A 56952-nucleotide genomic window follows, 5' to 3' on the forward strand; every position below is an offset into this window, starting at 1 on the left:
CACCGCGTCCTCCTGGACGAGCTCGGCTCGCGGGGCCAGCTGGACTGGTCCCGCTGCGCGGTCGACTCAGTGAACATGAGGGCCCTGAAAAGGGGAAACTGACAGGTCCGAATCCTGTCGATCGGGGCAAGTACGGGTCGAAGATCCACCTGCTCACCGAACGTACCGGTTTACCCCTCTCGCTCGCGGTCTCTGGGGCCAACCTGCACGACAGCCAGGCCCTGATACCTCTTGTGGATGCCATCCCGCCGATCCGCTCACGGCGCGGACCGCGGCGCCGCCGTCCCGGCAAACTGCACGGCGACAAGGCCTACGACCACCGATTCATCCGTTCCTACCTGCGACGACGGCAGATCCCAGCCCGCATCGCCCGCCGGGGCGTCGAGTCCTCTCAGCGCCTCGGCCGCCACCGTTGGGTGATCGAGCGCACCGTCGCCTGGCTCGGCGGCTTCCGCCGACTCCACCGCCGCTACGAACGCAAGGCCGACCACTTCGCCGCCTTCGCCAGCATCGCCGCAGCCCTCATCTGCACCCGACGGCTCTCCAAATGAGATGCCTTCCTAGGCCTGCCGGCCGCCCAGCTCCAGCGCGCGGCGGACCACGGCGCGCGCGGTCTCCCGGTCCCGCGGCGGCCCCCAGACCCCCGGCCCGGCGAGCTGCATCGCCCCGTACCCCGTCCGGCGGATCGTCAGGTCCCCGCCGAGAACGAACTCACCGGCGGCACCTGCGTGCACACCGGCCCCAACGCCGACGGTGGAAGCCATCCCGCTCTCCTCGCGCTCTGGCGGCCCGACGGGCCACGTAGGCCCGATTGAAGGGCTTGCGCGATCGGGGGGGGCCAAGCAGGCGGGCTGATTCCGTCACCTGCTCGTCGGTCCGCGGTCAGGCCGCGCTCAAGCCCGCCCCCACAAGGGAGTTGAGCCCCGCCGACCCCCGACGGGACACCCCCGGACAACGACGAAGCCCCGGGTCGCTGACCCGGGGCTTCGGAAGTGGAGCGGACGACGAGAATCGAACTCGCGCTAGAAGCTTGGGAAGCTCCTGTTCTACCATTAAACTACGTCCGCACTGACGGTCCGTCAGGGACGGGCCGGTCGATCAACACTCTACCCCATCTGCGGAGTTGTCCGCGCCCCGCTCGGACGGGGCGGCGCGTTGCCGTGTGGAATGTCCGGTAGATCCCCTAATGTGACGCAGGTTCGGAGTGGGCCTGGGAAGGGGATCGCGATGGAGCAGCGTACCGTCGTCCGGTGTGCCGAGGGGCACCTGTTCAGCACGGCGGGTTTTCCGATGCGGACGCTCGGGGCGGGGCGGCTGGGCAACAGCAGGCTGATCCGCTGCCCGCAGTGCGGGCGGCTGCGCAGCTCGGTGCTGGCGGACCTGAGCGAGCTGACCGGGGCGCAGGTGGAGCGGGCGCTGCGCCGGGAGGCGGTGGAGTTCCTCGCCTGAGCCTTCGGGGCGTCCTTCCGCTCCGTGGGCTCGATGCGGCCCGCGGGGCGGATTCACGTAGTCTCGTGTCGTGCTTCTCTCCGACTCTGACATCCGCGCCGAGATCGACAAGGGCCGGGTCTCCATCGACCCGTTCGACCCCTCGATGATCCAGCCCTCCAGCATCGACGTCCGGCTGGACCGGTTCTTCCGGGTGTTCGAGAACCACCGGTACCCGCACATCGACCCGGCGGAGGAGCAGCCCGACCTGACCCGGCTGGTGGAGCCGGAGGGCGACGAGGCCTTCATCCTGCACCCCGGCGAGTTCGTGCTGGCCTCCACGTACGAGGTCATCACCCTGCCGGACGACGTGGCCTCCCGGCTGGAGGGCAAGTCCAGCCTCGGCCGCCTCGGGCTGCTGACGCACTCCACGGCCGGCTTCATCGACCCGGGCTTCAGCGGTCACGTGACCCTGGAGCTGTCGAACGTGGCCACCCTGCCGATCAAGCTCTACCCCGGGATGAAGATCGGTCAGCTCTGCCTGTTCCGGCTCTCCTCCCCCGCCGAGCACCCGTACGGCTCCGAGCGCTACGGCTCGCGCTACCTGGGGCAGCGCGGCCCGACGGCCTCGCGCTCCTACCTGAACTTCCACCGCACCAAGGTCTGACGACAACGCCGAAGGGGCGGCCACCCACCAGGGTGGCCGCCCCTTCGACGTTGGGTCAGGCCCGCTTCGGGCGGGTGACGGCGACCAGCTCGCTGCCGTCCTCCGACAGGGTCAACTCGGTGCGCAGTTCGGCCAGTTCACCCAGGTGGTGGAGGTGGGTGCCGCCGCAGGCGATGGTGGCCGCGCCCTCGGGGAGCTCGGCGTGCCACTGGCGGCGGGCGGTCAGCTCGGGGCCGGGGACGTCGATCCGGACGGCGGCGTCGGCGGCCACCCAGGAGGCCAGCCGGGCGTTGACCGCCTCGGTGATCGCGGGCAGCGCCTCGGCCAGCGCGGGCAGCTCCTCGGCCGCCTCGGTGGTGAAGCCCTTCTTGCGCAGGGACTTGCCGAGCCGGTAGGTGTCGGTGGAGGCCTCGGTGTCCATCACCGAGGAGGCCATCGCCAGGCTGTCGAAGTCCGGGTGGCCGAGGGCGTCGGAGCGGCCCGGGTCCTTGCGCCAGCGCGGGGCGAGCGCCTCGTTCAGGGCCAGCGCCAGCAGGTGGCAGCCGCTGTGCGCGGAGGAGAGCAGGGCCCGCCGCTGCGGGTCCACGGCCAGCTCGACCGGGCGGCCGGTGACCGCTCCCGGGTCGCCGTCCAGCACGTGCAGCACCAGCCAGGACCAGGCCTCGTCCCCGCGCCGCACCGGGATCTCGGCACCGACCAGGAACTCGCCCTCGGGCCCGTACCCGCCGGTCAGGCAGTCCACCACCGGGTGGACCGCGCCGTCCACGGTCAGGGTGCCGAGGTCGGCGGGCTGGTCGGGCCAGGTGTGGTCCAGCGGGTGGAACGGGCTCTCCTCGGTGACCACCGCGTACCGGCCGTCGGCCAGCGGGTGGACGGCCAGCACGGTGGAGGAGCCGTTCACCTCCCCGGCCGGGAAGCTGACGCGGGTGGTGGGGAGGGTGGTCATGCGGTGGCTCCGTACGTCGCGGTGCAGGTCGTGCACAGAAGAGGGAGGGAGGGTCAGCCCAGCGTGGGGAGCTTGATGAGCACCAGCAGGGCGAGCAGTTGGATGGCGGCGGCGCCGGCGGCCTTGCCCCAGGGCAGGTCGTGCACCCGGCGGACCATGGTGGTGAGCAGCCCGGCGCAGAGCAGCCAGGTGGCCCAGCCGACCACCTGGACCACCGCGTTGTCGGCGGGCAGGAAGAGGGCCAGCAGCAGCCGGGGCACGTCGCTGGTCCAGGCGATCAGCACCGCCAGGCCGATGGTGGACGGCCACGGGCCGTCGCCGCCGAGCTGGCGGGCCAGCCCGTAGGTGACCGCGCCGAGCATCGCCCCCGCCAGGGTGAAGGCGACCGCCGAGCCGGCGATGGCCGACAGCGCCACCGAGAAGGTGGAGCCGAAGACGTCGTCCCTGGTCGACCCCAGGCCGAGCACGGCGAGCGCGCCGTACAGCGCCGAGACGGTCAGCGCGGGCAGCCAGACCTGGTGGTCGCGGACCCGGTCGAAGGTGGCCACCGGGGCCCGGTAGAGGCCGGTCAGCAGCTCCTTCCAGGCCGGGCGCGGACCGCCCGCCCGCGGGGTGGACTGGCCGCCGGCCCGGTAGGTGGCGACGTTGTCGCCCTGCGGGGCGGAGGCGTAGTGCTGCTCCTCGTCGACCGAGAAGACCCGGGTGTGCCCGGGCAGGTCCGTCCCGTAGCCGCCCTCCGGGTACCCGGGCGGCGGGTATTCCGTTTGTGGGTAGTCCGACTGCGGGTACTCGGGCTGCGGGTAGTCCGGGTAGGCCTGCGGAGGACCCTGCTGCGGGTAGCCCTGCTGCGGGTACGCCGGATGCGGAGCCGTGAAGAACTCGGGCTCCCCCGTCGGCGCGTGCCCCTGCGGTCCCGGCGCTCCCTGAGCACCCTGCCCGCCGGGCGCCGCCCCCCAGCCCTGCCGGGGGTCGACGGCGCCCTCACCGTTGTCGTATGCGTTGCCAGCCACGGCACGAAGGTACCCGCTGGAGCTGACCACACGTCGGTTGATCATGGCTTCGGCGCGGGATTGCAGCAGTGCTGTGACCCCGCGCCGGACCGACGGACCGTCAGCGACGGGTCAGCGCGCCGCGGCCTTGTGGCCGTGCACCACGGCGGCCGGGGTCTCACCGGCCGGGCAGCCGCCCGGGCCGGCGGTGGTGCGCACGGCACCGACCGGCAGGAGGGTGCCGCAGGCGATCCGGATGCCGTTCGGCAGCTCGTTGTCGGCCTCGACGGTGGCGCCGTCGCCGATCACCGCGCCGTCCAGCGAGCAGCGCTCCCCGACGCTCGCGTACGCGCCGACGATGGAGTCCTTGACGTGGGCGTCGGCGGCGATCACCGCACCGGGCAGGACCACGCTGCCCTCGACGATCGCACCGCCCTTGATCACCGCGCCCTCGGAGACCACGGTGCCGTTGCTCAGCACCGCGCCCGGGGCCACCTCGGCGCCCGGGAGCAGCAGCGCCTCACCGGTCTCGCCGGGGACGGCCGGGGAGTCCACCTTGCCGAGCACCAGGTCCGCCGAGCCGCGCACGAAGGCGCCCGGGGTGCCCAGGTCCAGCCAGTACGAGGTGTCCACCACGCCGCGCACCAGCGCGCCGGTGGCCAGCAGCTCCGGGAAGGTCTCGCGCTCGACCGAGACCTCGCGGCCGGCCGGGATGCGATCGATCACTGATCGGGTGAACACGTAGCACCCGGCGTTGATCTGGTCGGTGACGATCTGCTCCGGGGTCTCCGGCTTCTCCAGGAACTCCAGCACCCGGCCCTGCTCGTCGGTCGGCACCAGGCCGAAGGCGCGCGGGTCCTCGACCCGGGTCAGGTGCAGGGTGACGTCGGCGCCGGCGGCCACGTGCCCGTCCCGCAGCGCGGCGATGTCCAGGCCGGAGAGGATGTCGCCGTTGAAGATCAGGACCGGCTCGTCCGGGCCGCAGGTCAGGCCCGAGGCGGCGTTGCGGATCGCGCCGCCGGTGCCCAGCGGCACCTCCTCGGTCAGGTAGACCAGCTCCAGCCCGTACGGGCTGCCGTCCTTGAAGTGCTCCTCGAAGACCTCGGCCAGGTAGGAGGTGGCCAGCACCACGCGGGTGACCCCGGCGGCGGCGGCCCGCGCCAGCTGGTGGGCGATGAAGGGGACGCCCGCGACGGGCAGCATCGGCTTAGGGGTGTGGGTGGTCAGCGGGCGCAGCCGTGTGCCCTTGCCACCGACCAGCATGATCGCCTCGGTCATGGTCGCGCTTCTCCCCTTGCTCCGTTGCCGCCGGCCCCGCCAGGTCGCGAGGTGACGTTGTCGCTGTCGTCCGCTCGTGGTCCACGAGTTCGACGCCTACTGTATTTCGTTCCAAACCGCCCCCGTTCCAACGGGGGTCCGATACGTACCACCCGACACCCCGTGGACGCCACCGGACCTCGCGGTCCCGCCCCGGGGGCCGAGGAAGCGGCACCAAACCTCCCCCAGGTGTTCACCACCGCGGCCGAGGGCCCGCACGTCCCCCGCGGGCCCCGGCGCCGGGCCGTCGGAACGGACCGGGAGCACCCCGGCCCCGGCCGCCCGTGAGGGGCGGCCGGGGCCGGGGTGGGCGCCGGATCACGGCCGGGTTCAGGCCTCGACCGGCTCCGGGTCGGCGGGCTGCGCCTTGACGGAGTCGAGCAGCAGCTGGGCCACGTCGACCACCTTCAGGTGCTCCTTGGCCGCGCCGTCGTTCTTCTTGCCGTTGACCGAGTCGGAGAGCATCACCAGGCAGAACGGGCAGGCGGTGGAGACGATGTCCGGGTTGAGGGACAGCGCCTCGTCCACGCGCTCGGTGTTGATGCGCTTGCCGATCCGCTCCTCCATCCACATCCGGGCGCCGCCGGCGCCGCAGCAGAAGCCGCGCTCCTTGTGACGGTGCATCTCCTGCTGGCGCAGACCGGGGACCTTGTCCATGATCTCGCGCGGCGGGGTGTAGACCTTGTTGTGGCGGCCCAGGTAGCAGGGGTCGTGATAGGTGATCAGGCCCTCGACCGGGTTGACCGGGAGGAGCCTGCCCTCGTCGATCAGGTGCTGCAGCAGCTGGGTGTGGTGGATCACCTCGAAGTGACCGCCGAGCTGCGGGTACTCGTTGGCGATGGTGTTGAAGCAGTGCGGGCAGGTGGCCACGATCCGCTTGGCCGGGGCGTCCTCCAGCGCGGCGTTCAGGGTCTCGACGTTCTGCGCGCCGAGCATCTGGAACAGGAACTCGTTGCCCAGGCGGCGCGGGGAGTCGCCGGAGCAGGTCTCCTCCTTGCCGAGGATCGCGAACTTCACGCCCGCGGTGTGCAGCAGCTCGGCGAAGGCCTTGGTGGTCTTCTTCGCCCGGTCCTCCAGAGCGCCGGCGCAGCCGACCCAGTAGAGGTACTCGACCTCGGCCGGGTCGATGTCCTCACCGATCACCGGCACCTCGATGCCGGTCTCCTTCTTGAGCTCCTTCACCCAGTCCAGGCGCGCCTTGGTGGCCATGCCCCACGGGTTGCCCTTGTTCTCCAGGTTCTTGAGCATCGTCCCGGCCTCGGTCGGGAAGGAGCTCTCGATCATCACCTGGTAGCGGCGCATGTCGACGATGTGGTCGATGTGCTCGATGTCCACCGGGCACTGCTCGACGCAGGCGCCGCAGGTGGTGCAGGACCAGAGCACGTCGGGGTCGATGACCCCGTTCTCCTCGGCGGTGCCGATCAGCGGGCGCTCGGCCTCGGCCAGCGCGGCCGCCGGGACGTCCTTGAGCTGCTCGGGGGTGGCCTGCTCGTTGCCCTCCATGTCCTTGCCGCCGCCGGCCAGCAGGTACGGCGCCTTGGCGAAGGCGTGCTCCCGCAGGCTCATGATCAGCAGCTTCGGGGAGAGCGGCTTGCCGGTGTTCCAGGCCGGGCACTGCGACTGGCAGCGGCCGCACTCGGTGCAGGTGGAGAAGTCGAGGATGCCCTTCCAGGCGAAGTGCTCGACCTGGGAGACGCCGAAGACGGCGTCGTCGGCCGGGTCCTCGAAGTCGATCGGCTGGCCGCCGCTGGTCATCGGACGAAGCGCGCCGAGGGCGGTGCCGCCGTCCTCCTCGCGCTTGAAGTAGATGTTGAAGAAGGCCAGGAAGCGGTGCCAGGCCACGCCCATCGAGGGGTTGACGCCGATGGTGGTCGCCCACGCGAACGAGATGCAGATCTTCAGCATCGCGAACAGGTAGACCAGGTTCTCCAGGGTGCCGGTGGCGACGCCGCGGAAGGCCGCGACGATCGGGTACGAGACCAGGTACGCCGGATCGAAGGAGTCGACGCCCTCGAGGGCGCCCTCCAGGCCGCGCAGCATCATGATGCACAGGCCGATGCCGAGGATCGTGTACTCGACGTAGAAGGCCTGCCAGGCGATCGAGCCGGCGAACCGGGACTTGCGGCCGGCCCGGGAGGGCAGGCTGAGCAGCCGGATCACCATCAGGGTGAGGATGCCCAGCGTGGTCAGGGTGCCGATCAGCTCGACGAAGACGTTCCACACCAGCCAGTGGCCGATGACCGGCAGGACGAACTCGGCGTCGAAGAGCTGCCCGAAGGCGTTCACCAGGGTGAGCACCAGCGAGAAGAAGCCGACCGCGACGAACCAGTGCGCGATGCCGACGACACCCCACTGGTTCATCCTGGTGTGGCCGAAGAACTCCTTCGCCACGGTGGCGACGCGCTGGGCGGGCTGCCCGAAGCGGGTGCCGTCGGCGGCGCCGGTGCGCACCACCTTGTAGATGTACAACGCCGCCCGGGCGGCGAGCGCGGTGCCGATCACGAAGGTGACCAGCGAGATGACGATCGCTGCTAGCTGCATCGGCTCTCCGTCTCCAGCGGCTGGAATGTGTGCAGGTTCCCCCTGAGTGTACTCATCAGTAACTTTCAGGGCCGACGGCCCGGAGACTACCGCGCGTTAACACCCGTTCAGAAGACGCACCGGGTATGGCGGCTGTCACTAAGGGCGGACTCACCCGCTCGGAGCAGGGGACGACATAAGCGCGCAGTAAAGTTGAGCCGGATCCACTCATGGCAGTTGACTCTCCCCGGAGGGCCGTGCATCCTTGAGCCTGTAAAGCTCAACTTCTTCCCGGAGGTATTCACGATGGCACGCGCGGTCGGCATCGACCTCGGCACGACGAACTCGGTCGTCAGCGTTCTCGAAGGCGGTGAGCCCACCGTCATCACCAACGCCGAGGGCGCCCGGACCACGCCGTCCGTCGTCGCCTTCGCCAAGAACGGCGAGATCCTGGTCGGCGAGGTGGCGAAGCGTCAGGCGGTCACCAACGTCGACCGCACCATCCGCTCGGTCAAGCGCCACATGGGCACCGGGTGGAAGATCAACCTGGACGGCAAGGACTTCAACCCCCAGCAGATCTCGGCCTTCATCCTGCAGAAGCTGAAGCGGGACGCCGAGTCGTACCTGGGCGAGACGGTCACCGACGCCGTCATCACCGTCCCGGCCTACTTCTCCGACTCCGAGCGCCAGGCCACCAAGGAGGCCGGTGAGATCGCGGGCCTCAACGTCCTGCGCATCGTCAACGAGCCGACCGCCGCCGCCCTGGCCTACGGCCTGGACAAGGACGACCAGACCATCCTGGTCTTCGACCTCGGCGGTGGCACCTTCGACGTCTCCCTGCTGGAGATCGGCGACGGCGTCGTCGAGGTGAAGGCCACCAACGGTGACAACCACCTCGGTGGCGACGACTGGGACCAGAAGGTCGTGGACCACCTGGTCAAGGTCTTCCAGGCCGGCCACGGCGTGGACCTCTCCAAGGACAAGATGGCGCTCCAGCGCCTGCGCGAGGCGGCCGAGAAGGCCAAGATCGAGCTGTCCTCGTCCTCCGAGACCTCGATCAACCTGCCCTACATCACCGCCTCGGCCGAGGGCCCGCTGCACCTGGACGAGAAGCTCACCCGGGCCCAGTTCCAGCAGCTGACCGCGGACCTGCTGGAGCGCTGCAAGACCCCGTTCCAGAACGTCATCAAGGACGCCGGCATCAGCCTGTCCGAGATCGACCACGTGGTCCTGGTCGGCGGCTCCACCCGCATGCCGGCCGTCGCCGAGCTCGTCCGCGAGCTGACCGGCGGCAAGGAGGCCAACAAGGGCGTCAACCCGGACGAGGTCGTCGCCATCGGCGCCTCGCTCCAGGCCGGTGTCCTCAAGGGCGAGGTCAAGGACGTCCTGCTGCTCGACGTCACCCCGCTGTCCCTCGGCATCGAGACCAAGGGCGGCATCATGACCAAGCTGATCGAGCGCAACACCACGATCCCGACCAAGCGCTCCGAGATCTTCACCACGGCCGAGGACAACCAGCCGTCGGTCCAGATCCAGGTCTACCAGGGCGAGCGCGAGATCGCGGCGTACAACAAGAAGCTCGGCATGTTCGAGCTGACCGGCCTGCCGCCGGCCCCCCGCGGCCTGCCCCAGATCGAGGTCACCTTCGACATCGACGCCAACGGCATCATGCACGTCGGTGCCAAGGACCTGGGCACCGGCAAGGAGCAGAAGATGACCGTCACCGGCGGCTCCGCGCTGCCGAAGGACGACATCGAGCGCATGATGCGCGAGGCCGAGCAGTACGCGGAGGAGGACACCAAGCGCCGCGAGGCCGTGGAGACGCGGAACCAGGGCGAGCAGCTCGTCTACTCCACCGAGAAGTTCATCGCGGACAACACCGACAAGCTCCCGGCCGACGTCAAGACCGAGGTCGAGACCGCCATCGGCGAGCTCAAGGAAGCCCTCAAGGGCGAGGACATCGCGGCCATCCGCGAGGCGACCGAGAAGGTCTCCACCACCGCCCAGAAGCTCGGCGCCGCGCTGTACGCGCAGAACGACGCCGCGGGTGCCGCTCCGGCCGGTGACGCCGGCGCGGCCGGCGCCAAGGACGACGACGTCGTCGACGCCGAGATCGTGGACGACGAGAAGCCCAAGGGCGGTGCGTCGGCATGACGGAGAAGCCGCAGGGCACCGAGCCCGGCGACGACTCCGCCGCCGCCGAGGAGGCCGTCCTGAAGGCGGCCGAGGAGGCCGTCGCGGGTGGTGACGAACTCGCCACCGCGAAGCGGGAGTTGGCCGAGCGCACCGGCGACCTCCAGCGCCTCCAGGCGGAGTACCAGAACTACCGCAAGCGGGTCGAGCGCGACCGTCTGACGGTCCGTGAGATCGCGGTCTCCAACATCCTGGAGGCCCTGATCCCGGTGCTGGACGACATCGGCCGGGCCCGCGAGCACGGTGAGGTCACCGGCGGGTTCAAGTCCGTCTCCGACAGCCTGGAGACGGTCGTGGCCAAGCTCGGGCTGCAGCAGTTCGGCAAGGAGGGCGAGCCCTTCGACCCGACGCTGCACGAGGCGCTGATGCACAGCTACTCCTCGGACGTCACCGAGGACACCTGCGTGCAGATCCTCCAGCCCGGCTACCGGATCGGCGAGCGGATCATCCGCCCGGCGATGGTGGCCGTGGCGGAGCCCCAGCCGGGCACCCAGACCACCGCCGCGGATGCCGACTCGTCGGACTCCGACAAGGCCGACGGTGCCTCGGAGAGCTGACACGGCACGCACTGCGGAGTCGTCCGTCGTCCTGGACGACGGGCGGCTCCGCAGTGCCGTATCCCCGACCGACCCAGTACGGAACAGCCACGGGAGGTGGCGGCAGCCATGAGCGCGAAGGACTACGTGGAGAAGGACTACTACAAGGTCCTCGGCGTGCCCAAGGACGCCACCACCGCGGAGATCAAGAAGACGTACCGCAAGCTCGCCCGCGAGTTCCACCCGGACGCCAACAAGGGTGACGCCAAGGCCGAGGAGAAGTTCAAGGACATCTCCGAGGCGTACGACGTCCTCTCCGACGACAAGCGCCGCAAGGAGTACGACGAGGCGCGCAGCCTCTTCGGCAGCGGCGGCTTCCGGGCCGGCGGCCCGCAGGGCGGCGGCTTCGACTTCGGCGACCTGTTCGGCGGGGCGCAGGGCGGCGGCGGGGGCGGGGTCGGCGACCTCTTCGGCGGCCTGTTCAACCGCGGCCCCCGGCAGCCCCAGCCGCGCCGCGGCGCGGACGTCGAGACCGAGGTGACGCTGGCCTTCGAGGAGGCCGTGGACGGCGCCACCGTGCCGCTGCGGATGACCAGTCAGGCCGCCTGCCGGGCCTGCTCCGGCACCGGCGCCAAGGCCGGCACCACCCCCCGGGTCTGCCCGACCTGCGTCGGCGCGGGCACCGTCAGCCGCGGCCAGGGCGCCTTCGCGCTCTCCGAGCCCTGCCGGGACTGCAAGGGCCGCGGCATGCTGGTCGACGACCCCTGCACGGTCTGCCACGGCAGCGGGCGGGCCTCCTCGGCCCGCACCATGCAGGTGCGCATCCCGGCCGGGGTCCAGGACTCGCAGCGGATCAGGCTCAAGGGCAAGGGGGCCCAGGGCGAGCGGGGCGGCCAGCCCGGCGACCTCTACGTCACCGTGCACGTGGACGCCCACCCGGTGTTCGGCCGCAAGGCGGACAACCTGACCGTCACCGTGCCGGTCACCTTCCCCGAAGCCGCGCTGGGCGGCACCATCGAGGTGCCCACCCTGAACGGCCCCTCGGTGAAGCTCAAACTCCCGGCCGGGAGCGCCAACGGCCTCACCCTGCGGGCCCGCGGCAAGGGCGCCACCCGCAAGGACGGCACCCGCGGCGACCTGCTGGTCACCGTGGAGGTCGTGGTCCCCAAGCACCTGGACGACGAGGCCCTCGCCGCCCTGGAGCAGTACCGCGAGGCCACCGCCTCGGACGACCCGCGAGCCGCCCTGTTCAAGGCGGCAGAGGGAGCGTGATGACCAGATGAGCCCGACCCCTCCCATCGGCCCCGGCCTCGGCGAAGGCCTGCCCGGCGGCGCCCGCCCCCGGGCTCATTACGTCCTGACCGAGGAGACCCCGGTCTACGTGATCTCGGTCGCGGCCGAGCTCTCCGGTCTGCACCCGCAGACCCTGCGCCAGTACGACCGCCTCGGCCTGGTCTGCCCCGACCGCACCGCCGGCCGCGGCCGCCGCTACTCGGCCCGGGACATCCAGCAGCTGCGCGAGGTCCAGCGCCTCTCCCAGGACGAGGGCATCAACCTGGCGGGCATCAAGCGGATCATCGAGCTGGAGAACCAGGTCGCCGCCCTGCAGGCCAAGGTCGGCGAGATGGTCGACGCCCTGGAGGGCGCGGCCGCCGCGCTCCAGCAGCGGGAGGCCGCCGTGCACGCCTCCTACCGCCGTGACCTGGTCCCCTACCAGCAGGTCCAGCAGTCCAGCGCCCTGGTGGTCTGGCGCCCCAAGCGGTAGCCGGTGGTTCGCCGATCGGGCGGGCGGCCCCTCCGTCCGGGGGGTGACCTCCCGCCCGTCGGTCGTGTCAGGGTGCATCCTGTGAGCCGTACGGTGGCTGTAAACGAACGGCCGGCCCAGTGGTCGAACCGTTCTGCCTATCATCCGTATTGATCCCTATGCTTCACTGTGCAGCACCCGCAGAGCCCCACGGACGAAGGGCGGAGAGGAGCGGTACGAGTGAGCGCACCAGGGAGTTTGTCCTCGGCGGAACCCGGAGGAAACCCGCTCTCCCGGACTGCACGTGCGCTTTACCTGTCGGCCATCCAGGCAGGCGGCCGCTTGACCGCAGACGGACAGGAACCGACCGGTCCAGACGCACAGGAACTGCTCGATTACGGCCTCTTCGTACGCGATCTGGACACTCCGGGCACCCTTGTCGCGGTCGATCCCGAGCGGCTGTCCACCTCCCGCAGCGCCGCCTGGCGGCGCGAGGCGGTCCAACTGCTGACCCGGTCGGCGGCCTTCGACGACGAGATCCGGGAGCTGGGCGACGCCTACAGCGAGCTCACCCGACGTGCTGACCGAGGCGGCTCGATCGAGTACGTCCAGGGCAAGGTGGCCATCAACGAACGCCTCGCCGCCCTGGTCGAGAACTGCTCCCAGGAGCTGCTCACCGCGCAGCCGGGTGGCGGTCGGCGGCCGGAGACCGTCCGGACCGCGATCGAGCGGGACATGGAGGTGCTCCGCCGCGGCGGAACGACCAGGACGATCTACCAGCCGAGCGCCCGCTACTCCAGCCCGACCCTGGAGTACGTCGAGACGATGACGCAGGCGGGCAGTCAGATCCGGACCCTGGACGAGCCGTTCACCATCCTGATCGTGGTGGACCGCAAAGTCGCGATCATCCCGGGCAGCAAGGACATGACCCAGGCGGCCTTCGTGCGGGACGAGGCCGTGATCACGTACCTGATCCAGTCCTTCGAGTCCTTCTGGGAGCGGGCCATCCCGTTCCAGGGAAGCCGCGAGGTGCCGCCCGAGGTGCTCTCGAGCCTCCGCCGGCAGATCATCAGAGCCATGGCCCAGGGCATCGGCCACCGGGTGATCGCCAGGAACCTGGGGCTGAGCGAGCGCACCCTGGCCCGCCACATAGCCGAGATGCGTGAGGACTACGGGGTCGACACCCTGTTCCAGCTCGGCTGGCGTCTGGCCCAGGACAGTGCGGCAGCACAGGAGCCCGCCGAGGACGGCCCGGACATCGTCTGACCGCCCCGGCGGGATAGGTGCCCCCGTGGCCTGCGCTACTGCCAGACGCTGTCGTCGGCGAGAGCGGCGGCCGTAACCCTGGCCGACTTCAGCTGCCAGACGCTGTCAGCGTTAGCGGTGCCCGCGCCGAGGAAAAGTGCGGCACCGAGGAGAACGGCTGAGGCGATGAGGCGACGCGCACTACGCACGAGAGCACTCCCTCCAATGTGGTCCTGTGTGGTCCTGGACTGATCACGGGTATGACTATCGGTTCAATATAAATCCTGCCACTCCCGGCGCATACCAGGGCAGCGTAAGAGGTGTGTCATCTCTCTGCCAGGCAGGGAGATGACATCGAGTGCCGGTAGACGCCACACCCCCCAGGCCGGGACGATCAATGCACTCTCCCACTGGTCGGTGCGAGTTGTTCACGGGGGCGCTGACCAGGTGACATGAACTCGACCAAATAGTTTTGGCCTCAACGAATGCGCAGCAGCATTCTCTAAAACCACCACACTGCTTGTGGGGATTCGCTCCCCGCCCCCGATTCGTCCGGAGTCGTCATGAGTGAGCCGTACCTGCGCAACCGCGCTGTTCAGACCCCCGAGGGTCGGCGCGCCCGGGTGTTCCTCGCCGCGCCGCTCATGCGGCTGACCGGCCCGGCGGACAGCGTGGTGACGCTGGCCAGCCGCACCCGGCTGACCACCCTGCGCTCGACCCTGCTGAAGAGCGGCGCCGCCGTCTACAGCGCCCACCACAGCGACGCCTGGACGGTGAACGGCCGCGCCCCCGAGCCCCGCGTCCCGTCCGACTTCCGCGCGCTGCAGACCGCCGACCTGGTCTTCGCCTACGTCGGTGCCCCGCTCTCGGCCGGCGTCGCGCTGGAGCTGGGCTGGGCGTCCTCGCTGCGCAAGCCGATCGTACTGCTGGTGGACGAGGCGATCACCCACAACCCGCTGATAGCCACCATCGAGCAGGTCGCCCCGGTGCTGCCGCTGGTCTTCGACGACACCTGGTCGCAGGAGGCCCTGCACCACACCGTGGAGACCGCCCTGGACTGGGCCGGCATGGCGCTCTCGCTCCGCGAGGGCTTCTGGACCGCCCCGACCGAGGCCTTCCCGACGCCCCGTCAGGAGACCTCCGGCTACGGCTACTGGAGCGACTGGGGCGGCGTCGCCACCGGCTGACCCCGTCCGCCACGGACGCGCGGGGACGGTCACTCACCTGACATCCCCTCCGCCCCGCGCATCTGCCAGCCGAGCTGGAACAGGGTGTCCGCGTCGTACAGCTCCCGCAGCCTCGCGATGTGCCCGGCCACCGTCCGCTCGCTCAGGCCCAGCCGGGAGGCGGCGGCCCGCTGACTGAGGCCCTGTGCGAGCAGTCGGCCGACCTGCTCGTGTACCGCCAACTTTCCTGCCGCACCTGCGAGTTCACTCCACCGAACGCGCTCGGCCCGCTCCCAGTCGCGCTCCCAGATCCCCAGCAGGACATTGATCACCGCCGGGTCCTCGACGAAGGCCGCCGAGGTGTTGTCCGCCCTGGCCGGGACCACCGCGAGCTGACGGTCGAACACCAGCATCCGGGTGAACGGCTCATCCAGGACGCGGATCTGTTCGCCCCACGCGCTGAGCCGCGCGGCGTACTCGACGGTGGGCGCGTCCGACCGGGCACCCGGCTGGTACAACGTCAACTTGCGCCCTCCGGCCTCCAGGTACTCACGGTCCCGCCCCAGGGACTGGGCCAGGAACTCGGCCGGGCGGGCACCGCCGGGCTGGGCCGCCAGGACCTCCTCCCGCCGCTCCGCCTCGATCTGCACGATGCGGGAGCGGATCTCCTCCATGTCGCTGACGATCCGCACCACTCCCGTGCGGCCCGAGCGGCGCGGCGCGGCGTCGTAGGCATGGGCCAGCTCCTCCAGCGGCGTCGGCACGTGCTCGGCCCGGCCCAGCAACTCCATCCCGGCCGCTCGCAGTTCGGCCGCCTTCCGGTCTCCCACCGAACGCGGGTTGACTGCCGTCAGGGTGCCGTCCTCGGTGTGGTGGACCAGCAGGCCGTACTCCAGCAGGCGCAGCACCGCCGGGGCCTCCTCCGCGGTGACGTCCCGGAACCAGACGCGGCCGCCCTCGGCCAGGACGGCCGTGTAGACGGCCCGTTCGGCCGGGCCGAGCGGGCGGCGCTCACTCATGGCCGCACCGGCGCCGCATCCGCCAGCCGAGCTGGAACAGGGTGCGGGCACCGTGCCGCTCGCGCAGCCGGGAGATGTGGCCGGCCACCGTGCGCTCGCTCAGGGCCAGCCGGGAGGCGACGGCCTTCTGGGTGAGGCCGTCCGCCAGCAGGCGGCTGATCCTGTCCCGGGTGAGGTCGGTGGCGGACTCGGCGGTCAGGCCGGCCCAGTCGACCGCGTCCGCCCGGGCCCAGTCGCGTTCGTGGACGGCGACCAGGAAGGAGACCGTCACCGGATCGGAGACGAAGACGGCCCGGGTGAGGTCGTCGGCGGCCGGGAGCACCGCGACCTTCCGGTCGATGATCATCATGCGGCGGAACGGCTCGTCCAGCAGCCGGAGTTCGGCCCCCTCGGCGGAGAGGGTGGTGGCGTACGCGACGGTGGCGGGCTCGCCGAGCACCAGGGGCTGGTAGAGGGCGCGCACCCGGACGCCCCGGCGCCGCAGCGCGGTGTCCTGGCGGACGGCCATCCGCAGGCCCTCGGGCGGGCGCGGGCCGGGCTGGGCGGTGAGCAGTTCGCCCTCGCACTCGGAGAGCAGCTCGGCCAGCCGCTGCCGGATGCCCACCAGGCCGTCCACGTAGGCGGCCTGCTCGCCGTCGCCGCCCTGCCGGGGCACCGAGTCGTAGGCCCGGGTCAGGCCGTCCAGCGCGAGCGGCAGCTCCTCGACCCGCTGCAGCAGCTGGGCGGCGGCGGCGCAGAGCTCGGCGCTGATCCGCTCGCCCACCGCGCGCGGGCTCTGCACCACGTACCGGGTGCCGGGCCCGTCCGTCCGCACCAGGCCGGTCTCCAACAGCCTTGCCAGCGCCGGGCCCTGGGGCACGGCGGCGACCGGCAGCCGGCCGCCCTCGGCGAGCACCGCCAGGTAGAGCTCCCGGGCCTGTTCGTCGAGCAGCCCGACGTCCCCGGTCGGCGTCACCGTGGCCATGACCGTGTACCTCCTCGCCCCGTTCCGTTCCGCTCCGGCCATGATCCCAGCGCGGTACGGCCCGACGCGCCTCCCGGGGTACTCGGCCCCCGGGAGACCCGCCGACATCGCACCAGGCCGGACGGCTTCCGGCGGGACGGAGCAGCAGCGTCCCGCAGCGCTTCTCGGGGGCCGTTCACCACAAGCGGCACCCCGGCCGCGGCCCGCCCGTTCGAGACCGGCGCGTGGGGCACCGGCTACACCCCCGGGGGCGGGCCAAGTCGTCCCCACCGGGCGTTGCGAGCCCGGTCGGCCTTGGCATGTACCACCCTCACAGGCACCCGTACACCGGGCAAGACCTGCGCGCATGCAGGTTCGCGCAAGTGCAGGAACCGGCAGCGGGGGCACCAGGTCACCGCGGCCCGGAGCCTCCCCGCATCCGCCAGCCGAGCTGGAACAGGGTCTCGGCGCCGTGCAGTTCGCGCAGCCGGGCGAGGTGGCCGGCCACCGTCCGTTCGCTCAGGCCCAGCCGCAGCGCGATGGTGCGCTGGGTGAGCCCGGCCGCCAGCAGCCGGCCGACCTGCTCCTCCACCGGACGCTCCGGCTCGGCCGCCTGGTCACCCGCCCAGGTGACCTGCTCGGCGCGCTGCCAGTCCCGCTCGAAGCCGCCGACCAGGAAGGCCACCACCGCCGGGTCCTCGACGAAGGCCGCGCTGCTCTGGTCGGCGGCCGCCGGGACCACCGCCACGGCCCGGTCGAACACCGTGATCCGCTTGAACGGCTCGCCCAACACCCGCACCGTGATGCCGAGTTCGGTGAGCGAGCGGGCGTACGCGACGGTGGCGGGATCGGCCCGCGCGGCCGGCTCGTAGAGCACCCGGGCGGTGCCGCCCCGGGCCGCGAACGCCCGGGCCCTCGCGGTGGAGTCGGCCAGCTGCTGCGGCGCCAGCGGAGCGCCGGACTGGGCGCTCAGGATCTCCGTCGCGGTGGCCTCCAACTCCCGTGCCTGATCGAGCACCTGCCGGATGTCGTGGACGTGCCGCACCACCCCGGAGCGCACCGAGCGGCGCGGCGCCGCATCGAAGGCCGCGGTGAACTCCCGGAGCTCCTCGCCCAGTTGCTCGGCCTCCAGCAGCTTCCTGGTGCCCGCCGTCCGGAGCCCCGCGCTGATCCGGGCACTCACCGCCCGCGGATCCACCGCCGTCCAGCTGAGGCCGTCGTCGCTCCCCACCAACAGCCCGCCGGCCAGCAGCCTCCCCAGTGCCTCCTGGTCCCCCTCGCCGACAGCGGCCCGCGACACCCGGCCACCCTGGGCCAGCACCTCCAGGTAGAGCTCGCGCTCCGCCTTGTCGGGTAGTTCCGACCGGGCGGGCTCAGGCAGGTCAGGCATCACGGCCGTCCCGCATCCGCCAGCCGAGCTGGAAGAGGGTCTGCGCGCCGTACTGCTCGCGCAGGCGGGAGATGTGGCCGGCGACGGTGCGTTCGCTCAGGCCGAGGCGGGTGGCGACGGCCTTCTGGGTGAGGCCGGTGGCGAGCAGGCGGCCGACCCGGCGGGTGGCGGCCAGGGCGGGCGGGGCGGTGCCGAGGCCGCCCCAGTCGAAGGTCTCCGCGCGGGCCCAGTCGCGTTCGTAGACCGCGACCAGGAAGGCGACCGCCGCCGGCTCGGTGATGAAGACCGCCCGGCTGTAGTCGTCCTCGGCGGGGACCACGGCGACCTTGTGGTCGATGATCAGCATCCGCTGGTACGGCTCGTCGAGCAGCCGGACCTGGCCGCCCTCGGCGGCCACCGCGGTGGCGTACTCGACCGCGGCCGGCTCGTTGACCGTCATCGGCTGGTAGAGCGTGCGCAGCCGGGCGCCCCGGCGCAGCAGGGCGAGGTCCTGGAGGCGGGCGACCGCGAGGCCCTCGGGGTTGCGCGGGCCTGGCTGCGCGGTGAGCACCTCCTGGCTGCTCTCGGAGACCAGCTCGGCGATCCGGTGGCGGATCCGGTCCTGGCCGACCACGACGGCCGGCTGGGCCGGTTCGGCGGCGTCCCGCGGGACGGCGTCATAGGCGCGGGCGAGGCCGCCGAGGCTGTCGGGGAGCTGTTCGGCCTGGAGCAGCAGCCTGGTCGCGTTGGCCCGCAGTTCGCTGCTCATCCGTTCGCTCACCGAGCGGGGGCTGACGGCGACGTAGGCCTTGTCGATGATGTTGGGGATCACCAGCCCGGTGCGCAGCAGCTGGTCCAGCGCGGGCCGCTCGGCCTCGGACACGTCGGTGAACGGGACGCGGCCGCCGGCCGTCAGGATGGTCAGGTAGAGCCCTCGGGCCGCCTCGTCGGGGAACGGGGCCCCGGCCGTCTCCGCAGCCATCCCGGTACCTCCTCGCCGATCGCCGCAGGCCGTCATGGCCATGATCTCAGCGGCGTCGGCCGACGTGTCCCCCGGGATGCCACGTCCCGGGGAACCCGTCGATCTCGCGCCAGGATCCGGGGACCCCGGCGAGGCGGAGCAGCAACGCCTCGCCGGCACCGGATCCGGGGCCATCACCACACATGGCGTCCCGGCCGGGGCCCCACCTCGACTCACCAGCGCGCGGACGCACCGGTGTCCCCCGTGGTGGGACAAGTCACCTGTCCCGGGCTGCGGTTGCCCGGACGACCTTGGCGTGTTCCCAACCTTCACAGCAGGGGGGGCTGCGAACAAGGGGCGCCCGGCTGCAGGTTCCCGCAAGTGCAGGAACCTGCAGCCGGGCGCGGGCCCGGGACCTCCCGACGGTCCGTCAGGTGGACTGGACCGGTCCCAGCAGGCGGCCGTCCCGCAGCCCCGCCAGGGTGCGCACCGAGGCCACCGCCCAGGCCGCGACGAGCAGCAGGTAGAGCCCCGCCGCGAGGCCGGTGAAGCCGTCGAACCCGGTGTGCCGGGCCAGGCCCGCGGCTCCGGTGACCAGGGTGCCGACCGGGAAGGTGAAGGCCCACCAGGTCATCGCGAAGGGCATCTCGGCCCGCAGCGCCCGCAGGTTGGCGGCCAGCGCCACGGCCAGCCAGAGCATCGCGAAGCCGATCGTGGAGACCCCGTAGAGGACCGCGAAGCCCACCGCGAAGGAGGCCAGTTCGGGGGCCGTGCCCTTGGCCGCGTCGGCCAGCTGGTTCACCGCGGTGGTGGACTGGCCGAGCGGGCCGAGCACCAGGAAGAGCGAGGGGGTCAGCACCAGCGCGGGCAGCTTGCTGTGCACCAGCCCGGCGAAGACCACCGGCAGCAGCACCAGGGTGGCCAGCAGGCTGGCCCCGAACAGCGCGTAGCAGCCGTACAGCATGGCCGGCCGCAGCCCCTCGGGCAGGTGCGGCACCAGCACCGGGCCGAGCGCGGCGGAGACCATCGGCGCCACCACGGGCAGCAGCCAGGTGGGGTTGGCCTCCAGCGGGGACAGCCGGTGCCGGGTGATCATCAGGTACGGGATCCCGAAGGCCACCACCACCGCGTACAGGGTGCCCACGCTCCAGAGCACCAGGTCGGCGGTGAGCGCGGCCTGACTGCCGATCAGCCGGGAGCCGAGCACCTCGGTGCCGTAGCCGACCGCCAGCAGGGCCATCGGCGGGCAGCCGTAGAAGAAGGCGGTGGCCGGGTTGTCCAGCAGCTGCTCGCGGGCCGCCGCGCGGTGCTTGGTGAAGTGCACCAGCCGCCCCGCCACCAGCACCAGCAGGGCCACCGCGGAGATCGCCCAGACCGCCTCGCCGAAGCCGATCAGGCCCGGCAGGGCGAGCGGCAGCGCGGCGGCCCCGTTGGCCACGATGGCCGTGCCCATCACGGCGGCGTACCAGTTGGGGCCGAGCCGGGAGAGGTCGAGGCCGTAGCCGGCGAGGGTGCGGGGTGCGGTGATCGTGGCCATGCCTCCACGGTGCGCCCCGCGCACCGCCGCCGGTAGCGCGGCCGGATGGATGGCGGCATAGCCTGGCCCTATGGCCCTCTCCCCGCACGTCCCCGAACTCGGCGCCCTGGAACTGCTGCTCGCGGTGGCGAGACTCGGCAGCGTCGGACGGGCCGCTGCCGAACTGGGGGTCAGTCAGCCCGCCGCCAGCGCCCGGATCAAGGGCATGGAGCAGCAGATCGGGGTCCCGCTGCTGGACCGCTCCCCGCGCGGCTCCCGGCCCACCGAGGCCGGCCGGCTGGTGGTCGAGTGGGCCCGCAACGTGGTCGAGGCCGCCGAGGCCCTGGACGCCGGGATCGACGCCCTGCGCGGCCGCCGCGACTCCCGGCTCACCGTGGTCGCCAGCCTCACCGTCGCCGAGTACCTGATGCCCGGCTGGCTGCTCGCCCTGCACCAGGCCAGCCCCGACACCGCCGTCACCCTGCGCACCGCCAACTCCGCCGACGTCGCCGCCCACGTCCTCGGCGGCGACGCCGACCTCGGCTTCGTCGAGGGCCCGACCACCCCGCCCGGCCTGCACGGCGCGGTGGTCGCCGCCGACCGGCTGGTGGTCGTGGTCGCCCCCGGCCACCCCTGGGCCCGCCGCCGCAGCCCGCTCACCGGCACCGAACTGGCCGCCACCCCGCTGGTCCTGCGCGAGCCCGGATCGGGCACCCGGGAGGTCCTGGAGCAGGCGCTCGCCCCGTACGGCGGCACCGCCGCGCCGCGGCTGGAGCTGGCCTCCTCGACCGCGCTCAAGGCCGCCGCGATGACCGGCGCCGGGCCGGTCTGCCTGAGCGAACTCGCCGTCACCGAGGAGCTCGCCACCGGCCGCCTGGTCGCCGTCCCGGTCGAGGGCGTCGACCTCCACCGGCCCCTCCGCGCCGTCTGGCCCGCCGGCCACCGCCCGGCCGGCCCGGCCCGCGAGCTGCTCGGCCTCACCCGCAAGAGGTAGTGGCTACGCGTTGGGGGCGCGAGGAACTGCGCGAGTACGGAAGGCGGACCAGCGTGAGATCGGGGCAGGCCAGCCAGTTGCACGTGGTGCCGTTCCCCCGCGCGCCCCGCGGCGGAGCCGCCGATCAGCAGGGCCTCGCGCCCCCGGGTCGCTGCCCTCCGGACGCCGGCCGTTTGCTGGACCCATAAAGGTTGAGCGCGCTAGACTCAACTTGTCGTACACCACCCGAGTCAAAGAGGAGCACGCCAGTAGTGGACGCCAGCAAGTTCACCAGCAAGACCCAGGACGCCCTGTCCGCCGCGATCCGACAGGCCAGCGCCGCAGGTAACCCGGACGTCAAGCCGGTGCACATCCTGCTGGCGCTGCTGGAGCAGCCGGAGGGCGTCGCCCGCCCCCTGCTCGAAGCGGTCGGCGCGGACGTCACCGCCGTCACCGCCGCCGCCAAGCGGCAGGCCACCGCCCTCCCCAGTGCCCAGGGCTCCACCGTCTCCGCCCCGCAGCTGGCCCGCGACACCCTCGCGGTGCTGACCGAGGCCGGCAAGCGGGCCGAGGACCTGGACGACCAGTACCTCTCCACCGAGCACCTGTTGGTCGGCCTGGCCGCCGAGGGCGGCCGGGTGGCCGAGCTGCTCAAGGACCACGGCGCCACTCCGAAGGCGCTGCTGGCCGCGTTCAAGGACGTCCGCGGCTCGGCCCGGGTCACCTCCGCCGACCCGGAGGGCACGTACAAGGCGCTGGAGAAGTACGGCACCGACCTGACCCAGGCGGCCCGCGACGGCAAGCTGGACCCGGTGATCGGCCGGGACCAGGAGATCCGCCGGGTGATCCAGGTGCTCTCCCGCCGGACCAAGAACAACCCGGTGCTGATCGGCGACCCGGGCGTCGGCAAGACCGCCGTGGTCGAGGGCCTGGCCCAGCGGATCGTCGCGGGCGACGTGCCCGAGTCGCTGCGCGGCAAGCGGCTGGTCTCGCTCGACCTGGGCGCGATGGTGGCCGGGGCCAAGTACCGCGGCGAGTTCGAGGAGCGGCTGAAGGCCGTCCTGAACGACATCAAGGCCAGCGACGGACAGGTCGTCACCTTCATCGACGAGCTGCACACCATGGTCGGCGCGGGCGCCGGCGGCGACTCCGCGATGGACGCGGGGAACATGCTCAAGCCGATGCTGGCCCGCGGCGAGCTGCGGATGGTCGGCGCGACCACGCTGGACGAGTACCGCGAGCGGATCGAGAAGGACCCGGCGCTGGAGCGCCGCTTCCAGCAGGTGCTGGTCGGCGAGCCGAGCGTCGAGGACACCATCGCCATCCTGCGCGGCCTGAAGGGCCGTTACGAGGCGCACCACAAGGTGCAGATCGCGGACGCCGCCCTGGTGGCCGCCGCCACCCTCTCCAACCGGTACATCACCGCCCGCTTCCTGCCGGACAAGGCCATCGACCTGGTGGACGAGGCCGCCTCCCGGCTCCGGATGGAGATCGACTCCTCCCCCGTCGAGATCGACCAGCTCCAGCGCTCGGTCGACCGGCTGCGGATGGAGGAGCTGGCACTGGAGAAGGAGTCCGACCCGGCCTCGGTGGACCGGCTGGAGCGGCTGCGCCGCGACCTGGCCGACAAGCAGGAGCAGTTGAGCGCGCTCAACGCCCGGTGGGAGCAGGAGAAGAAGTCCCTCAACCGGGTCGGCGAGCTCAAGGAGCGCCTGGACGACCTGCACGGAGCGCTCGAACGCGCCCAGCGGGACGGCGACTTCGAGCGCGCCTCCAAGCTGATGTACGCCGAGGTGCCGGCCGCCGAGCGCGAGCTGGCCGAGGCCCAGCAGCACGCCAAGGACGAGGACGCCTCCGACTCGATGGTCAAGGAGGAGGTCGGCCCGGACGACGTGGCCGACGTGGTGGCCTCCTGGACGGGCATCCCGGCCGGCCGGCTGCTGGAGGGCGAGAGCGCCAAACTCCTGCGCATGGAGGAGGAGTTGGGCCGCCGCCTGATCGGCCAGAGCGAGGCCGTGGGCGCCGTCTCGGACGCCGTGCGGCGCACCCGCTCCGGCATCGCCGACCCGGACCGGCCGACCGGCTCCTTCCTCTTCCTCGGCCCCACCGGCGTCGGCAAGACCGAACTCGCCAAGGCCCTGGCCGACTTCCTCTTCGACGACGAGCGGGCCATGGTCCGGATCGACATGAGCGAGTACGGCGAGAAGCACTCGGTCTCCCGGCTGGTCGGCGCCCCGCCCGGGTACGTCGGCTACGAGGAGGGCGGCCAGCTCACCGAGGCGGTCCGCCGCCGCCCGTACAGCGTGGTGCTGCTGGACGAGGTGGAGAAGGCCCACCCCGAGGTCTTCGACGTGCTGCTCCAGGTGCTCGACGACGGCCGGCTGACGGACGGTCAGGGCCGGACGGTGGACTTCCGCAACGCCATCCTGATCCTCACCTCCAACCTGGGCAGCCAGTACCTGGTCGACCCGGCCACCCCGGAGGACCGGAAGAAGCAGCTGGTGCTGGACACCGTCCGCTCCGCCTTCAAGCCCGAGTTCCTCAACCGGCTCGACGACATCGTGGTCTTCGACCCGCTGGGCACCGCGGAGCTCAGCCGGATCGTCGACCTCCAGGTCGCCGCGCTCGGCGCCCGGCTGCGCGACCGCCGGCTCACCCTGGAGGTCACCCCGGCCGCCCGCGACTGGCTGGCGCTCACCGGCTACGACCCGGCCTACGGGGCCCGGCCGCTGCGCCGCCTGGTGCAGTCCGCGATCGGCGACCAGCTGGCCCGCGCCATCCTCTCCGGCCAGGTGCACGACGGGGACACCGTGGTGGTCGAGCAGGACGAGGCCGGCGACCGCCTGACGGTCCGCGCGCAGGCCCCCGGCACGGGCCTGCGGAAGTGATCCGGGGCGCCGCCGGAGCACGTTCGCCCAGGGAGTAGTGGAGTTCGCGGCCCGGGCCCGGTAGGCCCTGTGTCCCGGGCCGCGAATGAGGCAGGATGGGTCCCGGAAGGGCGGCCCCTCACAGTTCGCCACCTCCTCGTGCACTGAGAAAAGGACCCCCGATGAGCATCGACCCGTCGTCCATTCCCTCCTTCGGCGCCCCGCAGGGCGGCGGCCAGCCGGCCCCCCAGGGCCCGCCGCCGGTCGTCGTGCCGGACCAGGCCCTGGTCGGCCAGCTGCTGGACCAGATGCAGCTCAAGCACGTGGTCGACGAGGAGGGTGACCTCACCGCTCCCTGGGAGGGTTTCCGGGTCTACTACATGTTCCGCGGCGAGCAGAAGGAGCTCTTCGCGGTCCGTGCCTTCTACGACCGCGCCTACCCGCTCGAGGACAAGGGCGAGATCCTCGACCTCATCGACGAGTGGAACCGCGAGACCCTCTGGCCCAAGGTCTACACCCACACCCACGAGGACGGCGTGGTCCGCCTGATCGGCGAGTCCCAGATGATCGTCGGCACCGGCGTCAACCTGGAGTACTTCGTCACCACCACCGCCAACTGGACCCAGGCCGCGGTCGGCTTCGAGCAGTGGATCGTCGAGCGCCTCGGCCTCCAGAAGGAGATCGAGGAGGGCGAGGGCGGCGACGCCGCCGCCCCGTCGGACGAGAGCTGACCAGTGCTCCGGAAGGCCCGTCTCCCCCGGGAGGCGGGCCTTCCCCGTACCCGCAGGGCGTCCCCTTGCCCCGCCCCTCCCCCGCCGCGAGGATGGCCCCGATTTCCACGAACCGTGAGGAGCACCTGATGGGTACGAGGCCGCTGCTGAACCGCAGTCTGGCGGGCATGGGGACGACGATCTTCGCGGAGATGTCCGCCCTCGCCGTCACCACCGGTTCGATCAACCTCGGGCAGGGCTTCCCGGACACCGACGGCCCGGCCGAGATCGCCCGGGCCGCGGCCGACGCCGTGCTGACCGGGAAGGGCAACCAGTACCCGCCCGGCCCCGGGATCCCCGAGCTCCGCCACGCGATCGCCGAGCACCAGCAGCGGCTCTACGGCCTGTCCTACGACCCCGACCGCGAGGTGCTGGTCACGGCCGGCGCGACCGAGGCGATCGCCGCCTCGCTGCTCGCCCTGCTGGAGCCGGGCGACGAGGTGATCGCGATGGAGCCGTTCTACGACTCCTACGCCGCCTGCATCGCGATGGCCGGCGCCACCCGGGTGCCGCTCACCCTCCGCGCCCCGGACTTCCGCCCGGACCTGGACGGGCTCCGCGCCAAGGTCACCCCGCGCACCCGGCTGCTGCTGATCAACACCCCGCACAACCCGACCGGCACCGTCCTGACCGCCGACGAGCTCCGCGCGATCGCCGAACTGGCCGTCGAGCACGACCTGTTGGTGGTCACCGACGAGGTCTACGAGCACCTGGTGTACGGCCCCGCCGCCCACCACCCGATCGCCGCCCTGCCCGGCATGCGCGAGCGCACCGTCTCGATCTCCTCGGCCGGCAAGACCTTCTCCTTCACCGGCTGGAAGGTCGGCTGGGTGACCGGCTCCCCCGCGCTGGTGGCCGCCGTCCGCACCGCCAAGCAGTACCTCACCTTCGTCAGCGCGGGCCCGTTCCAGTACGCCGTGGCCGACGCGCTCCGCCTGCCCGACGCCTACTTCGACGGCTTCCGGACCGACCTGCTGCGCAAGCGCGACCTGCTCGCCGACGGCCTGGCGGCGGCCGGCTTCGAGGTCTACCGCCCGCAGGGCACCTACTTCATCACCACCGACATCACCCCGCTCGGCGAGACCGACGGCCTGGAGTTCTGCCGCAAGCTGCCCGAGCGCTGCGGCCTGGTGGCGATCCCGAACGCGGTGTTCTACGACGACCCCGAGGCCGGCCGCAGCCAGGTCCGCTGGGCCTTCTGCAAGAAGGACGAGGTCCTGGAGGAGGCCGTCACCCGTCTGCGCAGGCTCTGACGGACGTGCATCGGGGTGGCGGTGGCGTCACCCGTCTCGGACAACACCACCGCCACCCCGGCCCATCGGCGGGATCAGATCCCCCGACCGTGATCCATCAGCCGGAAGACCTCCTTGAAGGCCGCGTCCAGCCGCGGCTGGAGCCGCTCCCACTCCCGCTCCCGCTTACGGGCCTCCTCGTCGCTCTCGTGAGCTCCGGGAGTCGAGAGCCTGACCAGCAAGGAGAACCGCTCCTCCAGCACCTCGAAGGCCTTCTGGAGCCTGCCTGCGGGGAGGCGCTTGACCGCAGCCCGCAGCTCCGCCCCGCTCTCCCTTCCGCATTCCAGGGCCCGGGCCGTCACCGGCAGGCCGACGTCCTCCATGCCGGTCGCGCACACCTGCGCCTGCTTGGCGACCGTTCGGTACTCGTCCGTCGAGGTCCGGTGCTTCCCCCACAGACCGAGCCGATAGGTCAGTACCGCAACCACCAAGGCTGCTGCCGTCAGCGCAACCCCAATGACGACCCACACCACTGCCGCTCCCCCACCTAAAGGCGTCGCACGGGTGATCACCGACCTTGAGATCAGGACCCGACGCCGAGTAGTCGAACAGTAGCGCAACTGCGGGGCATGATCCAACCGAAACGTGGCATCAAGGGCCGAAACTAGAACTGCGGGGCCAAAGTGCGGGAGCTAGTGGTCACTGCCGCCGTCATCCCCTCCTCGAGGCCGGCCGTGCCGGATCCAGCGGTACCGCTCGGAGGACGGATCCTCCAACGCCGAGGCAGTCCTCGATCCGGAGTCCTTCACTCCGCCGGCCAACGAGAAGGTCCCCCGCGCGGTCTCCTTGCCAACGATCCCATCCCAATACTGCGCCTCGCGCGCCCAGTTGACGTCGGAGATCAGATCGACGAGTGACGGGACCGTCTCGCGAGGCCCCGCGCTCCACGGCATGGCCCGGTGCATCACCGCCCCGAGTGCGGCGAACACGGCCGGTGCCGCGATCACCGTCCTGAGACGGTCACCGAATGCAGGCCCAAAGCGAGCGAAGAGCTCCGTCAGTGCCTCGGCGATGCACGCCTCCGCTACTTCCACATCGCAACCCTCCGGCAGATCGGCGATCGCTCCGCTGGTCTTTTCGAAGCCCGATCTGCCGAAGATGGCCGTGATGACGAAGGACCTCATCGTGGAGAGGGTCATCCACTCGGGGTCCACCGCCTTCAGTTGCCGCTGGCGCTTCGAGACGAGTTCTTCGAGGAACACCACCCGATCCGTCCCTGGAAGCGTCACCCTCACCTTCTCCAGCAGCGAGAGGGTAATATTGGTGGCGATGTTGACCGAGTCGGAGGTCAGGGCCACATTCTTGTTCGGGATGACCCCCAGGAGATTGCGGTCGTGGAATATCTGACGCGCGGCAACCAGGCTCAGGTTGTGATAGATCTCCACCCCGACCAGCCGGGCGTTCACCTGCTCGCTCGTGACCTCGTAGTCATCGGGGTCTTGGACCAGGAGCCAGTGGGCTAGGTGCTGGGTCTCCGCGTCCACCAGGACCCCGGAGGTGCCGAAGGGCAGGTAGACGACCTTGTCCACGCCGAACGGGGTACTCAGCCTGACTGTGCGGAGTGGCTTTTCGATCCAGAGCGCGAAAGGCGGCGTGGCCCACCGCTCATCCCTTTTGCCGCGGATCACCGCCGCGATGTACCGGGCATAATCCTTGGCATTCTCCCACTTCTTCGTGGTCTTGATGTCCCGCTGGACTTCGTTCCGTATGGCGACCTGACGTTGTTCGCCAGGCGGAAGGTACTTGAATCCCCTGGGATCCTCGGCTCGACGAGGATCGGGGACGATCCGAGCCAGTTGCCCCCATGGCATGACGGTCAAAAGTCGCGTCGGACTCAGTTCGAGGGCACGAAAGGCGTCACCGCTCCCCTGGTCGATTTCCGTGGCAAACTCAGGGCTTCCCTGTCCGTCCACGCACTCCCCCTTGTCCTGGTCGAAGCCCGCACCGTGCGGGGTGTCACCGCCTCCGGGCGGCCCCCCAGGGTAACAATCTGCGGGGCGCCAACCGAAACTGCGGGGACATCCTCCAGTCGGCACGGCGGGACCAGTCCACGCCCGGCGCACGAGGGTGGTGAACGGCGCGCGCTCCGGTGAAGGGGGCGCGCGCCGTTCAGAGTCGTGCACCGGGTTGATCACACCAGGGTAGAGGGTGTAGCCAGAACGGTGAATGCCGGGCAAAGCTGGGTAAATCCCTGACGGACCCGGAGAATTCGTGCTTCTCTGCTGCTGAATCTCCAGCCGGAATCCTTCCTTCCACGGTCGGCCGCGCCACGGACCGCACAGCTTCGAACAGTCCCGACGCCAACGCCGGGCCGGAGGCTGACGGCGGGCGCGCACGGAGCTGAAACGCGGAGCCCAGCATGCTCACCACACTGCAGACCTCCTACACGGACACCCGAGCCGGTGACCTGGCCTGGTGCCTGGGCGGCAGTCCGCTGCCCGCGCTCGCCGTGCGGGACCTGAGACTCGACCGCATCGGCAGCACGCCGCCCGGTCGGCTCGCCGGCGGGACGCTGCAACTCAGGCTGCTCGGGGCCTCCCACCAGGTGATCCTGGCGGCCGGCCCCGGTGAGTGCCTGGAGACGGTGGCCTGCCTGCCGGGCCGTCAGACCCCGCTGCCCGCCCGGGTGGCCAAACAGGTCGGCGGCTGGGAGTACGAGTTCGCGGCCCGGATCGAGGAGCTCTCCCCGCACGTCTTCGCGGCCCGGGCGCAGGAGCTGCTCGCCCTGGTCGAGGGCCACCCGTACGCGCTGGCCGGGGTCTTCCCCGGGGACCCGAGCGCCTTCACCGCCCTGGTCGCGCACGGCGACGAGCAGCGGGTGCTCTGGCGGACCTGGCACGCCTACCCGCAGGAGGGCCGGCTGGTCTGCACCCGGTCCTCGTTGACGGTCTTCGCAAACGCGTCCGAGCCGGACCGTCCGACAGGTAGCCCATGGTGATGAAACGTCAATTCTCTGCACCGTCAAGTCCGTCGAATGGGTGCAGCGGTCGGCCGCTCGCCTCGCCTAGCGTTTGTTCGTGATCAACCATCCACCGGGCCCACCCCTCAGTCCGCTCCCCGCACCCGACGACCCGGCCGGTCTGGCCGTGATCGGGGCGAGCGCGGTCCGGGCCCGGGACGCCGCCCGCCCGGTGCCGCTGCGCGGCCGGGCCCGGGCGGCCCGGCTGCTGGTGCTGCTCGCGGCCTTCGTCTGCGCCGCCTGCGGCCTGGTGTACGAACTGGAGCTGGTCGCCCTCGGCGGCCAGCTCCTCGGCGACACCACCACCCAGACCTCGGTTGTGCTCTCCGTGATGGTCTTCGCGATGGGCGTCGGCTCGCTGCTCGCCAAACGGCTCACCCGCCGACCCGCCGCCTCCTTCGCCCTGGTCGAGTGCGCACTGGCCCTCACCGGCGGCACCTCCGTGCTCCTCCTCTACTGGGCCTGGGCCCGACTGGACCACCACGGGGCGACGCTCGCCGGGGTGGTCGTCGCCACCTTCCTGATCGGCGTGCTGATCGGCGCCGAGATCCCGCTGCTGATGACCCTGATCCAGCGCATCCGCCGGGAGGACGCCGGCCGCGCCGCCGCCGACCTGTTCGCCGCCGACTACGTCGGCGCGCTGGTCGGCGGGCTGGCCTTCCCCTTCGTCCTGCTCCCCCAGCTCGGCCAGAGCACCGGCGCCCTGCTCACCGGTGCGGTCAACGCCGTCGCCGGGGCCGCCGTGGTGCTCCGGCTGTTCCGTGACGAGGTGTCACCCCGCACCCGGGTCCTGCTCTGGGCCGGCTGCGGCCTGGTGCTGCTCGCCCTCGCCGTCGCCGCCGCCTGCACCGACGCCATCGAACGCGCCGCCCGCCAGGCCATCTACGGCGCCCAGGTCCGCCTCGCCCTGCACGGCCGGCTCCAGGAGATCGTCCTCACCGGCGACGCCGACCCCACCGCCCCCGCCACCGCCCGCGTCCCGCCCCAGCGCGGACCGTTGGAGCTCTACCTCGACGGACGGCTCGCCGTCTGCGGCCCCGACGAGTACCGGGAGCACGAGGCCCTCGCCCACCCCGCCCTCGGCGGCGGCCCCGCCGGGCGGGTCCTGCTGCTCGGCGGCGGCGACGGCCTCGCCCTGCGCGAGGTGCTGCGGCACCCGGCGGTCCGCTCCGTGGTGCTGGTCGAACCCGACCCCGTCCTGGCCGACCTGGCCCGGCGCGACCCGGCCCTCGCCGCCCTCGGCGAGCACTCGCTGGCCGACCCCCGGGTCCGGCTGGTGACGGGCGAGCCGCTGCGCTGGCTGCGCGGGGCCGACGGGTCGTACGACGTGGTGCTCAGCGAGCTGCGCGGGCGGCCGTACGACACCCAGGAGTTCTACGGGCTGGCCGCGCGGCTGCTGGCCCCCGGCGGGCGGATCGCCGTCCGGGCCGAGGAGCTCTGGCCGGCCGAGGCCACCCTCCGGGCGGCCGGGCTGCGGACCGCCCCCTACCCCGCGGCCGACGGCCCCCGCCACTGCCCGCGCGGCCCCGGCACCCCCGCCACCTTCGTCCTCGCCGCCCGCACCCCGCCCGCCCTCACCCTCACCGCCCCCACCCGCTCCCTCACCCCCGACCGCCTCCGCACCTCCGCCGCCGCCCTCGCCACCACCCGCCCCGACCCCCTCCCCGCCCCGCGCACCCTCCTCGGCTGATCCGCGGAGCGGCCCGCAGGGGCGCGGGGAACTGCGCGAGTTCGGAAGGCGGACCAGTGTGAGGTCGGGGCAGCCGAGCCAGTTGCACGTGCTGCCGTTCCCCCGCGCGCCCCGCGGCGGAGCCGCAAGTCAGCAGAGCCTCGCGCCCCTGCGGGGCGCTGCCTCGTTGCCGTGGCGGTGAAGGCACCCCGCGCAGCCTCTGCTCGACCGCCACCCCGGGTGGGTAGGCTCGACGGCATGGAGCATGAGGTTGTCGTCCAGCTGCCCGCCGCCACCGTCCAGGAGGCCCTGCGGGACCAGGAGCTGGTGTCCCGCTGCGTCCCCGGGCTGACCACCGACGAGGAGCCGGGCGGCGCCGCCCGGCTGCGTCTGCGGATCGGCGGCTCGACCATCACCTACCGCGGCGAGCTCTCGCTGATCGAGGGCCGCGAGGGCGTGCTGACGGTCCTGGCGGAGGGTCAGGAGGCGCGCGGCACCGGCGAGGTGACCGCCACCGTCCGCCTCTCGGTGCAGCCCGCGGCCGAGGACGACGAGAAGTCCTGCACCCTCCGCTTCACCGGTGACCTGTCCGCCACCGGCCGCCTCACCGAGTTCGACGCCGCCACCCTGGGCACCACCGGCCGCCGTCTGCTGGACCGCTTCGCGGCCGAGCTCGCGGCCGAGCTGAGCGGGGCCGAGCCTCCGGAGGCCACCGTGGTCTACCTGGAGGACCACGCGGCCGGCTTCGGCGCCGACCTGGACGACGACCTCTCCGACCTGATCGCCTTCACCGAGGACGACCTCCCCGCGGAAGCCGTCCTCCCCGAACCCACCGCCGCCGAGCCGGAGCGGCAGGCCGAGCCGGAGCCCGCGTTCGACTACCTGGCCGACCCGGCCGCCGCCTCCGGCCCGGTCCGCCGCAGCATCGTCGGCCGTTCGGCCGAGGAGGTGGACCACGCCCCGCCGCGCGGCCGCTACGCCCCGGCCCTGCCGGCCCGCAGCGCGCGGGCCCGGGCGGCCAGCCGCTGGGGCGGCCCGGAGGTGGTCGCCGCGAGCGACCGGAACCCGCTGCCCTGGGTGATCGGCGGCGGCGCGGTGCTGCTCGGCGGCGCGGTGGTCCTGGTCCGCGCCCTGCGCAGGCGCTGACCGGAGTCCGCGTACCGCGCCCGTAGACTGACTGTCCATGAGCAACGACCGCGACGCCCTGCTGGCGCAGATCAAGGACAAGGCCGTCGTGCACGGCAAGGTCACCCTCTCCTCCGGCAAGGAGGCCGACTACTACGTCGACCTCCGCCGGATCACCCTGGACGCCGAGGCCGCCCCGCTGGTCGGCTCGGTCATGCTGGACGCCTCCGCGCACCTGGAGTACGACGCGGTCGGCGGCCTGACCCTGGGCGCCGACCCGGTGGCCGCCGCGATGCTGCACGCCGCCGCCGCCCGCGGCCGGAAGCTGGACGCCTTCGTGGTCCGCAAGGCGGGCAAGGCGCACGGCCTGCAGCGCCGGATCGAGGGCCCGGACGTGAAGGGCCGCCGGGTGCTGGCGGTCGAGGACACCTCCACCACCGGCGGCTCGGTGCTGACCGCCGTCGAGGCGCTCCGCGAGGCGGGCGCCGAGGTGGTCGGCGTCGCGGTGATCGTCGAGCGCGGCGCGGCCCCGGCCATCGCCGAGGCGGGCCTGGAGTACGTCACCGCCTACGACCTGGACGACCTGGGTCTCTGACGGACGACCACATGACGGTGGCCCGCCGCTCCACGTGTTTCACGTGAAACGGCGGGCCACTCGCGCGTGACGGGGGATCAGCCCTTGCGGTGCCGGCCGTTGCCGGTCGCCTCGGCCGGGGCCTGCTCGGCGGTGGCAACGCCCGCCTTCTTCTTCTTGCGCTCGCGCCAGACCTCGATGAAGACCGGGGAGAGCGAGACCAGGATGATCAGCAGCATCGCCGGGATCAGGTACTTGTCGATCACGGGCGCCAGCTGGTCACCGGTGAAGTAGCCGATCAGCAGCATGGACTCGGTCCACAGCAGGCCGCCGATCACGTTCCAGACGAAGAAGGTCTTGGCCGGCATCTCCAGCACGCCCGCGACCGGGTTGAGGAAGGTCCGCACGATCGGGATGAAGCGGGCCAGCACCACGGCCTTGGCCGGGCCGAACTTGTCGAAGTACTCCTCGGCCTTCACCACGAACTCGCGGCGGAAGATCTTCGAGTCCGGCTTGTCGAACATCTTGGGCCCGACCTTGACCCCGAACAGGTGCCCCAGCTGGGCCCCGGCGATGGCACAGAGCGGGGCACCGATCAGCAGGGCCGCGATCGACATCTGCGCCCCCTCCCCGAGCACCTTCTCGGCGGCGCTGGAGGCGGCCACGCCGGCCAGGATGAGCAGCGAGTCGCCCGGGAAGAAGAACCCGACCAGCAGGCCGGTCTCGGCGAAGATGATCGCCAGGATGCCGATCACACCGACCGATGCGACGAGCGATTTGGCGTCGAGCAGATTGACGGCGAGCTGGTTGTAGTCCACGGGCGCAGGATAGCGCCCCGCCCTTACGGGGGGCTGAAGGTCCCTCCCGCCCCGGGGACCTCCGACCCCTCTCCCGACACCGTCCGTCCCAACCAGCGGGCCCATGGGTGTCTCCGGGGGTCGAGTCTGGGAAGATGGCACAGGTGTCCGGCCCGCGGTCGCACCCACCCTCAGTGCACACCGCGACGGACTCCGTCGAACCGGGGTACCGGAGCCGCACCGCAGAGCCGCGACGGCAGCCGGCACCGCGCGTCGTACCGAAGGCGTACCGAGCGTCGGACAGGTCGTCCGTACGCCGAGCACCGACAGGAGCGAATTCGCATGCCCATCGCAACTCCCGAGGTCTACAACGAGATGCTCGACCGGGCCAAGGCGGGCAAGTTCGCCTACCCGGCCATCAACGTCACCTCGTCGCAGACGCTGCACGCCGCCCTGCGCGGCTTCGCCGAGGCCGAGAGCGACGGCATCATCCAGATCTCGACCGGTGGCGCGGAGTTCCTCGGCGGCCAGCACAACAAGGACATGGTCACCGGCGCGGTCGCGCTGGCCGAGTTCGCCCACATCGTGGCGGCCAAGTACGACATCACCGTCGCGCTGCACACCGACCACTGCCCCAAGGACAAGCTGGACGCCTACGTCCGCCCGCTGATCGCGGTCTCCGCCGAGCGCGTGGCCCAGGGCCGCAACCCGCTCTTCCAGTCGCACATGTGGGACGGCTCGGCCGAGACCCTGGCCGACAACCTGGCCATCGGCCAGGAGCTGCTGGCCCAGGCCGCCGCCGCGAAGATCATCCTCGAGGTCGAGATCACCCCGACCGGCGGCGAGGAGGACGGCGTCACCCACGAGATCAACGACGAGCTCTACACCACGGTGAACGACGCCGTCCGCACCGCCGAGGCGCTCGGCCTGGGCGAGAAGGGCCGCTACCTGCTGGCCGCCTCGTTCGGCAACGTGCACGGCGTCTACAAGCCGGGCAACGTGGTGCTGAAGCCGGAGCTCCTGCGCGACCTGCAGGACGAGATCGGCAAGCAGTACGGCAAGCAGGACCCGTTCGACTTCGTCTTCCACGGCGGCTCCGGCTCCACCGCCGAGGAGATCGCCACCGCGCTGGAGAACGGCGTCGTGAAGATGAACCTCGACACCGACACCCAGTACGCCTTCACCCGCCCGGTGGTGGCGCACATGTTCAGCAACTACGACGGTGTGCTGAAGGTCGACGGCGAGGTCGGCAAGAAGAACACCTACGACCCGCGCACCTGGGGCAAGCTGGCCGAGGCCGGCATGGCCGCCCGCGTGCTCGAGGCCGCGCAGCAGCTGCGCTCGGCCGGCAAGCGCATCAAGTAAGGCGCACCGGAACGACGGAGCCCCGGCCCTCCACGGGCCGGGGCTCCTGCGCGTCCTACGACCACCGCGTCGGCAGGACTACTGCTTCAGCTCGGCGTAGGCCTCGGCGCTGCTGTCCTTGAGGAACTGCCAGCAGCGCTCGGCCTCCTCGGTCTCCTTGATCGACTCGGCGGCCCGGGCCAGCGCGGCCAGGCAGCGCAGGAAGCCCCGGTTGCCCCGGTGCTCCCACGGCACCGGGCCGTGGCCCTTCCAGCCCGCCCGCCGCAGCGAGTCCAGCCCGCGGTGGTAGCCGGTGCGGGCGTAGGCGTAGGACTCGACCACGCGGCCGGCGTCGTAGGCGTCGTCGGCCAGCATCGCCCAGGCCAGCGAGAAGGTCGGGAACGCGGCCGCCACCTGGGTCGGCGAGGCCGACTCCTCGCCCAGCATCCGGTAGGGCTGCTCGTCCTCGGTCAGCCTGGTCGGTTCGGGGCCTCCGAGGAGGTTCTGGTGAATACTCATGCCTGCCAGTCTGCCCGTTCGGCGGTACGGCTGTCGCCTCCCTCCCGGCTTCCCCACGGGTTCTGCCCGGGGCACCGCCGCCCGGGCACCACCGCCCGCCCCCGGCGGCACTCCGGTCGCGGGGAACCGCACCCGCGACGGGTATCGTCCTGAACGACAGTGCGACGAGTCCTGCCAGGCGACCAGAGAGCATCCGCAGTGCGATCCAACCCCAGGAGCACCCCGGCCCCCCGCGCACGGCGCGCGGGTGCCCCCGCGCCGAGCCGACGGCGGGCCGCCGCCGCGCGGCGCCGGCAGCAGGCGGCCCGGCGGCGGCTGGTGCTGCTGGTGGGGCTGACCGGGGCGCTGGCCGTGCTCGGGATCGCCGCGTTCGACCTCGTCGGCTCCGACGGCGGGCCCTCCGCGCCCGCCACCACCCAGGCCCGGGCCGTCCCGGCCGCCGAGGGCTCCCCGGCCGCCCAGCCGCCCGCCCCCGCGCCCTCGCCCTCACCCACGCCCAGCCCCACCCCGACCGCGGTGGTCGAGAAGGGCAAGGGCACCTTCAGCACGGTGCGCGCCAACGGCCCGGTGGTCGGCAAGGGCGCGACCCTGCGCAAGTACAAGGTGGAGGTGGAGGACGGCATCGGCATCGACGCCGCCACCGCCACCGACCAGGTGCAGAAGATCCTGGCCGACAAGCGCGGCTGGACCGCCGACGGCAAGCACTCCTTCCAGCTGGTCGCCTCCGGCGCGGCCGACTTCGCGGTGAAGATCGCCTCCCCCGGCACCGTGGACGCGGTCTGCGCCAAGGCCGGTCTCGACACCGGCGGCGAGGTGAACTGCAACGTCGGCGGCGCCGTCATGGTCAACACCAAGCGCTGGACGGCCGGCTCCCCGCAGTTCAGCGGCCCGATCGAGGAGTACCGGGCCCTGATCGTCAACCACGAGGTCGGCCACTTCATCGGCCACGGCCACGAGGGCTGCTCCGGCGCCGGGAAGCCGGCCCCGGCGATGATGCAGCAGATCTACGGCCTGGAGGGCTGCGTCTCCAACGCCTGGCCGTACGGGGCGGACGGCAAGTACATCTCGGGCCCGCCCCGCAAGTGAGCTGACGCCGCCTCAGGCCGGGGGCACCGCCTCAGACCGGGGGCGCCGCCTCAGCCCAGCACCGGGAGGTACGCCGAGAGGTCGCTGCGCTCGCCGCTGGCGGTCAGCTCGGCGGCGCCCTCGGCCTCGGCCCAGGAGGTGCGGCCGGTGGCCAGCCGGATCCAGGTGAGCGGGTCGGTCTCGACCACGTTGGGCGGGGTGCCGCGGGTGTGGCGGGGGCCCTCGACGGCCTGGACGACGGCGAACGGCGGGATCCGCAGCTCGACCGCGCCGCCGGGCACCCGGTGGGCGAGGGCGTCGGCCAGCAGGCGGGTGACGGCGGCCAGCGCCTGCCGGTCGTGCGGGAAGGCGGGCAACTCCAGCGCGGCCGCCAGGTCGTCCGCGTGCACGACGGTCTCGACCAGCCGGGTGACCAGGAAGTCGGTGACCAGGATCGGGCCGAAGCGGATCACGAAGCGGCGGGCCGGGTCGGCCGCCTCGGGCCGGTCCAGGGTGGCGAGCAGCAGGTCGCAGGCGGCGTCGAACTCCTTGGCCACCTCGGCCGGGGAGCCCGCGAAGGCGCCCTCGGCGTGCTCGATCACGGCGGCCGAGATGGCCTCCGCGGCGGTCCTGGTCAGGCCGGGCCACTCGACCAGCGGGATGGCGGCCCCGGCGGGCACCGGCTCGTCCAGGTGGTGGGGCAGCCAGTCCAGGCAGAAGCCCAGGTGGGCGACGAGCTGGCGGACGTTCCACTCCCCCAGCCGGGTCGGCCGGGCCAGCAGCTCCTCGGCGTGCGGCCGGGCGCACAGCTCGCGGACGGCGGCGCGCAGCGCCTCGGTCTGCCCGGCCAGCGCGGCCCGCACCTTGGCGGGGTCGTAACTGCGGGCCTTCTTCGCGGAGTTCGCCATTGCGCGAGCGTACAGCGAAGGGGCGGCCCGACCGGGCCGCCCCTTCACCAGGTGAGACGCCGTCAGGCGAGCAGCGCCTCGATCACACCGGTGTGCGCGTCCTTCAGCTCGGCCAGCGAGACCTCGAACTGGCCCTGGACCTCCAGGACGTCACCGTCCACCACGCCGATCCGGGTGGCGGGCAGGCCACGGGCGCCGCACATGTCGTTGAACCGGAGCTCCTCGCTGCGCGGCACGGCGACCACGGCGCGGCCGGCGGACTCGGAGAACAGGAACACGAACGGGTCCATGCCCTCGGGGACCACGACGCGCGCGCCGTTGCCGCCCTTGAGGCAGCTCTCCACCAGGGCCTGGCCCAGGCCGCCGTCGGAGAGGTCGTGGGCCGCGTCGACCATGCCGTCCCGGGAGGCGGCGATCAGGATCTCGCCGAGCAGGCGCTCGCGCTCCAGGTCCAGCTTGGGCGGCAGGCCGCCGAGGTGGCCGTGCACGACCTCGGTCCAGGCCGAGCCGCCGAGCTCGTCCTCGGTGTCGCCGAGCAGGTAGAGCAGCTGCCCCTGCTCGCCGAAGCCGATGGGCGTGCGGCGGGTGACGTCGTCGATGACGCCGAGCACCGCGACCACGGGGGTCGGGTGGATGGCGACCTCGCCGGTCTGGTTGTACAGCGAGACGTTGCCGCCGGTGACCGGGGTGCCGAGCACCAGGCAGGCGTCGGCCAGGCCGCGGGTCGCCTCGGCGAACTGCCACATCACGTCCGGGTCCTCGGGGGAGCCGAAGTTGAGGCAGTCGGAGACGGCGAGCGGCTTGGCACCGCCGGCCGCGACGTTGCGGTACGCCTCGGCCAGGGCCAACTGGGCACCGGTGTACGGGTCCAGCTTGGCGAAGCGGCCGTTGCCGTCGGTGGCGACCGAGACGCCGAGGTTGGTCTCGTCGTCGATCCGGATCATGCCGGAGTCCTCGCCGTGCGAGAGCACGGTGTTGCCGAGCACGTAGCGGTCGTACTGGTCGGTGATCCAGGACTTGGAGGCCTGGTTCGGCGACGAGGCCACGGCCAGCAGGGCCGCCTTGAGCTCTGCGCCGTTGGCCGGGCGGGCCAGCCGCTCGGCGGTCGGCGCGTCGGCCTGCAGCGCGTCCTGCCAACTCGGCCGCGCGAACGGGCGGTTGTAGGTCGGGCCGTCGTGCGCGACGGAGCGCGGCGGCACGTCCACGACCTGCTCGCCGTGCCAGAAGATCTCCAGGCGCTCGCCCTCGGTCACCTCACCGATGACGGTGGCGATGACGTCCCACTTCTCGCAGATCTCCAGGAAGCGGGCGACCTTCTCGGGCTCGACGATGGCGCACATGCGCTCCTGCGACTCGCTCATGAGGATCTCCTCCGGCGAGAGCGTGTTGTCGCGCAGCGGCACGGTGTCCAGCTCGATCCGCATGCCGCCGGAGCCGGCCGAGGCCAACTCCGAGGTGGCGCAGGAGAGTCCGGCGCCGCCGAGGTCCTGGATGCCGAGCACCAGCTTCTCGGCGAAGATCTCCAGGGTGCACTCGATGAGGAGCTTCTCCTGGAACGGGTCGCCGACCTGGACGGCCGGCCGCTTGGTGGGCTTGGTGTCGTCGAAGGTCTCGGACGCGAGGACCGAGACGCCGCCGATGCCGTCGCCGCCGGTGCGGGCTCCGTACAGGATGACCTTGTTGCCGGCGCCGCTGGCCTGCGCGAGGTGGATGTCCTCGTGCTTCATCACGCCCACGCAGAGCGCGTTGACCAGCGGGTTGCCCTGGTAGCAGGAGTCGAAGACGACCTCGCCGCCGATGTTCGGCAGGCCCAGGCAGTTGCCGTAGCCGCCGATGCCCGCGACGATCCCGGGCAGCACGCGCCGGGTGTCCGGGTGGTCGGCCGCACCGAAGCGCAGCGGGTCCATCACGGCGACCGGGCGGGCGCCCATCGCCAGGATGTCGCGGACGATGCCGCCGATGCCGGTGGCCGCGCCCTGGTAGGGCTCGATGTACGAGGGGTGGTTGTGCGACTCGACCTTGAAGGTCACCGCGTAGCCCTGGCCCACGTCGACCACACCGGCGTTCTCGCCGATGCCGACCAGCATCGCGTCGCTGTCCGGCTTCTTCTCGCCGAACTGCTTGAGGTGCACCTTGGAGCTCTTGTAGGAGCAGTGCTCGGACCACATGACCGAGTACATCGCCAGCTCGGCGCCGGTGGGACGGCGGCCGAGGATCTCCCGGATCTTGGCGTACTCGTCTTCCTTGAGCCCGAGTTCGGCCCAGGGCTGCGCGGAGTCCGGGGTCTGCTCGGCGTTCTTGACGGTGTCGAGGGACATCAGGCGTTCACCAGCTGCTTCAGGACGGAGGTGAAGAAGCCCAGGCCCTCGGTGGTCGGGCCCGTGAGCGGCTCCACGGCGTGCTCGGGGTGCGGCATCAGGCCGACGACATTGCCCGCCGCGTTGGTGATGCCGGCGATGTCGCGGTACGAACCGTTCGGGTTCAGGTCCAAGTACCGTGCCACGACGCGGCCTTCGGCCTCCAGCTGGTCCAGCACGCGCTCCTCGGCGACGAACCGGCCCTCGCCGTTCTTGAGCGGCACGACGATTTCCTGGCCCTCGGAGTAATCCTTGGTCCAGGCCGTCCCGGCGTTCTCGATCCGGAGCTTCTGGTCGCGGCAGATGAAGTGCAGCGAGTCGTTCCGGGTGAGCGCACCGGGCAGCAGGTGCGATTCGCAGAGCACCTGGAAGCCGTTGCAGATACCGAGGACCGGCATTCCCAGCTTGGCCTGCTCGATGATGCTGTCCATCACCGGGGAGAAGCGGGAGATGGCGCCGCAGCGCAGATAGTCACCGTAGGAGAATCCGCCCGGCAGGACGACGGCGTCGACCTGGTGGAGATCCTTGTCACGGTGCCAGAGGGCGACCGGCTCGGCGCCGGCCAGGCGGACCGCGCGCTGCGCGTCGCGGTCGTCGAGCGAGCCCGGGAAAGTGACGACGCCAACGCGGGTGGTCACTTGCCCTCCTCCTCGATCCGGACGGTGAAGTCCTCGATCACGGTGTTCGCGAGGAAGGTCTCGGCGGCTTCGCGGATCTTGGCGAGCGCGGCCTCGTCGGCCGGACCCTCCAGCTCCAGTTCGAAACGCTTGCCCTGACGGACATCGGCGATCCCGGCGAATCCGAGCCGGGGCAGTGCACGCTGCACCGCCTGGCCCTGGGGGTCGAGGATCTCGGGCTTGAGCATGACGTCGACTACGACGCGAGCCACTGGCACTCCCGTTGGTGTGGTGCGTGAGGCGGGGGACCTCCAGACTACCGGGGCATTCGGGCGTGTTTGCGGGCCGGTCGGAGCGACGCGCGTAGACATACGCCCCTTACGCCACAAGGGTTCCAGGGCTCTCCACCGTCCCCGCCCTGTCCCTTTTCGGCCGTTATCGCGGCCCCTTGCGGACCGTCCGAATACCGGCACTACGGGACAGAACGACCAGCGCGATCCTCCGCTATCCCCGGTCCGACGAAGTCTCGTGAATATCCGGAAAAAGAAAGCGCAGCCCTTCGATTTCCCTCGCCTTTGGGTGCAGAATAGGGCCCACCGGTGACGGCGGGCGCTGCACATCAGCGCGGGTTCCTGCCTGCCCGGACGCGCTCGCGAATTGCCCGAGAGGATTGACACCCATGGCTCAGCGTGTAGTCGTCACGCTCTCCGACGACCTGGACGGCGGCGCCGCCGCGGAGACCGTCCACTTCGGTGTCGACGGGAAGTCGTACGAGATCGACCTGTCGCAGGACAACGCGGAGAAGCTCCGTGAGGCGCTCGCCCCGTTCGTCGCGGCGGGCCGTCGCCAGAGCCGCGCCGGAAAGTCCTTCCGCCGCACCGCTCTCACCCCGGATCCGGCCGCCGTGCGCGCCTGGGCGCAGTCCCGCGGCATGGACCTGCCCGCCCGCGGACGCATCCCCAAGAACGTCTACGAGCAGTTCGCCGAGAACAACTGACCTGCGGCGAAGGCCCCGTCGCCCCACTCCGACCGCCCCGGCGGAAAGGGTGGGGCGACCACTCCTTCCGATGGGGTAGAGTTCTTCCTGTCGCCGCAACCGGAGGGATCCGGAGAGGCGGCTGGTGGCCTGACGGACACCATGCGGACGTGGCTCAGTTGGTAGAGCATCACCTTGCCAAGGTGAGGGTCGCGAGTTCGAATCTCGTCGTCCGCTCGCAGTAAGCAGTACGGCAGTACCGCAGTACAACCGAAGATCGTGCGGACGTGGCTCAGTTGGTAGAGCATCACCTTGCCAAGGTGAGGGTCGCGAGTTCGAATCTCGTCGTCCGCTCAGTGTGAAGGGCCCCTCGGAAGAGGGGCCCTTCGTCGTTCCCGCACCTCTTCCTCCCGCTCGCCGATGACATTTGTCATCGGCGACCCGTGCGGACGCGGCACCGACCGGTGACGCCGCGCACTGCCCGCGGGCCCCGGCCGCCGGGAGGCTTGAGGGCATGGACACCAGCCACCGCGAGCCGCCCGCCATCGAGGCCACCGGCCTGCACCGCCACTACGGACCCGCCGGGGACGCCGGCTTCGACGCAGTCCGGGGCCTGGACCTCACGGTCCGCCGGGGCGAGGTCTTCGCCCTGCTCGGCACCAACGGGGCGGGCAAGACCTCCACCATGGAGCTGCTCGAAGGCCTGGCCGCCCCGACGGGGGGTCAGGTCCGGGTGCTGGGCCACGACCCGTACCGGGAGCGGGCCCTGGTGCGACCGAGGATCGGCATCATGCTCCAGGAGGGCGGCTTCCCCGCCGAGCTCACGGTGGCCGAGACCGGCCGGGCCTGGGCCGGGATGACCAGCGGGGCCCGGCCGGTGGACGAGGTGCTGGAGCTGGTCGGGCTGGTCCACCGGCGCACCGTGCGGGTCAAGCAGCTCTCCGGCGGCGAGCGCCGCCGGCTCGACCTGGCGCTGGCCCTGCTCGGCAGCCCCGAGGTGCTGTTCCTGGACGAGCCCAGCACCGGGCTGGACCCGGAGGCCCGGGCTGGGGTCTGGCGGCTGGTCCGCGAGCTGCGGGCGCAGGGCACCACGGTGCTGCTCACCACGCACTACCTGGAGGAGGCCGAGGAGCTGGCCGACCGGCTGGCCATCATGCACGCCGGACGGATCGTCACCCGGGGCACCGTGGCCGAGGTGATCGCCGGGCGGCCGTCCCGGATCACCTTCGAACTCCCCGGGCGGGAAGGCCGGTTCGAGGGCCTGACGCTGCCCCAGCTGGCCGGGGCCGAGCTGCTGACCGAGGGCCGCCGGATCACCGTGCAGACCCCGCACCTCCAGGCCACCCTGACCGAACTGCTCGGCTGGGCCGCCCGGCACGAGGTGCCGCTGGCCGGGCTGGACGCCCGCAGCGCCTCGCTGGAGGAGGCCTTCCTGGCCATCGCCTCCGGCGCCACCACCACCGACTCCCCCGCCGAGACCGTCCTGACCGGAGCCGACCGATGACCGCCGCCACCGCTTCCGCCGCCTCCACCACCGCGACCAGGCTGCTGGCCCTGGGCCGGGCCGAGACCACCCTGCTGCTGCGCAACCGCACCGCGCTGTTCACCGCGCTGGCCCTGCCCCCGCTGATGGCCGTCGCGCTGAGCGAGCCGATCCGGCAGCAGGGCGCGGACACCCCCGGCCTGTCCGCCTCCGCCCTGGTGGTCACCGCACTGCTCGGGATGCTCCCGCTGTTCGTCGTCTACTACAACCTGACCTCGGCCTACGTGGCCCGGCGCGGCGAGCTGGTGCTCAAGCGGATGCGCACCGGCGAGGCCCGGGACGCCGAACTGCTCGGCGGCATGGCGCTGCCGTCCGTGCTGCTCTCGCTGACCCTCGGCGTGGTGCTCTGCGTGGCCGCGGCCTTCCTGATGGACCTGCCCGCCCCCTCCGACCCGGCCCGGGTGGTGCTCGGGATGCTGCTCGGCCTGGCCGTGCTGGTGCCGCTGGCCGCGCTGTCCAGCGTCATCACCAGGACCGTGGAGAGCGCCGGGCTGACCACCCTCCCCCTGCTGCTGATCAGTCAGTTCGGCTCCGGGATGATCTTCCCGTTGGACGCGATGCCGGACCAGCTGGCCGCGGTCTGCCGCCTGCTGCCGACCACGCCGGCCGTCCAGCTGCTGCGCGACGGCTGGACCGGTGCGACCGGCTGGGGCGAAGCCCTGCCGCAGCTCGGGCTGGCCGCGGCCTGGACCGTGCTGGCCGGATGGGCCGCGCTGCGCTGGTTCCGCTGGGAGCCCCGGCGCTGAGGCCGGGGAGGCCTGATAGGAATTCGGTACCGAACGCACCGGAGGAGGGACCGTGGAACTGCGCCGACCGCTGCGCCGCTGGCGCGCGCTGGGCAAGCCGCAGCGCACCGAGCTGTACGTCCGCTGGTCCTGCTACTTCGCGCTGTCGGCCCAGCCGTTCGCGGTGCTGGGCGCGGTGGGCGGCGGGGCGACGGGCATGCCGGTGCTGACGCTCCGTCTGCTGCTGCTGGCGATGCTGGCCGGCACGGTGCTCTCGGTCCTGCTGTTCCGCACCGGACTGGCCCACTACCTGGGCCGCCGGAGCCTGCCGACCGGCCTGCTGACCGCCGCCACCGTGCTCACCCTGGCCATGGTCTGGCTGCTCGCCCTGACCGCCGGCCCCGACCCGGACCGGGCGGCCGGGCTCGGCCCGGTGCTGGTGATGTTCTGGTACGCCCCGGTCGCGGTGGCCCTGCCGGTCCGCCGCGGCGCCGCGCTCTGCGCGGGGATGCTGCTCGGGGTGCTGGCCGCGCTGCTCGCCTCCGGCGCGCCGCTCGCCACCGGCCTCGGGGTCTGCACGGTGGTGCTGCTCGGCTGCGTGTTCTTCGGTGCCACCTGCCGCTCCTCGGCCTGGCTGGCCGGGGTGGTCTGGGAGTTGGACGGCGCCCGGGAGACCCAGGCCCGGCTGGCGGTGGCCGAGGAGCGGCTGCGGTTCTCCCGGGACCTGCACGACGTGCTGGGCCGCAACCTCACCACCATCGCGCTCAAGAGCGAGCTGGCCGCCCAACTCGCCCGCCGGGGGCGCCCGGAGGCGGCCGACCAGATGACCGAGGTGCAGCGGATCGCCCAGGAGTCCCAGCGCGAGGTGCGGGAGGTGGTCCGGGCCTACCGGAGCGCCGACCTGCACGCCGAGCTGACCGGGGCCCGCTCGGTGCTCCGGGCCGCCGACGTGGACTGCGCGGTGGACCTGGCCGGGGCCGAGCAACTCCCGGTCACCGCCCAGTCGGTGCTCGGCTGGGTGGTCCGCGAGGCCACCACCAACGTGCTCCGGCACAGCGAGGCCCGCCACTGCCGGATCCGGCTGCGGGTCGGCGGCGGCCAGGCACTGCTGGAGATGGCCAACGACGGGGTGCCCGAGCGGCCCGCCGGCGCCCCCGGCACCGGCCTCACCGGCCTGCGCGAGCGGCTCGCCGTGTACGGCGGGCAGCTGGCCACGCCCCCGGCCGACCCCGGCTGGTTCCGCCTCACCGTGGACCTGCCGCTGACCGCCCCCGCCCTCTCCCTGGAGACCACCGGATGACCGCGCCCGTACGACTCCTGCTCGCCGACGACGAGCACCTGATCCGGGGCGCGATGGCCGCCCTGCTGGCGCTGGAGGAGGACCTGACCGTGGTCGCCGAGGCCGCCTCGGGCCCGGAGGCGCTGGCGATGGCCAAGGCGCACCGCCCCGACGTCGCGGTGCTGGACCTGCAGATGCCCGGGATGGACGGGATCGAGGTGGCCACCGAGCTGCGCCGGGTGCTGCCGGAGTGCCGGACGATGATCGTCACCGGCCACGGCCGGCCCGGCTACCTGAAGCGGGCGCTGGAGGTCGGGGTGCGGGGCTTCCTGCCGAAGACCGTCTCGGCGGCCGACCTGGCCGGGATCATCCGCACCGTGGTGGCGGGCGGCCGGTACGTGGACCCGGAGCTGGCGGCCGACGCCATCGCGGCCGGGGAGAGCCCGCTCACCCCGCGCGAGACGGACGTGCTGGAGCTGGCCGCGCACGGCACCTCGGTCGCCGAGATCGCCGAGCGGGCCTCGCTCTCGGCCGGCACGGTGCGCAACTACCTCTCCTCGGCGGCCGGGAAGCTGGGCGCCGAGAACCGGCACGCGGCGGTCCGGATCGCCCGCGAGCACGGCTGGATCTGAGGGACCGTCACGGGGTCGGCGACACGCGGACGGCCGGGGCCCCACCGTGGGGCCCCGGCCGTCTCCGCGTCACTGCCAGGTGTTGCCGGTCAGGCGCTCGTACGCCTCGACGTACTTGGCCCGGGTGGTGGCCACGATCTCGGCGGGCAGCTCCGGCGGCGGCTGCTCGCTGCGGCGGTCCCAGCCGGAGGCCGGGGAGTCCAGCCAGTCCCGGATGAACTGCTTGTCGAAGGAGGGCTGGGCCCGGCCCGGCTGCCAGAGGTCGGCCGGCCAGTAGCGGGAGGAGTCCGGGGTGAGCACCTCGTCGCCGATCACCAGCTCGCCGTCGGCCAGGCCGAACTCGAACTTGGTGTCGGCCAGGATCAGGCCGCGCTCGCGGGCGATGTCCCGGGCCCGGGAGTAGACGGCCAGGGTGGTCTGACGGAGCGTCGCCGCCAGGTCCGCGCCGATCCGGCGGGCGGTCTCCTCGTAGGAGACGTTCTCGTCGTGCTCGCCGACCTCGGCCTTGAGGGCCGGGGTGTAGATCGGGGCGGGCAGCTCGGAGCCGTCCTCCAGGCCCTCCGGCAGGGCGATGCCGCAGACCGTGCGGTCCTCGCGGTACTCGACCAGGCCGGAGCCGGTCAGGTAGCCGCGGGCCACGCACTCCACCGGGGCCATCTCCAGCGCCCGGCAGATCAGGGTGCGGCCCTTCCAGTCGGCGGGGGCGCCGTCCGGGAGCTCGGTGGAGATGACGTGGTTGGGCACGATGTCGGCGATCCGCTCGAACCACCAGAGCGAGAGCTGGGTGAGGATCCGGCCCTTGTCCGGGATCTCGTTGGGCAGCACCCAGTCGAAGGCGGAGGTCCGGTCGCTGGCCACCATCACCAGGTCGCCGTTGGCGGCCCGGTAGAGGTCGCGCACCTTGCCGGTGTGCAGGTGTTCCAGACCAGGTACCTGGACCGGCTCGGGCTTGGTGACAAATCCGCTCAAGGTCGTCTCAGTCCTCGGGGGAAGGGGGTACTGGGCCTCGAGTCTTTCACGTGGGCGGCCGCGCTCAGTCGCGCGGGCCGCTCTGCTTGCAGAGGTGGTCCAGCAGGTTCGCGGTGGCCCGCTGGATCCGCTCGTCGGTGTGACCGGGGCGGTCGAGGGCCGGTGACCAGGCGAAGGTGCCGGAGGCGAAGACGTACGCGCCGCTGGGCGCGCGGTAGAGCGAGCTCTCCTGGTGCCGCACCCGGCCCTCGGCGTCCCGGTACGGCGAGTGCGCCAGCAGCACCCGCTCGGTGTGCTCGGGCAGCGCGACCCTCGGGAAGTAACGGTCCGCCTCGCCGGCCACCAGGCCGGGCAGCTCCTCGCCCTCGCGCAGGCCGGTGCCCTCCCAGAGCCAGTGGCCGGTGTGCCGGGCCACCAACGGCACCGGCGTCGGCACCCGGCCCGCGTACTGCACGCCGAGCAGCCGCTGCTCGGGCTCGCCCGCGTCCCGCCAGAGGGCGCTGCGGGCCCCCGGCACCCCGGCGGCCGGGTGGTCGGCCGGGACGCGCTGGCGCTTGCGGCAGTTCAGCAGCCGGTGCGGCTCGCCGGACGGGCCGGGCGTCAGCTCGACCCGCCAGTAGACCGAGTTGGCGGAGAGGAAGACCAGCGAGGTGCCGCCGTCCCTGGCCTGCTCGACGGCGCGGCGCATCGGCTCGGACCAGTACTCGTCGTGCCCGGGGAAGACCATCGCCCGGTACCGGGCCGGGTCGACGTGCCCGGCGTGCAGGTCGGTGGCGGTGGCGTAGGCCAGGTCGTAGCCGTAGCGCTCGGCCCAGCGGATGAAGTCGTAGGCGTGGCCGACGTGCAGCGGCAGCCCGGCGCCGGCGTGCGGGCGGTCGAAGGAGACCGTGACGGCGGCCTCCTCCTCGCCGAGCAGGCCGCCCGCCTCGTCCCAGGCGTGGTAGAGGCTGGCCCCGTGCAGGCCGTCCTCGGGGAAGAGGTTGTAGGCCTGCCAGGTGACGTCCGGGAGCACCAGCAGCAGGTCGGCGGTCTGCTCGAAGTCCCGTACGGTGAACGGGATGTGACTGCGGTGCAGGTTGTCGGCGGTGGTCAGCACCGCGACGTAGGCGCCCGGTCTCCAGTGCAGCGGGACCTGCAGCCGCCAGGACTGCCACCAGTGGTGGCAGGAGACGGTGCGGCCGACCACCAGCGGGGCCGGCTGGGCCAGGCCGGAGATCAGCGGACTGGCCGTCATGTGGTGGGCGCCGTCACCGCCGTAGTGGCCGATCCGGTAGACGTCCACGGTGAAGCCGCGGGGCGGGTTCACCGTGACCCGCAGGTCCACCGAGCCGCCGGGGCGGACCACCCCGGCGGAGGCGAAGCCCTTGATCTGCTGCACCACGTCGTCGGAGTTGGCCGGGGTGCCGACCGGTGGCCTGGGGCGCGGGGCGGCCTGCGGGCGCTGGCCCGGGGCGTCCAGGCTGACGTACCAGGGCACCGCGCCCTCGATGCCGGCCACGTAGTGGTCCGGACTGCGCAGCCAGGGCAGCGGGCCCTGGCCGAACGGGTCCGAGACCCCGTGCTTGAGCGTCCCCGACTCCCAGCGGCGGTTGAGTTCCGTCCCCACGCGCGCCCCTCCCCCCTCGCACCGGCCCGGCTCGGCCCCCGGTGGCATGTGCCACGCGGATGTGCGTGCGGACCAGCACACCACAGTGCTGGCGCTGCGTCACCCCACCGTAGCAACAAGTGTCGTTGAAAATTGATTCGTCCCGGATCCTTCGCCTGACCGGGGCATGACGGCTCGTCAGAGGCGTACGGAGCCCGCCGTCCGGAGCCCCGTCGACTCCAGCCAGGCCCGCAGCGGGGCGTCCTCGCCCTGCTCCACCGCCTCCGCCACCAGGGCCGCCAACTCGGGCCTGCGGGCGCCCGCCAGCAGCAGCACCGGGCCGTCCAGCCAGTCCAGCCCGGGGCGGCCGGCGCCCGCCTCCACCGCGGTCAGGCAGACCAGCGCGGTGACGTGGTCGGCCAGCAGGTCCCGGCCGGTGCGCACGACCTGCAGCGGGGGCGCGACCTGTCCGGTGCGCGCCACGTGCGCGGCGAGTGCTGCCGCGAGGGGCTCGCCGCCGCCCTCCGCGAGCCGGGTCAGCACCAGGTGCAGCGCCGGGCCGGGCTCCTCGGGCGCCCGCTCGCCGAGCACCTCGCGCAGCGCACCGGCCTGGCCGCGCCAGCCGGCCTCGACCACCTCGGCCGGGTAGTCGGCCCAGGCCAGCTCGCGCCAGCCCGTCCCGACCGTGCCCACCGGCTCGCCGAACAGCACCTCGGCGGCCAGCAGCGAGACCGCCGCGTCCACCTCGCCCGGCTCCTCCAGCAGGTCGCAGGCGGGCCGGTCGCCCAGCCGGCTGCCGTAGCCGTCGGCCAGCCGGTCCCGGCGGGACAGCTCGGTGAGCGCGGAGACCACGCCCGCGTTCAGGTGGGCCGGGTGGCGGCCGAGCCGCCAGGCCGGGAGGGCGACCCGGGTGAGCAGCCTGTCCCAGCCCGCGTAGGCCAGGCCCACCTGCTCCTGGGCGGCGATCCGCAGCCCGTAGTCCACCGACTTGGCCTGCTCGGAGGCGGCGGCCGCGACCGCCCGCTCCAGCTCGGCCGCGTGGTCCCGGCAGGCCGCCAGCAGCAGCCGGGTGAGCCGGTCCAGCAGCGCGCCCGGCAGTGCCCCGGGGCCGCGCCGGTCGCCGAGCGAGGCGTCCAGGGCGCGCAGGAAGCGGCGGGCGGCGGCGATCTCGGGATCGGCGGAGGCCGCCGTCCCGGCCACCACCGGGGCCAGCAGCGCGCGCAGCTCCCCGGCCCGCATCCACCAGAGGAAGGGGGAGCCGATCACCAGCACCGGGGCGGCCGCCCGCCCGTCCCGCCCCGCGCCCAGCTCGTCGCCCACGGGGGCCGACGCACCGTCAGGCGCCTTGCGGCGGCGGCCGCTGGGCTCCTCCAGCCAGCTGTCGCAGTCCGGGGTGAGGGCGATGGCGGAGGGCGCCGGGACGCCGAGGCGCTCGGCCAGGTCGCGGATCTGGCGGTACAGCTCCGGCGCGGCCTCCTCGGCCAGCGGCACCGCGGGGGTGCGCGGGGGCACCGCCCTCGCGTAGGCCCCGGCCGCCAGGCCGGCGGCCAGCAGCACCAGCGCGGCGACCGCGCAGACCACCCAGCGGACGGCGTCCCAGACCCCCGCGTCGACCGAGCCGGGTGCGCCGATCCGGCCGGTGAACCGGCCGGCCAGCAGCACCACGGCGACGGCGACGGGCAGCACGGCGGCGCCCAGCGCCAACCCGCGGACCCTCAGCACGGCCTGGGCACGTGCGCGGGCTGCGTCGACAGCGGCCATGTGGCGCGGCACCCCCTTCGGGGCCCGGGGGACGGGCGGACCGCACCGCCCTCCGGAAGGAAGCGGCGATCCGGTCACCCGGGCCGACTCGAAATGATCAGTATCCGACCGGGAGGCGACGGAGGCCGCTCCCGGTTGTGCATCGTGCTTGGCACTTCTGACAGTTTTGACGCCCGCCCACGGGTGGGTGTTCCGGATCGCTACCGTTTCCACCCGTCCTGGTGACAACCACCACCCGGGACGCCACCGCCAGCTTCCCCCCGGCCGGGCCCGGACACCCGACGGAGACCGCGGCGGCCGACGGCCGCCCCTGCGATCCAGCGCACCCTACGACCCGGGACACGGCCACGTCAGCCGGATGGTCATCGGATCACCCGAAGGACTGGAATCCTGCCGCCGAGCGGGGCGGCGGCCCGCCCCGGAGTCGAACGGGAGAGCGATCCGCTGAACGACGGAGGGCGCTGCGTCCGGCGGGTGATCCCGCGGACGCAGCGCCCTCCCGGCGGCCGTCCCCCTACTGCCGGGCGGCCTTCAGCGCGATGTCGGTGCGGTGCTGACCGCCCTTGAGCGCGATCTTCGCGACGCCCCGGTAGGCCAGCTCGCGGGCCGCGGCCAGGTCGGCCCCGGTCGCGGTGACCGAGAGCACCCGGCCCCCGGCGCTCAGCACGGAGCCGTCCGGGCCCTCCTTGGTGCCGGCGTGCAGCACGAACGCGCCCTCGGCCTCGGCCTCGGCCAGCCCCTCGATCGGGTCACCGGTGCGCGGCGCCGCCGGGTAGCCCTCGGAGGCCACCACCACGGTGACCGCGGCGCCCTCGTCCCAGCGCAGCGGCTCCAGCTCGCCCAGCGTGCCGTTGGCCGAGGCCAGCAGCACGCCCGCCAGCGGGGTGCGCAGCCGGGCCAGCACGACCTGGGTCTCCGGGTCGCCGAAGCGGGCGTTGAACTCGATCACCCGGGTGCCGCGCGAGGTCAGCGCCAGACCCGCGTAGAGCAGGCCGGAGAACGGGGTGCCCCGCCGGCGCAGCTCGTCCACGGTCGGCTGCAGCACCGTCTCCAGCACCTCGTCGACCAGGCCCTCCGGGGCCCAGGGCAGCGGGGAGTAGGCGCCCATGCCACCGGTGTTCGGGCCCTCGTCGCCGTCCAGCGCGCGCTTGAAGTCCTGGGCCGGGACCAGCGGCAGCACGGTGGTGCCGTCGGTGATGGCGAACAGCGAGACCTCGGGACCGTCCAGGTACTCCTCGATCACCACCTGCTCGCAGGAGGCCGCGTGGGCCAGCGCCTCGGCCAGGTCAGAGGTGACCACCACGCCCTTGCCGGCCGCCAGGCCGTCGTCCTTCACCACGTACGGGGCGCCGAAGGCGTCCAGCGCCTCGGCGGCCTCCTCCGGGGTGCGGCAGACGTAGGAGCGCGCGGTGGGGACGTTGGCCCCGGCCATCACGTCCTTGGCGAAGGCCTTGGAGCCCTCCAGCTGGGCGGCCTCCCCGGACGGGCCGAAGACCGGGATGCCGGCCGCCCGGACGGCGTCCGAGACGCCGGCCACCAGCGGGGCCTCCGGGCCGACCACGACCAATTCGGCGCCGAGCCCGCGGGCCAGCGCGGCCACGGCCGCACCGTCCAGCTGGTCGACGGGGTGGACCACCGCCACCTGCGCGATCCCGGCGTTGCCCGGGGCGCAGTGCAGCTCGGTCACGGCAGGATCTTGGGACAGTGAGCGGCACAGGGCGTGTTCGCGGGCGCCGCCGCCGATGACGAGGACCTTCACGCTGGGCAAGCGTAGTCGGTGGCCGTTCCGGCCCTGGTCGCGGGCCCCGTGTCAAGCTCCGAACGATCACCCGATCCCGGGCCCGGAGACTGGAGGAAGCTCCAGCGGGCACCCGGCGCGGGAGGCGGCAGGGTGGCCGGAGTCAGGGCCGCAGGACCGGACGGGCTCGCTCGGACGGGTGAAATCCGATCGGCCGCCGCAACTCTCCCACCTCGGGTCGATGGGGTGAATTCCGATAACGATCGCGGCCGAAGCGGCCACACGGTCAGCCATTCGGCGGTAAGAAGGTCTGTCGTACGGCCCCCGGCCCCGGCCGGGGCACGGCACCATGGGGCGACCCGCACCCGCTCCTGGCGCCGCCGTCCGACACGGTGTCAGATCCGGCCGGTGTCCCCCGACACCGACCGACCGACGCACCGTCAGGCCCGGCACCCCGCCAGGGCCTCAGCAGTCCGCCCGCCACAGGGAGCCCCACAGGTGAGCCAGCCGGAAATGCAGCCCGAGGAGAGCCCCTGGGGCAAGGACCTCGGTGAGGAGGACCAGCCCGTGGCCACCTCCGGCCCGACCCCGACCCGCCGCCGCACCGACCTGAGCGCCCGCCAGTTCCCGCTCGGGGACTGGGGCGAGCCCGCCGAGCGGTTGGAGGAGCTCTACCGCTGGTCCGAGGAGCGCGCGGTCGAGGCCATCGACTGGTACCGCCGGGACCGGGTGTGGAAGCGGCGCTGGGCACGCCTGCTCCGCTTCGGCTCCGCCTCGTTCGCGGTGGCCGGGGTGACGGCGCCGCTGGTCTCGATGACCGGCGCCTTCTCCTTCCACGCCTCCTGGGGCTACGTCGGGCTGGCGCTCTCCGCCGCCTGCTACGGCCTGGACCGCGCCTTCGGACTCACCTCCGGCTGGATGCGGGACGTCTCCACCGCGCAGGCCCTGCAACGGCGGCTGGAGACCTTCCAGTTCGACTGGGCCTCGGAGTGCGTGCGGGAGGTGCTCGGGCCGACCGAGGGCACGGCGGGCGAGGCGGCGGAGCGGTGCCTCGGGGTGCTGCGGCGCTTCTGCGAGGACGTCTCCGACGTGGTCCGCAGCGAGACCTCGGAGTGGATGCTCGAGTTCCGGGCCGGCATGACGCAGCTGCCCACCCAGTCACCCGGCCCCTGGGGCGGCCGCACCGAACCGGGCACCGGGGCCCAGGTCCGCGTCCTGCCCCCGCCGGGCACCCGGCCCACCATGCCGCGCCAACGCCCCCCGGAGGGGCCGCTGCGGTAACCCCGCGGGGCGCGCGGCAGGTGGTCACCCCGGGGGCGCGAGGAACTGCGCGAAGCGGTAGGCAGAGACCCGTGTGCCGGGTACGGGGATTCACTTGCAGGTGAGTGTCCGTACCCGGCACACGGGTTTCGTTCTTCCGACTCGCGCAGTTCCTCGCGCCCCTGGGTCCCCGGCGGTTGCCCTCCGCGGAGCAGTCAGGCGAAGACGATCATGGAGCCCTGGGTGACGCTGCGGGTGGCGGCGGCGTAGAGGCCGGCCCAGGCGTGGCGTTCGCGGGCGTAGGGGTGGAGGTCGTCGATCGGGGGCTCGAAGGGCTGCTCCAGCTCGGTGGGGGCGAGCGGGCGGGTGGGGGCCGGCGGGTCGAGCGGGTCGATGCCCAACACCGGCGCCACCGCCTGGAGTTCGCGCAGCAGCCCGTAGGAGGACCCGAGCGGCCCACCCTCGGCGAGCAACTCGTCGGCGACCAGCGGCAGTTGGAAGTCGATCGGAACGTACGCCCCGGCGTGGTCGAAGTGCCAGACCAGGTGCGACTGTTCGGCGGTGGACTCGAACATCTCCAGCAGCTGCTCGTAGTCGCTGCCGAGCGCGTCCACCGGGGTGATCTGGAACCCGGTCAGCCCCAACAGGTAGGCGCGGCGGAGGAAGTGGAGCGAGTCGTAGTCGAAGGCGGCTATCGGCTCCACCGAGCCGCTCAGCTCCGCCGAGTACTGGTACACCGGCACCGGCGGCAGCCCGTGCGCGGTGAGCGCGGCGTCGTAGCGGGCGAGGTCGTCCCGGAACGGGTTGTCGGAGCTGTACGTCAGGACGTCCACCAGCGGGACGAGCCAGAGGTCGCAGGCCATGGGCCGGCTCTTCCTCTCAGGGGGCGTGGGCAACGGAGAGCCCACCCTACTGCCCGGGCAGGGCCTCCCGGCGCGCGGCGGGCTCCTCGGACGGCTTCCCGCCGCGGGGAGCGGACGGGCGGCCGAAGCGGCCGGGCGGGACGGCCCTGGGGAGGGGCACCAGTCCGTGGCCGACCTCCGGTTCCGCGGCCGGTCCGGCCGCGGGCTCCACGGCCCCGGGCGGCCCGGGGTGGCCGCCGCCGGGGACCGGCGCGCGCAGCAGGGAGAGCACGGCCACCGACTCCAGCGAGTGGCCGCCGAGCCTGGCCAGCAGCTCGACGGTGAACAGGTTGTACTGGTTCACGATCCGGTGCGCACCGGAGATGTCGCGGGCCTCGATCCGGTCCACCAGCTCGGGGTGGCGGTCCCAGCAGACGCCCTCCATGGAGTCGGCGGCGCGCAGGTGGGGGGCGGCGTACATCCAGGACTGCACCCGCAGCCAGCCGAGGTAACCGGCGATCCGGGTGTTGTCGAGCAGGACGGCGGCCTCGTGCCAGAACCGCAGGTCGCAGCCGACCAGGACGTCCAACTGCCCGGCACGGGAGGCCCGTTGGGCAGCCTCCGCACGGCGGCGCAGGGACGGGAGACGGTGCCAGTCGTAGCGGCTGGCCCGGCCGTGGAGCTGGCGCAGGGCGGAGTCGGTGAGCAGGGCGCGGGCCTCGAAGATCTCCAGGAAGTCCGTCCAGGAGAACTCCGGGACGGTGAAGCCCCGGTGGTGCTCGGCCCGGAGCAGGCCCTGCGCGGCCAGGTCGACCAGCGCCTCGCGGGCCGGGGTGGCGGAGACCCCGTAGAGCTCGGCGATCTCCTTGACCGTGAAGTTGCGGCCCGCCTCCAGCCGGCCGGCCATCATCTCCTCGCGGAGCGCGGCGGCGATCTGCTCGCGCAGGCTGTTGCGCTGGATCGCCGGACGGCCGTCGCCGGGGAGCCCCAGGGTGCTGGACATGCGGTCGTCGGGCTCCTCTCCGGCTCCGTGCTGGCCCTCGGCCGGCCCGGGCGGGAACACGACCGAGGCTCATCTTCTCAAATGCGCCCAGCTGGTGCGCAAGAGCCTCACGGCCTCCATATCCGGACATTCGACCGTGTCCGCAGGTCAGCACGGTTCCTGCGGGGGGCTCCGGCGCCGGTGGCCGGCGCCGGAGCGCGGTCAGCGCTGGACCGGGGCCGGGATTCCGAGCAGGCGGTCCCGGAGCACCGGGAACTCGGCCCGGGCCTTGGCCGCCCCGGCGCCGTCGAACTCCACCGTGAGCACCTCCTCGCCCGCACCGGCCTCGGCCAGCACCTTGCCCCACGGGTCCACCACGATCGAGTGGCCGCCCTGCTCCACCCCGGCGTGCGTCCCGGCGGTGTTGCAGGCCAGCACGTACGCCTGCTCCTCCACCGCCCGGGCCCGGGCCAGCAGCGTCCAGTGCTCGCGGCGGCGCTCCGGCCACGCCGCCGGCACCACCAGCAGCTCCGCCCCCGCGTCCAGCAGCGCCCGGAACAGCTCCGGGAAGCGCAGGTCGTAACAGGTCGCCAGGCCGAGGGTGCCCAGCTCGGTGGTGGCCGTGACGATCTCCTGCCCCGCACCCATCGCCACCGCCTCGCCGCTGTCGAAGCCGAAGCGGTGGATCTTGCGGTACGTCGCGGCCAGCTCGCCGTCCGGGGCGAACAGCAGCGAGGTGTTGTAGATCGGGCCGTCCGGATCGCGCTCCACGATCGAACCGGCGTGCAGCCACACCCCGGTCGCCCGGGCGGCCGCCGACATCGCCTCGGCGGTCGGGCCGTCCAGCGGCTCCGCCCCGTCCGACCAGGCGTCGTACGCGAACCCGCCGAGCGGCCACAGCTCGGGCAGCACCACCAGGTCCGCGCCCTCCTGGGCACGGACCAACGCGGCCGCCCTGGCACGGCGTTCGGCCACCGGCTCGGCGTCGGACACGGCGAGTTGGATCAATGAGGCGCGCACACTACCACCGTCCATGGGACCAGTCCTACGATCGTCACCCGAAAGCGCTGCCCTGCTGTCACCCGGCAGCGTAACGTGCGGGTAGCGCCCGCGCGGGGAAGCCCCGACCTTGGCGCCGAGGTAGGGAACTGACGGAGGGCCGGATAACCCGTGACCGACAACGAGACGACCGTGCAGACCTGCGTCGACGCCTGGACGCAGTCGATCGAGGCGATATCCGAACTCGTCGCCGCCCTCCCGGGCGACGCCTGGAACCGCGCCACGGAGTGCCCCGGCTGGTCCGTCCGCGACGTCGTCTCGCACATCATCGCCCTGGAGTCCGAACTCCTCGGCGACCCGCGCCCGATCCACTCCCTCCCCTCCGACCTCCGGCACGTCAGCGGCGACTTCGCCCGCTACATGGAGCTCCCGGTCGACAAGCGGCGCTGCCACACCCCGCCCGAGCTCACCAGCGAGCTCGAGTACACGATCATCCGGCGCTCGCGCGCCCTGCGGGACTCCCGCCACCAGGCCGAGGACCTCGTCCGCTGGCCGGCCGGCCCGCTCTCCCGGGACGTCCCCTACCTGACCCTGCTGCAGCTGCGGGTCTTCGACGTCTGGGTCCACGAGCAGGACCTGCGCCGCGCCCTCGGCGTCCCCGGCAACCTCGACACCGCCGCCGCCCGGATCGCCCGCGACCAGCTCCTGGCCGGCCTCCCCCGCACCGTCGCCAAATCGGCCGGCGCACCCCTCGGCACCACCGTCGCCCTGGACGTCACCGGCCCGCTGGAGTTCTTCCGCACCGTCCGGGTCGGAGCGGACGGCCGCGGCACCGTCGACGAGTCGGTGACCCTCGCCCCGACGGTCTCGCTCGGCATGGACTGGGAGACCTTCCTCCGCCTCTCCTGCGGCCGCGGCAAGCGCGGCCCCGTCACCGTCGACGGCGACCACGAGCTCGCCGACCGCATCCTCGACCACTTCGCCGTCACCCCCTGAGGCGCGCTCCCGCCGCGCACGCGGGGTGGCGCACCTCGCGCTTCCGTGCGGCCGGGGCGGGCCAGTACGTCACCCGTTCGGCCTCGTTGTGCCAGACAGCCCATACCTCCGAACAGAATTGAGGGGCTGTCATGAACAACGAGTCGATGGAACTGGTCCGCACCAGCTTCCCGGTCACCGGCCAGCCGATCCGGGTGGTGATGATCGACGGCGAGCCCTGGTTCGTCACCGCCGACATCTGCAAGATCCTCGGCCGGGGCAACCCGACGA

Annotated in this window: 48 protein-coding genes, 3 tRNA genes and 4 pseudogenes (1 of these 55 only partly in view); 29 read left to right on the forward strand and 26 right to left on the reverse strand. The window is 72.7% G+C overall.

From position 1 onward, the window contains the following. Positions 1-551 (forward strand): annotated as a pseudogene (locus ACWCYY_RS33280) (IS5 family transposase); the annotation flags it as partial. Positions 552-575: 24 nt separating this feature from the next. Here the strand turns inward: ACWCYY_RS33280 and ACWCYY_RS33285 are convergent. Beyond that, positions 576-764 (reverse strand): annotated as a pseudogene (locus ACWCYY_RS33285) (oxidoreductase); the annotation flags it as partial. 229 nt (positions 765-993) lie between these two features. Beyond that, positions 994-1067 (reverse strand) — tRNA-Gly (locus tag ACWCYY_RS33290). Between the two features lie 160 nt (positions 1068-1227). Between ACWCYY_RS33290 and ACWCYY_RS33295 the strand changes: the two genes are divergently transcribed. Further along, positions 1228-1449, forward strand: a complete 222-nt coding sequence (locus ACWCYY_RS33295) for a hypothetical protein (protein WP_380149833.1) — start codon at positions 1228-1230, stop codon at positions 1447-1449. Positions 1450-1519: 70 nt separating this feature from the next. After that, a complete protein-coding gene (gene dcd, locus ACWCYY_RS33300; RefSeq protein WP_345289942.1) occupies positions 1520-2095 on the forward strand; it encodes a dCTP deaminase in 576 nt (191 codons plus the stop codon). Positions 2096-2150: 55 nt separating this feature from the next. Here dcd and ACWCYY_RS33305 read toward each other — a convergent pair whose 3' ends face one another. The 4 genes and pseudogenes from ACWCYY_RS33305 to ACWCYY_RS33320 form a co-directional block, all read right to left on the reverse strand. Next, positions 2151-3041 (reverse strand): metal-dependent hydrolase, encoded by an 891-nt coding sequence (locus ACWCYY_RS33305; RefSeq protein WP_449798143.1) that lies wholly within the window; start codon positions 3039-3041, stop codon positions 2151-2153. Between the two features lie 53 nt (positions 3042-3094). Further along, positions 3095-4051, reverse strand: coding sequence for a YIP1 family protein (locus tag ACWCYY_RS33310; protein ID WP_449798144.1), 957 nt, complete (start codon positions 4049-4051; stop codon positions 3095-3097). 192 nt (positions 4052-4243) lie between these two features. Continuing rightward, positions 4244-5308 (reverse strand): annotated as a pseudogene (locus ACWCYY_RS33315) (sugar phosphate nucleotidyltransferase); the annotation flags it as partial. A 338-nt stretch (positions 5309-5646) separates the two neighbouring features. Further along, a pseudogene (locus ACWCYY_RS33320) lies at positions 5647-7888 on the reverse strand ((Fe-S)-binding protein); the annotation flags it as partial. Between the two features lie 285 nt (positions 7889-8173). On the opposite strand from ACWCYY_RS33320, the gene dnaK reads away from it, so the two are divergent. The 6 genes from dnaK to ACWCYY_RS33350 all read left to right on the forward strand — a co-directional run bounded on the left by dnaK (position 8174) and on the right by ACWCYY_RS33350 (position 14772). Next, entirely contained in the window at positions 8174-10021 is a 1848-nt protein-coding gene (dnaK, locus tag ACWCYY_RS33325) for a molecular chaperone DnaK (protein WP_345289947.1), read from the forward strand. Continuing rightward, positions 10018-10617, forward strand: a complete 600-nt coding sequence (gene grpE, locus ACWCYY_RS33330) for a nucleotide exchange factor GrpE (protein WP_449798145.1) — start codon at positions 10018-10020, stop codon at positions 10615-10617. Before dnaK ends, grpE begins: the two co-directional genes overlap by 4 nt. 108 nt (positions 10618-10725) lie before the next feature. Then, positions 10726-11868, forward strand: a complete 1143-nt coding sequence (gene dnaJ, locus ACWCYY_RS33335) for a molecular chaperone DnaJ (protein WP_345289949.1) — start codon at positions 10726-10728, stop codon at positions 11866-11868. 7 nt (positions 11869-11875) lie between these two features. Continuing rightward, the gene (locus ACWCYY_RS33340) at positions 11876-12361 is read left to right on the forward strand and encodes a heat shock protein transcriptional repressor HspR (protein WP_345289951.1); all 486 of its coding nucleotides are present in this window, start codon (positions 11876-11878) and stop codon (positions 12359-12361) included. Between the two features lie 321 nt (positions 12362-12682). Further along, on the forward strand, positions 12683-13606 hold the full coding sequence (locus ACWCYY_RS33345) for a helix-turn-helix domain-containing protein (RefSeq protein ID WP_345289952.1): 924 nt from the start codon (positions 12683-12685) through the stop codon (positions 13604-13606). 542 nt (positions 13607-14148) lie between these two features. After that, on the forward strand, positions 14149-14772 hold the full coding sequence (locus ACWCYY_RS33350; protein ID WP_345289953.1) for a hypothetical protein: 624 nt from the start codon (positions 14149-14151) through the stop codon (positions 14770-14772). A 29-nt stretch (positions 14773-14801) separates the two neighbouring features. Here ACWCYY_RS33350 and ACWCYY_RS33355 read toward each other — a convergent pair whose 3' ends face one another. The 5 genes from ACWCYY_RS33355 to ACWCYY_RS33375 all read right to left on the reverse strand — a co-directional run bounded on the left by ACWCYY_RS33355 (position 14802) and on the right by ACWCYY_RS33375 (position 20580). Further along, positions 14802-15770: a LuxR C-terminal-related transcriptional regulator gene (locus tag ACWCYY_RS33355; protein WP_449798146.1), complete on the reverse strand. Its 969-nt coding sequence runs from the start codon at positions 15768-15770 to the stop codon at positions 14802-14804. Continuing rightward, positions 15763-16734: a LuxR C-terminal-related transcriptional regulator gene (locus tag ACWCYY_RS33360; RefSeq protein WP_345289956.1), complete on the reverse strand. Its 972-nt coding sequence runs from the start codon at positions 16732-16734 to the stop codon at positions 15763-15765. Before ACWCYY_RS33360 ends, ACWCYY_RS33355 begins: the two co-directional genes overlap by 8 nt. A 391-nt stretch (positions 16735-17125) precedes the next feature. After that, complete coding sequence (locus ACWCYY_RS33365; protein ID WP_449798147.1) at positions 17126-18103, reverse strand: LuxR C-terminal-related transcriptional regulator; 978 nt, start codon at positions 18101-18103, stop codon at positions 17126-17128. Continuing rightward, the gene (locus ACWCYY_RS33370; protein ID WP_345289959.1) at positions 18096-19064 is read right to left on the reverse strand and encodes a LuxR C-terminal-related transcriptional regulator; all 969 of its coding nucleotides are present in this window, start codon (positions 19062-19064) and stop codon (positions 18096-18098) included. The genes ACWCYY_RS33365 and ACWCYY_RS33370 overlap by 8 nt, the downstream gene beginning before the upstream one ends. Positions 19065-19473: 409 nt before the next feature. After that, positions 19474-20580 carry a TDT family transporter gene (locus tag ACWCYY_RS33375; protein WP_449798148.1) on the reverse strand — a complete coding sequence of 369 codons (1107 nt, stop codon included), beginning with the start codon at positions 20578-20580 and terminating at the stop codon, positions 19474-19476. A 70-nt stretch (positions 20581-20650) separates the two neighbouring features. On the opposite strand from ACWCYY_RS33375, the gene ACWCYY_RS33380 reads away from it, so the two are divergent. The 4 genes from ACWCYY_RS33380 (at position 20651) to ACWCYY_RS33395 (ending at position 26422) form a co-directional block, all read left to right on the forward strand. Beyond that, on the forward strand, positions 20651-21553 hold the full coding sequence (locus ACWCYY_RS33380) for a LysR family transcriptional regulator (RefSeq protein ID WP_449798149.1): 903 nt from the start codon (positions 20651-20653) through the stop codon (positions 21551-21553). 251 nt (positions 21554-21804) lie between these two features. Further along, positions 21805-24420, forward strand: a complete 2616-nt coding sequence (gene clpB / locus ACWCYY_RS33385) for an ATP-dependent chaperone ClpB (protein WP_449798150.1) — start codon at positions 21805-21807, stop codon at positions 24418-24420. A 161-nt stretch (positions 24421-24581) separates the two neighbouring features. Continuing rightward, positions 24582-25130 (forward strand): YbjN domain-containing protein, encoded by a 549-nt coding sequence (locus tag ACWCYY_RS33390; RefSeq protein ID WP_449798151.1) that lies wholly within the window; start codon positions 24582-24584, stop codon positions 25128-25130. Between the two features lie 128 nt (positions 25131-25258). Beyond that, positions 25259-26422, forward strand: a complete 1164-nt coding sequence (locus tag ACWCYY_RS33395; RefSeq protein ID WP_449798152.1) for a pyridoxal phosphate-dependent aminotransferase — start codon at positions 25259-25261, stop codon at positions 26420-26422. Between the two features lie 74 nt (positions 26423-26496). On the opposite strand, the gene ACWCYY_RS33400 is transcribed toward ACWCYY_RS33395, so the two are convergent. Further along, positions 26497-26889 carry a hypothetical protein gene (locus ACWCYY_RS33400; protein ID WP_449798153.1) on the reverse strand — a complete coding sequence of 131 codons (393 nt, stop codon included), beginning with the start codon at positions 26887-26889 and terminating at the stop codon, positions 26497-26499. A gap of 204 nt (positions 26890-27093) precedes the next feature. Continuing rightward, complete coding sequence (locus ACWCYY_RS33405; RefSeq protein WP_449798154.1) at positions 27094-28374, reverse strand: DNA sulfur modification protein DndB; 1281 nt, start codon at positions 28372-28374, stop codon at positions 27094-27096. Between the two features lie 446 nt (positions 28375-28820). Between ACWCYY_RS33405 and ACWCYY_RS33410 the strand changes: the two genes are divergently transcribed. The 4 genes from ACWCYY_RS33410 (at position 28821) to pyrE (ending at position 32809) form a co-directional block, all read left to right on the forward strand. Further along, entirely contained in the window at positions 28821-29399 is a 579-nt protein-coding gene (locus ACWCYY_RS33410; protein WP_345289965.1) for a DUF2617 family protein, read from the forward strand. A 79-nt stretch (positions 29400-29478) separates the two neighbouring features. Then, on the forward strand, positions 29479-31110 hold the full coding sequence (locus ACWCYY_RS33415; protein WP_449798155.1) for a spermine/spermidine synthase domain-containing protein: 1632 nt from the start codon (positions 29479-29481) through the stop codon (positions 31108-31110). A 237-nt stretch (positions 31111-31347) separates the two neighbouring features. Continuing rightward, the gene (locus ACWCYY_RS33420) at positions 31348-32235 is read left to right on the forward strand and encodes an SRPBCC domain-containing protein (RefSeq protein ID WP_449798156.1); all 888 of its coding nucleotides are present in this window, start codon (positions 31348-31350) and stop codon (positions 32233-32235) included. A gap of 37 nt (positions 32236-32272) precedes the next feature. Further along, a complete protein-coding gene (gene pyrE / locus ACWCYY_RS33425) occupies positions 32273-32809 on the forward strand; it encodes an orotate phosphoribosyltransferase (RefSeq protein WP_345289968.1) in 537 nt (178 codons plus the stop codon). A gap of 77 nt (positions 32810-32886) precedes the next feature. Here the strand turns inward: pyrE and ACWCYY_RS33430 are convergent, their stop codons facing one another. After that, entirely contained in the window at positions 32887-33606 is a 720-nt protein-coding gene (locus tag ACWCYY_RS33430; RefSeq protein ID WP_345289969.1) for a DedA family protein, read from the reverse strand. A gap of 321 nt (positions 33607-33927) precedes the next feature. Between ACWCYY_RS33430 and fbaA the strand changes: the two genes are divergently transcribed. After that, entirely contained in the window at positions 33928-34950 is a 1023-nt protein-coding gene (gene fbaA, locus ACWCYY_RS33435) for a class II fructose-bisphosphate aldolase (protein WP_345289970.1), read from the forward strand. Between the two features lie 78 nt (positions 34951-35028). Here fbaA and ACWCYY_RS33440 read toward each other — a convergent pair whose 3' ends face one another. After that, complete coding sequence (locus ACWCYY_RS33440; RefSeq protein WP_345289971.1) at positions 35029-35448, reverse strand: DUF3151 domain-containing protein; 420 nt, start codon at positions 35446-35448, stop codon at positions 35029-35031. A 198-nt stretch (positions 35449-35646) separates the two neighbouring features. On the opposite strand from ACWCYY_RS33440, the gene ACWCYY_RS33445 reads away from it, so the two are divergent. Next, positions 35647-36534 carry a DUF3152 domain-containing protein gene (locus ACWCYY_RS33445; protein WP_345289972.1) on the forward strand — a complete coding sequence of 296 codons (888 nt, stop codon included), beginning with the start codon at positions 35647-35649 and terminating at the stop codon, positions 36532-36534. A 50-nt stretch (positions 36535-36584) separates the two neighbouring features. Here ACWCYY_RS33445 and ACWCYY_RS33450 read toward each other — a convergent pair whose 3' ends face one another. The 4 genes from ACWCYY_RS33450 to purS all read right to left on the reverse strand — a co-directional run bounded on the left by ACWCYY_RS33450 (position 36585) and on the right by purS (position 40667). Next, positions 36585-37421 carry a sterol carrier family protein gene (locus ACWCYY_RS33450; protein ID WP_449798157.1) on the reverse strand — a complete coding sequence of 279 codons (837 nt, stop codon included), beginning with the start codon at positions 37419-37421 and terminating at the stop codon, positions 36585-36587. A 62-nt stretch (positions 37422-37483) separates the two neighbouring features. Further along, complete coding sequence (gene purL, locus ACWCYY_RS33455) at positions 37484-39739, reverse strand: phosphoribosylformylglycinamidine synthase subunit PurL (RefSeq protein WP_345289974.1); 2256 nt, start codon at positions 39737-39739, stop codon at positions 37484-37486. After that, positions 39739-40416 (reverse strand): phosphoribosylformylglycinamidine synthase subunit PurQ, encoded by a 678-nt coding sequence (gene purQ, locus ACWCYY_RS33460; RefSeq protein ID WP_345289975.1) that lies wholly within the window; start codon positions 40414-40416, stop codon positions 39739-39741. The genes purL and purQ overlap by 1 nt, the downstream gene beginning before the upstream one ends. Beyond that, positions 40413-40667, reverse strand: coding sequence for a phosphoribosylformylglycinamidine synthase subunit PurS (gene purS, locus ACWCYY_RS33465; protein ID WP_449798158.1), 255 nt, complete (start codon positions 40665-40667; stop codon positions 40413-40415). The genes purQ and purS overlap by 4 nt, the downstream gene beginning before the upstream one ends. 407 nt (positions 40668-41074) lie before the next feature. On the opposite strand from purS, the gene ACWCYY_RS33470 reads away from it, so the two are divergent. The 7 genes from ACWCYY_RS33470 to ACWCYY_RS33500 all read left to right on the forward strand — a co-directional run bounded on the left by ACWCYY_RS33470 (position 41075) and on the right by ACWCYY_RS33500 (position 45550). Beyond that, positions 41075-41392 (forward strand): histone-like nucleoid-structuring protein Lsr2, encoded by a 318-nt coding sequence (locus ACWCYY_RS33470; RefSeq protein WP_345289977.1) that lies wholly within the window; start codon positions 41075-41077, stop codon positions 41390-41392. 143 nt (positions 41393-41535) lie between these two features. Next, positions 41536-41608, forward strand: a tRNA-Gly gene (locus ACWCYY_RS33475). A 44-nt stretch (positions 41609-41652) separates the two neighbouring features. Continuing rightward, positions 41653-41725: transfer RNA gene (locus tag ACWCYY_RS33480), tRNA-Gly, on the forward strand. Positions 41726-41885: 160 nt separating this feature from the next. Next, complete coding sequence (locus tag ACWCYY_RS33485; RefSeq protein WP_449798159.1) at positions 41886-42875, forward strand: ABC transporter ATP-binding protein; 990 nt, start codon at positions 41886-41888, stop codon at positions 42873-42875. Continuing rightward, a complete protein-coding gene (locus ACWCYY_RS33490; protein ID WP_449798160.1) occupies positions 42872-43660 on the forward strand; it encodes an ABC transporter permease in 789 nt (262 codons plus the stop codon). Before ACWCYY_RS33485 ends, ACWCYY_RS33490 begins: the two co-directional genes overlap by 4 nt. Before the next feature lie 52 nt (positions 43661-43712). Further along, positions 43713-44939, forward strand: a complete 1227-nt coding sequence (locus tag ACWCYY_RS33495) for a sensor histidine kinase (RefSeq protein ID WP_345289981.1) — start codon at positions 43713-43715, stop codon at positions 44937-44939. Then, on the forward strand, positions 44936-45550 hold the full coding sequence (locus ACWCYY_RS33500; RefSeq protein WP_345289982.1) for a response regulator transcription factor: 615 nt from the start codon (positions 44936-44938) through the stop codon (positions 45548-45550). The genes ACWCYY_RS33495 and ACWCYY_RS33500 overlap by 4 nt, the downstream gene beginning before the upstream one ends. Before the next feature lie 69 nt (positions 45551-45619). On the opposite strand, the gene ACWCYY_RS33505 is transcribed toward ACWCYY_RS33500, so the two are convergent. The 4 genes from ACWCYY_RS33505 to purD form a co-directional block, all read right to left on the reverse strand. Then, positions 45620-46519, reverse strand: a complete 900-nt coding sequence (locus ACWCYY_RS33505; protein WP_345289983.1) for a phosphoribosylaminoimidazolesuccinocarboxamide synthase — start codon at positions 46517-46519, stop codon at positions 45620-45622. Positions 46520-46583: 64 nt separating this feature from the next. After that, positions 46584-48125 carry a N,N-dimethylformamidase beta subunit family domain-containing protein gene (locus ACWCYY_RS33510; RefSeq protein WP_380149835.1) on the reverse strand — a complete coding sequence of 514 codons (1542 nt, stop codon included), beginning with the start codon at positions 48123-48125 and terminating at the stop codon, positions 46584-46586. Positions 48126-48302: 177 nt separating this feature from the next. Next, positions 48303-49865, reverse strand: a complete 1563-nt coding sequence (locus tag ACWCYY_RS33515; protein WP_449798161.1) for a hypothetical protein — start codon at positions 49863-49865, stop codon at positions 48303-48305. A gap of 514 nt (positions 49866-50379) precedes the next feature. Further along, positions 50380-51624 carry a phosphoribosylamine--glycine ligase gene (purD, locus tag ACWCYY_RS33520; protein ID WP_345290466.1) on the reverse strand — a complete coding sequence of 415 codons (1245 nt, stop codon included), beginning with the start codon at positions 51622-51624 and terminating at the stop codon, positions 50380-50382. Between the two features lie 477 nt (positions 51625-52101). Between purD and ACWCYY_RS33525 the strand changes: the two genes are divergently transcribed. Then, entirely contained in the window at positions 52102-52884 is a 783-nt protein-coding gene (locus ACWCYY_RS33525; RefSeq protein WP_449798162.1) for an SLATT domain-containing protein, read from the forward strand. Between the two features lie 194 nt (positions 52885-53078). Here ACWCYY_RS33525 and ACWCYY_RS33530 read toward each other — a convergent pair whose 3' ends face one another. From ACWCYY_RS33530 to ACWCYY_RS33540, 3 genes are all read right to left on the reverse strand, one after another. Further along, a complete protein-coding gene (locus ACWCYY_RS33530; protein WP_345290468.1) occupies positions 53079-53726 on the reverse strand; it encodes a hypothetical protein in 648 nt (215 codons plus the stop codon). Between the two features lie 46 nt (positions 53727-53772). After that, positions 53773-54708, reverse strand: coding sequence for a GntR family transcriptional regulator (locus ACWCYY_RS33535; RefSeq protein WP_345290469.1), 936 nt, complete (start codon positions 54706-54708; stop codon positions 53773-53775). A gap of 201 nt (positions 54709-54909) precedes the next feature. After that, positions 54910-55707: a carbon-nitrogen family hydrolase gene (locus tag ACWCYY_RS33540; protein ID WP_345290470.1), complete on the reverse strand. Its 798-nt coding sequence runs from the start codon at positions 55705-55707 to the stop codon at positions 54910-54912. 150 nt (positions 55708-55857) lie between these two features. Here ACWCYY_RS33540 and ACWCYY_RS33545 point away from each other — a divergent pair, with 150 nt between their 5' ends. Beyond that, on the forward strand, positions 55858-56682 hold the full coding sequence (locus tag ACWCYY_RS33545) for a maleylpyruvate isomerase family mycothiol-dependent enzyme (RefSeq protein WP_345290471.1): 825 nt from the start codon (positions 55858-55860) through the stop codon (positions 56680-56682). A gap of 131 nt (positions 56683-56813) precedes the next feature. Further along, a protein-coding gene (locus tag ACWCYY_RS33550; protein WP_449798163.1) for a BRO-N domain-containing protein crosses the window boundary here: on the forward strand, positions 56814-56952 show its 5' portion. It continues 665 nt past the right edge of the window; only the first 139 of its 804 coding nucleotides appear in the window; the start codon lies at positions 56814-56816; its stop codon lies beyond the right edge, outside the window.

The sequence above is a fragment of the Kitasatospora sp. NPDC001664 genome (assembly GCF_053596675.1).

Excerpts from the sequence above, each read along its gene's own strand:
- ACWCYY_RS33295 (WP_380149833.1), top strand. The coding sequence starts at position 1,228 with ATGGAGCAGCGTACCGTCGTCCGGTGTGCCGAGGGGCACCTGTTCAGC.
- ACWCYY_RS33305 (WP_449798143.1), bottom strand. The coding sequence starts at position 3,041 with ATGACCACCCTCCCCACCACCCGCGTCAGCTTCCCGGCCGGGGAGGTG.
- dnaK (WP_345289947.1), top strand. The coding sequence starts at position 8,174 with ATGGCACGCGCGGTCGGCATCGACCTCGGCACGACGAACTCGGTCGTC.
- grpE (WP_449798145.1), top strand. The coding sequence starts at position 10,018 with ATGACGGAGAAGCCGCAGGGCACCGAGCCCGGCGACGACTCCGCCGCC.
- dnaJ (WP_345289949.1), top strand. The coding sequence starts at position 10,726 with ATGAGCGCGAAGGACTACGTGGAGAAGGACTACTACAAGGTCCTCGGC.
- ACWCYY_RS33340 (WP_345289951.1), top strand. The coding sequence starts at position 11,876 with ATGAGCCCGACCCCTCCCATCGGCCCCGGCCTCGGCGAAGGCCTGCCC.
- ACWCYY_RS33350 (WP_345289953.1), top strand. The coding sequence starts at position 14,149 with ATGAGTGAGCCGTACCTGCGCAACCGCGCTGTTCAGACCCCCGAGGGT.
- ACWCYY_RS33355 (WP_449798146.1), bottom strand. The coding sequence starts at position 15,770 with ATGAGTGAGCGCCGCCCGCTCGGCCCGGCCGAACGGGCCGTCTACACG.
- ACWCYY_RS33360 (WP_345289956.1), bottom strand. The coding sequence starts at position 16,734 with ATGGCCACGGTGACGCCGACCGGGGACGTCGGGCTGCTCGACGAACAG.
- ACWCYY_RS33365 (WP_449798147.1), bottom strand. The coding sequence starts at position 18,103 with ATGCCTGACCTGCCTGAGCCCGCCCGGTCGGAACTACCCGACAAGGCG.
- ACWCYY_RS33370 (WP_345289959.1), bottom strand. The coding sequence starts at position 19,064 with ATGGCTGCGGAGACGGCCGGGGCCCCGTTCCCCGACGAGGCGGCCCGA.
- ACWCYY_RS33375 (WP_449798148.1), bottom strand. The coding sequence starts at position 20,580 with ATGGCCACGATCACCGCACCCCGCACCCTCGCCGGCTACGGCCTCGAC.
- ACWCYY_RS33380 (WP_449798149.1), top strand. The coding sequence starts at position 20,651 with ATGGCCCTCTCCCCGCACGTCCCCGAACTCGGCGCCCTGGAACTGCTG.
- ACWCYY_RS33390 (WP_449798151.1), top strand. The coding sequence starts at position 24,582 with ATGAGCATCGACCCGTCGTCCATTCCCTCCTTCGGCGCCCCGCAGGGC.
- ACWCYY_RS33395 (WP_449798152.1), top strand. The coding sequence starts at position 25,259 with ATGGGTACGAGGCCGCTGCTGAACCGCAGTCTGGCGGGCATGGGGACG.
- ACWCYY_RS33410 (WP_345289965.1), top strand. The coding sequence starts at position 28,821 with ATGCTCACCACACTGCAGACCTCCTACACGGACACCCGAGCCGGTGAC.
- ACWCYY_RS33420 (WP_449798156.1), top strand. The coding sequence starts at position 31,348 with ATGGAGCATGAGGTTGTCGTCCAGCTGCCCGCCGCCACCGTCCAGGAG.
- pyrE (WP_345289968.1), top strand. The coding sequence starts at position 32,273 with ATGAGCAACGACCGCGACGCCCTGCTGGCGCAGATCAAGGACAAGGCC.
- fbaA (WP_345289970.1), top strand. The coding sequence starts at position 33,928 with ATGCCCATCGCAACTCCCGAGGTCTACAACGAGATGCTCGACCGGGCC.
- ACWCYY_RS33440 (WP_345289971.1), bottom strand. The coding sequence starts at position 35,448 with ATGAGTATTCACCAGAACCTCCTCGGAGGCCCCGAACCGACCAGGCTG.
- ACWCYY_RS33450 (WP_449798157.1), bottom strand. The coding sequence starts at position 37,421 with ATGGCGAACTCCGCGAAGAAGGCCCGCAGTTACGACCCCGCCAAGGTG.
- purL (WP_345289974.1), bottom strand. The coding sequence starts at position 39,739 with ATGTCCCTCGACACCGTCAAGAACGCCGAGCAGACCCCGGACTCCGCG.
- ACWCYY_RS33470 (WP_345289977.1), top strand. The coding sequence starts at position 41,075 with ATGGCTCAGCGTGTAGTCGTCACGCTCTCCGACGACCTGGACGGCGGC.
- ACWCYY_RS33485 (WP_449798159.1), top strand. The coding sequence starts at position 41,886 with ATGGACACCAGCCACCGCGAGCCGCCCGCCATCGAGGCCACCGGCCTG.
- ACWCYY_RS33490 (WP_449798160.1), top strand. The coding sequence starts at position 42,872 with ATGACCGCCGCCACCGCTTCCGCCGCCTCCACCACCGCGACCAGGCTG.
- ACWCYY_RS33500 (WP_345289982.1), top strand. The coding sequence starts at position 44,936 with ATGACCGCGCCCGTACGACTCCTGCTCGCCGACGACGAGCACCTGATC.
- ACWCYY_RS33515 (WP_449798161.1), bottom strand. The coding sequence starts at position 49,865 with ATGGCCGCTGTCGACGCAGCCCGCGCACGTGCCCAGGCCGTGCTGAGG.
- ACWCYY_RS33530 (WP_345290468.1), bottom strand. The coding sequence starts at position 53,726 with ATGGCCTGCGACCTCTGGCTCGTCCCGCTGGTGGACGTCCTGACGTAC.
- ACWCYY_RS33535 (WP_345290469.1), bottom strand. The coding sequence starts at position 54,708 with ATGTCCAGCACCCTGGGGCTCCCCGGCGACGGCCGTCCGGCGATCCAG.